48 protein-coding genes, 1 tRNA gene and 1 pseudogene (1 of these 50 running past the window's edge) are annotated in these 57,671 nt (G+C 71.7%); 17 read left to right on the forward strand and 33 right to left on the reverse strand.

Translation table 11 applies throughout. The annotated features are described in order from the left end of the window. The 17 genes from DEJ21_RS05285 to DEJ21_RS05365 all read right to left on the reverse strand — a co-directional run. Window positions 1–5,842, reverse strand: a 5,842-nt coding sequence (locus DEJ21_RS05285) for an Ig-like domain-containing protein (RefSeq protein ID WP_146247700.1), incomplete at its 3' end; no start/stop codon positions are given. Continuing rightward, window positions 5,839–7,251 (reverse strand): serine/threonine-protein kinase, encoded by a 1,413-nt coding sequence (locus DEJ21_RS05290; protein ID WP_111223942.1) that lies wholly within the window; start codon window positions 7,249–7,251, stop codon window positions 5,839–5,841. The genes DEJ21_RS05290 and DEJ21_RS05285, both read right to left, overlap by 4 nt. 130 nt (window positions 7,252–7,381) lie before the next feature. Further along, window positions 7,382–8,203, reverse strand: coding sequence for a PP2C family serine/threonine-protein phosphatase (locus DEJ21_RS05295; RefSeq protein WP_111029233.1), 822 nt, complete (start codon window positions 8,201–8,203; stop codon window positions 7,382–7,384). A gap of 3 nt (window positions 8,204–8,206) precedes the next feature. Then, complete coding sequence (locus DEJ21_RS05300; protein WP_146247701.1) at window positions 8,207–9,019, reverse strand: FHA domain-containing protein; 813 nt, start codon at window positions 9,017–9,019, stop codon at window positions 8,207–8,209. 25 nt (window positions 9,020–9,044) lie between these two features. Continuing rightward, window positions 9,045–9,602 (reverse strand): hypothetical protein, encoded by a 558-nt coding sequence (locus DEJ21_RS05305; protein ID WP_111223944.1) that lies wholly within the window; start codon window positions 9,600–9,602, stop codon window positions 9,045–9,047. Window positions 9,603–9,711: 109 nt separating this feature from the next. Beyond that, on the reverse strand, window positions 9,712–10,482 hold the full coding sequence (locus DEJ21_RS05310; protein ID WP_309146980.1) for a peroxide stress protein YaaA: 771 nt from the start codon (window positions 10,480–10,482) through the stop codon (window positions 9,712–9,714). Beyond that, entirely contained in the window at window positions 10,479–10,742 is a 264-nt protein-coding gene (locus tag DEJ21_RS05315) for a F0F1 ATP synthase subunit epsilon (protein WP_027465776.1), read from the reverse strand. Before DEJ21_RS05315 ends, DEJ21_RS05310 begins: the two co-directional genes overlap by 4 nt. A 1-nt stretch (window position 10,743) precedes the next feature. Beyond that, window positions 10,744–12,198, reverse strand: a complete 1,455-nt coding sequence (gene atpD / locus DEJ21_RS05320; protein WP_017885744.1) for a F0F1 ATP synthase subunit beta — start codon at window positions 12,196–12,198, stop codon at window positions 10,744–10,746. Between the two features lie 47 nt (window positions 12,199–12,245). Beyond that, entirely contained in the window at window positions 12,246–13,148 is a 903-nt protein-coding gene (locus DEJ21_RS05325) for a F0F1 ATP synthase subunit gamma (protein WP_027465777.1), read from the reverse strand. Continuing rightward, window positions 13,149–14,777, reverse strand: coding sequence for a F0F1 ATP synthase subunit alpha (atpA, locus tag DEJ21_RS05330; RefSeq protein WP_027465778.1), 1,629 nt, complete (start codon window positions 14,775–14,777; stop codon window positions 13,149–13,151). It lies immediately after the preceding gene. Window positions 14,778–14,885: 108 nt separating this feature from the next. Continuing rightward, window positions 14,886–15,680: a F0F1 ATP synthase subunit delta gene (locus DEJ21_RS05335; RefSeq protein WP_111223945.1), complete on the reverse strand. Its 795-nt coding sequence runs from the start codon at window positions 15,678–15,680 to the stop codon at window positions 14,886–14,888. A 2-nt stretch (window positions 15,681–15,682) separates the two neighbouring features. After that, window positions 15,683–16,237: a F0F1 ATP synthase subunit B gene (locus DEJ21_RS05340; RefSeq protein WP_110859012.1), complete on the reverse strand. Its 555-nt coding sequence runs from the start codon at window positions 16,235–16,237 to the stop codon at window positions 15,683–15,685. A 9-nt stretch (window positions 16,238–16,246) separates the two neighbouring features. Continuing rightward, on the reverse strand, window positions 16,247–16,483 hold the full coding sequence (atpE, locus tag DEJ21_RS05345) for an ATP synthase F0 subunit C (protein ID WP_027465781.1): 237 nt from the start codon (window positions 16,481–16,483) through the stop codon (window positions 16,247–16,249). A gap of 61 nt (window positions 16,484–16,544) precedes the next feature. Beyond that, a complete protein-coding gene (atpB, locus tag DEJ21_RS05350; RefSeq protein ID WP_027465782.1) occupies window positions 16,545–17,405 on the reverse strand; it encodes a F0F1 ATP synthase subunit A in 861 nt (286 codons plus the stop codon). Window positions 17,406–17,512: 107 nt separating this feature from the next. Then, window positions 17,513–18,004: a hypothetical protein gene (locus DEJ21_RS05355; RefSeq protein ID WP_035808335.1), complete on the reverse strand. Its 492-nt coding sequence runs from the start codon at window positions 18,002–18,004 to the stop codon at window positions 17,513–17,515. Next, window positions 18,001–19,227, reverse strand: a complete 1,227-nt coding sequence (locus DEJ21_RS05360) for an MraY family glycosyltransferase (RefSeq protein WP_027465783.1) — start codon at window positions 19,225–19,227, stop codon at window positions 18,001–18,003. Before DEJ21_RS05360 ends, DEJ21_RS05355 begins: the two co-directional genes overlap by 4 nt. Beyond that, window positions 19,224–19,898: an L-threonylcarbamoyladenylate synthase gene (locus tag DEJ21_RS05365; RefSeq protein ID WP_027465784.1), complete on the reverse strand. Its 675-nt coding sequence runs from the start codon at window positions 19,896–19,898 to the stop codon at window positions 19,224–19,226. Before DEJ21_RS05365 ends, DEJ21_RS05360 begins: the two co-directional genes overlap by 4 nt. A 37-nt stretch (window positions 19,899–19,935) precedes the next feature. On the opposite strand from DEJ21_RS05365, the gene DEJ21_RS05370 reads away from it, so the two are divergent. Beyond that, a complete protein-coding gene (locus DEJ21_RS05370; protein WP_181435788.1) occupies window positions 19,936–20,589 on the forward strand; it encodes an HAD family phosphatase in 654 nt (217 codons plus the stop codon). 306 nt (window positions 20,590–20,895) lie between these two features. Here the strand turns inward: DEJ21_RS05370 and prmC are convergent, their stop codons facing one another. From prmC to argS, 9 genes are all read right to left on the reverse strand, one after another. Further along, a complete protein-coding gene (prmC, locus tag DEJ21_RS05375; protein WP_111224065.1) occupies window positions 20,896–21,771 on the reverse strand; it encodes a peptide chain release factor N(5)-glutamine methyltransferase in 876 nt (291 codons plus the stop codon). A gap of 25 nt (window positions 21,772–21,796) precedes the next feature. Next, complete coding sequence (gene prfA, locus DEJ21_RS05380; protein ID WP_017885756.1) at window positions 21,797–22,879, reverse strand: peptide chain release factor 1; 1,083 nt, start codon at window positions 22,877–22,879, stop codon at window positions 21,797–21,799. A 3-nt stretch (window positions 22,880–22,882) separates the two neighbouring features. After that, complete coding sequence (rho, locus tag DEJ21_RS05385) at window positions 22,883–25,213, reverse strand: transcription termination factor Rho (RefSeq protein WP_111223947.1); 2,331 nt, start codon at window positions 25,211–25,213, stop codon at window positions 22,883–22,885. Between the two features lie 180 nt (window positions 25,214–25,393). Beyond that, a complete protein-coding gene (gene thrB, locus DEJ21_RS05390) occupies window positions 25,394–26,377 on the reverse strand; it encodes a homoserine kinase (RefSeq protein ID WP_111224066.1) in 984 nt (327 codons plus the stop codon). A gap of 32 nt (window positions 26,378–26,409) precedes the next feature. After that, entirely contained in the window at window positions 26,410–27,489 is a 1,080-nt protein-coding gene (gene thrC / locus DEJ21_RS05395; protein ID WP_027465789.1) for a threonine synthase, read from the reverse strand. Window positions 27,490–27,576: 87 nt separating this feature from the next. Then, window positions 27,577–28,884 (reverse strand): homoserine dehydrogenase, encoded by a 1,308-nt coding sequence (locus DEJ21_RS05400; protein ID WP_027465790.1) that lies wholly within the window; start codon window positions 28,882–28,884, stop codon window positions 27,577–27,579. Between the two features lie 65 nt (window positions 28,885–28,949). After that, window positions 28,950–30,371, reverse strand: coding sequence for a diaminopimelate decarboxylase (lysA, locus tag DEJ21_RS05405; RefSeq protein WP_111223948.1), 1,422 nt, complete (start codon window positions 30,369–30,371; stop codon window positions 28,950–28,952). A gap of 58 nt (window positions 30,372–30,429) precedes the next feature. Beyond that, on the reverse strand, window positions 30,430–31,185 hold the full coding sequence (locus tag DEJ21_RS05410) for an LmeA family phospholipid-binding protein (protein WP_111223949.1): 756 nt from the start codon (window positions 31,183–31,185) through the stop codon (window positions 30,430–30,432). A gap of 159 nt (window positions 31,186–31,344) precedes the next feature. After that, entirely contained in the window at window positions 31,345–33,015 is a 1,671-nt protein-coding gene (gene argS, locus DEJ21_RS05415) for an arginine--tRNA ligase (protein WP_111223950.1), read from the reverse strand. Between the two features lie 59 nt (window positions 33,016–33,074). Here argS and DEJ21_RS05420 point away from each other — a divergent pair, with 59 nt between their 5' ends. Together DEJ21_RS05420 and DEJ21_RS05425 are read left to right on the forward strand one after the other, a co-directional pair. Further along, the gene (locus DEJ21_RS05420) at window positions 33,075–33,650 is read left to right on the forward strand and encodes a hypothetical protein (protein WP_111223951.1); all 576 of its coding nucleotides are present in this window, start codon (window positions 33,075–33,077) and stop codon (window positions 33,648–33,650) included. 1,192 nt (window positions 33,651–34,842) lie between these two features. Beyond that, window positions 34,843–34,914, forward strand: a tRNA-Arg gene (locus DEJ21_RS05425). 26 nt (window positions 34,915–34,940) lie between these two features. Here the strand turns inward: DEJ21_RS05425 and DEJ21_RS18710 are convergent. Together DEJ21_RS18710 and DEJ21_RS05430 are read right to left on the reverse strand one after the other, a co-directional pair. Continuing rightward, window positions 34,941–35,285: pseudogene (locus DEJ21_RS18710) on the reverse strand (VOC family protein); the annotation flags it as partial. A gap of 26 nt (window positions 35,286–35,311) precedes the next feature. Next, the gene (locus DEJ21_RS05430; protein WP_181435789.1) at window positions 35,312–36,136 is read right to left on the reverse strand and encodes an alpha/beta hydrolase; all 825 of its coding nucleotides are present in this window, start codon (window positions 36,134–36,136) and stop codon (window positions 35,312–35,314) included. A 169-nt stretch (window positions 36,137–36,305) separates the two neighbouring features. Between DEJ21_RS05430 and DEJ21_RS05435 the strand changes: the two genes are divergently transcribed. Genes DEJ21_RS05435 through DEJ21_RS05445 form a run of 3 tightly spaced genes read left to right on the forward strand, consistent with a single transcriptional unit; the run spans window position 36,306 to window position 42,663 of the window. Continuing rightward, window positions 36,306–37,388 (forward strand): Gfo/Idh/MocA family protein, encoded by a 1,083-nt coding sequence (locus DEJ21_RS05435; RefSeq protein ID WP_258374884.1) that lies wholly within the window; start codon window positions 36,306–36,308, stop codon window positions 37,386–37,388. Between the two features lie 44 nt (window positions 37,389–37,432). Beyond that, on the forward strand, window positions 37,433–41,329 hold the full coding sequence (locus DEJ21_RS05440) for a Pls/PosA family non-ribosomal peptide synthetase (protein WP_111223953.1): 3,897 nt from the start codon (window positions 37,433–37,435) through the stop codon (window positions 41,327–41,329). Between the two features lie 14 nt (window positions 41,330–41,343). Then, a complete protein-coding gene (locus DEJ21_RS05445) occupies window positions 41,344–42,663 on the forward strand; it encodes a M1 family metallopeptidase (protein WP_258374885.1) in 1,320 nt (439 codons plus the stop codon). A gap of 96 nt (window positions 42,664–42,759) precedes the next feature. Here the strand turns inward: DEJ21_RS05445 and DEJ21_RS05450 are convergent, their stop codons facing one another. After that, a complete protein-coding gene (locus tag DEJ21_RS05450; protein WP_031259117.1) occupies window positions 42,760–43,029 on the reverse strand; it encodes a helix-turn-helix domain-containing protein in 270 nt (89 codons plus the stop codon). Window positions 43,030–43,061: 32 nt separating this feature from the next. Between DEJ21_RS05450 and map the strand changes: the two genes are divergently transcribed. Then, window positions 43,062–43,829 (forward strand): type I methionyl aminopeptidase, encoded by a 768-nt coding sequence (gene map / locus DEJ21_RS05455; protein ID WP_111224068.1) that lies wholly within the window; start codon window positions 43,062–43,064, stop codon window positions 43,827–43,829. On the opposite strand, the gene DEJ21_RS05460 is transcribed toward map, so the two are convergent. Beyond that, a complete protein-coding gene (locus tag DEJ21_RS05460; protein WP_146247702.1) occupies window positions 43,813–44,367 on the reverse strand; it encodes a 4'-phosphopantetheinyl transferase superfamily protein in 555 nt (184 codons plus the stop codon). The genes map and DEJ21_RS05460 overlap by 17 nt on opposite strands. A 72-nt stretch (window positions 44,368–44,439) precedes the next feature. Continuing rightward, on the reverse strand, window positions 44,440–44,643 hold the full coding sequence (locus DEJ21_RS05465) for a hypothetical protein (protein ID WP_017885770.1): 204 nt from the start codon (window positions 44,641–44,643) through the stop codon (window positions 44,440–44,442). A 284-nt stretch (window positions 44,644–44,927) separates the two neighbouring features. Here DEJ21_RS05465 and DEJ21_RS18665 point away from each other — a divergent pair, with 284 nt between their 5' ends. The 5 genes from DEJ21_RS18665 (at window position 44,928) to DEJ21_RS05490 (ending at window position 50,274) form a co-directional block, all read left to right on the forward strand. Beyond that, on the forward strand, window positions 44,928–46,784 hold the full coding sequence (locus DEJ21_RS18665) for a TPM domain-containing protein (RefSeq protein WP_181435790.1): 1,857 nt from the start codon (window positions 44,928–44,930) through the stop codon (window positions 46,782–46,784). A gap of 80 nt (window positions 46,785–46,864) precedes the next feature. Then, window positions 46,865–47,590 (forward strand): PspA/IM30 family protein, encoded by a 726-nt coding sequence (locus tag DEJ21_RS05475; protein WP_017885772.1) that lies wholly within the window; start codon window positions 46,865–46,867, stop codon window positions 47,588–47,590. Between the two features lie 44 nt (window positions 47,591–47,634). Then, entirely contained in the window at window positions 47,635–48,456 is an 822-nt protein-coding gene (locus DEJ21_RS05480) for an arginase family protein (RefSeq protein ID WP_111223957.1), read from the forward strand. A gap of 55 nt (window positions 48,457–48,511) precedes the next feature. Further along, the gene (locus DEJ21_RS05485) at window positions 48,512–49,915 is read left to right on the forward strand and encodes an NAD(P)/FAD-dependent oxidoreductase (RefSeq protein ID WP_111223958.1); all 1,404 of its coding nucleotides are present in this window, start codon (window positions 48,512–48,514) and stop codon (window positions 49,913–49,915) included. A 2-nt stretch (window positions 49,916–49,917) separates the two neighbouring features. Next, window positions 49,918–50,274 carry a Fe-S oxidoreductase gene (locus DEJ21_RS05490; RefSeq protein ID WP_175330772.1) on the forward strand — a complete coding sequence of 119 codons (357 nt, stop codon included), beginning with the start codon at window positions 49,918–49,920 and terminating at the stop codon, window positions 50,272–50,274. Between the two features lie 841 nt (window positions 50,275–51,115). Here DEJ21_RS05490 and DEJ21_RS05495 read toward each other — a convergent pair. Together DEJ21_RS05495 and DEJ21_RS05500 are read right to left on the reverse strand one after the other, a co-directional pair. Next, window positions 51,116–51,934, reverse strand: a complete 819-nt coding sequence (locus DEJ21_RS05495) for an ABC transporter ATP-binding protein (RefSeq protein WP_111223959.1) — start codon at window positions 51,932–51,934, stop codon at window positions 51,116–51,118. Next, a complete protein-coding gene (locus DEJ21_RS05500; protein ID WP_258374886.1) occupies window positions 51,934–52,833 on the reverse strand; it encodes a siderophore-interacting protein in 900 nt (299 codons plus the stop codon). The genes DEJ21_RS05495 and DEJ21_RS05500 overlap by 1 nt, the downstream gene beginning before the upstream one ends. A gap of 66 nt (window positions 52,834–52,899) precedes the next feature. Here DEJ21_RS05500 and DEJ21_RS05505 point away from each other — a divergent pair, with 66 nt between their 5' ends. The 5 genes in view from DEJ21_RS05505 to DEJ21_RS05525 are tightly spaced (at most 46 nt apart) and all read left to right on the forward strand, a layout consistent with a single transcriptional unit that may run on beyond the window. Then, on the forward strand, window positions 52,900–53,910 hold the full coding sequence (locus tag DEJ21_RS05505; RefSeq protein WP_181435791.1) for an alpha/beta fold hydrolase: 1,011 nt from the start codon (window positions 52,900–52,902) through the stop codon (window positions 53,908–53,910). Continuing rightward, a complete protein-coding gene (locus DEJ21_RS05510; RefSeq protein WP_111223962.1) occupies window positions 53,907–55,451 on the forward strand; it encodes an ABC transporter substrate-binding protein in 1,545 nt (514 codons plus the stop codon). Before DEJ21_RS05505 ends, DEJ21_RS05510 begins: the two co-directional genes overlap by 4 nt. 46 nt (window positions 55,452–55,497) lie before the next feature. Then, a complete protein-coding gene (locus DEJ21_RS05515; RefSeq protein ID WP_111223963.1) occupies window positions 55,498–56,451 on the forward strand; it encodes an ABC transporter permease in 954 nt (317 codons plus the stop codon). After that, window positions 56,448–57,317, forward strand: a complete 870-nt coding sequence (locus tag DEJ21_RS05520; protein WP_111038607.1) for an ABC transporter permease — start codon at window positions 56,448–56,450, stop codon at window positions 57,315–57,317. Before DEJ21_RS05515 ends, DEJ21_RS05520 begins: the two co-directional genes overlap by 4 nt. After that, window positions 57,314–57,671 carry the beginning of an ABC transporter ATP-binding protein gene (locus DEJ21_RS05525; protein WP_111223964.1) on the forward strand. The gene runs 455 nt beyond the window's last position, so 358 of the gene's 813 nt are visible here — the first part of the coding sequence; it begins with the start codon at window positions 57,314–57,316; its stop codon lies off the right edge, out of view. The genes DEJ21_RS05520 and DEJ21_RS05525 overlap by 4 nt, the downstream gene beginning before the upstream one ends.

Genomic DNA, 57,671 nt, shown 5'->3' on the forward strand with positions numbered 1-57,671 from the left:
GCTCGGGGGCGGGCTGCTCGGGTTCGGGTGCCGCATCGATCGACGCGCTCGGCGGGTTCGGGTCCTCGTGGCCGTCGACGATCGCCGCGACGTACACGTACCGCGCGAGCGGTGCGTCCTCGACCGTCGGCAGGGCGTCCGGCGCGTAGACCGTGCCCTCTCCGCAGAGCTGGTAATACCGCGAGGCGCAGAAGACGACCCGGTATCCGGTCGGCTGGAGCCCGGCGTTCTGCGGAGGCGCAGTCACCGTCAGTTGTGTCCCGGCCGTCACGGAGTCCGGCAGCGTGGCACGGGTCTGCACCGGGCGCAGCCCGCCCACCGTGGAGCCGTCCCCGCAGAAGTTGGACGTGCCGTCCGCGCAGGCCACCACGGTCACGCTCACCGTCGAGCCGAACGCGGCACCGGTGACCCAGGAGCCGTTCCCGCCGAAGGACACGAGGCCGCCGCCGTTGACCGAGTAGGCGTAGTGGTCGATCGATCCGTTGGGGCTCGGCTGGGCGCGCGGGTTCCGGATGCGGATCGCGTACGTGCCGTCGTCCTCGCTGAACCGCTCGACGCCGATGTCGGCCGACGCGGTCCCCGGAGCGGAGTACCCCTGCACGGACGCCGCACGGCTCGGCGTGCAGAACAGACCGTTGTCGGCAAGCGCGACGTACTGGAAGTTGCCGTTCGAGTTCAGCGTGTCGTTGGCGCTCCCGCCGTCCCAGCGCTTGTCCGATCCGGTGGTCGAGCAACCGCTCGGAATGTTCACCCCGGGCGGGTACCGCACGATCGTGAGCGTTCGACCGCCCCCGGCCCAGTCGTTCTCGGCCGCAGTGAGCGACACGTTGGTCCGCCCGGGCGACACGTCGCGCGACGCGTTCAGCGTCGGGACGCCCGGTGTCCCGACGGCACTGCCGGTGGCGGACGCGGAGTTCCACTGCACGACGGTGCCGTTGCGGTCGGCGTCGTTGCGAGCGGACACGGTGACCTTGTACTGGGCAGCGCTCTGGGCGCCGGTGAACGACGTGTTCGTGGCGGTGCCGGTGTGCCGCGTGGTCGACAGGCCGGGGCCCTCGATCGTGACGATGTAGTCGTCGACCGCGCTGCCGTTGTTCGGCGCGGACACCTTGCCCCACTTGACGTCGAGCTGGTTCGGTGTCGCCTTGCTGGGCGTGACCGTGATGCCCTTCGGCGGTGCCGGCACGAAGTCCGCACTCATCGGACCCGAGCGGGACGAGGGCTTCGAGTCACCGATCGCGTTGGTCGCCACGACCTGGAACCGGTACGACGCCTTCGGGTCGAGTCCGGTCAGCGTGCACACCGTCGCGGTCCCGCAGTTCTTCGAGACGCCGTTGGTCCCGACGACCCGGTAGCCCGTGATGGGCGAGTTGTTGCCCTGCGGGGTCGACCACGTCAGCGTGACCTGACCGCCGTCGTAGGAGCCGGTGCGGGTGGGTGCACCCGGAGCGTCCGGGACGTCCTGCACCGAGATCGTGACGTCGCCCCAGACGTACCGGTCGGGGTCGTTCGTCGCATCCGCCACCTGGTACTGCAGGTGGGCGTCGCCGGGCTTCGCGGTGTCGGCGACCGAGACCTGCAGGCGCGTGCGGTCACCGCTCGGCGTGACGGTGACGCCGCTCGGCAGCCCGCCGGACAGCCCGCGGATGTTCACGACGCGCAACCGCTCACCCGGGAACGGGTTGGTCGGCTGGTCGTTCGTGAGCACGTCGATGGTGGTGGTCGCCCCGCGCTTCGTCACCGACCGGTCGGGACCGGGCTGGACCACGGGACGGGTGGAGGCGACAACGCCGACGGTGACGGTGCCGGCGCGACCGGTGTTGGCGTCGTCCGCGACACCGATCCCGATCGACGCGGTGGTGTTCTTCTTCGCGGTGTCGGCGACCGAGATCGTGAGCTGCTGCTTCGCGATCGAGGCGGTCGTCCCCGCGGCGGGCCGGCCGACGATCGAGTACCGGAGCTCGGGCAGGTCCCGGGGGTACGGGTAGTCGGTCAGCTTCGTCAGGTCGATCTTGCGCGTCTCGCCCGGCTGCATCTCGACCGAGGAGCCCGTGAACGCCGGCGGCTGGTTCGACCGGGGCGTGACCGTGATCGGGAGCACGAGCGTGGCGACGCGGCCCTTTCCGCCGTTCGCCGACGAGCCGTCGGTGACCTCGAACGAGATCGACGCCTTGCCGTAGTAGAGCTTCGCCGACGTGAACTGCAGCGTCGAGGAGTCCACCACCAGGCTCTGCCCGTTGGCGTGGGTGGCCTTGACCGTGCCGCGGTCGGTGATCTTCGCGGTCTCGCCGTTCGCGGTCACGACGAAGTCCTGCAGCGGGATGCGGACGGTGGCCTCGCTCTTCACCGTGACCGCACCGGCGCTGCGGTTGATCTGGGGCAGGGCGTCGTCGAAGCCCGGCACGTTGATGAAGCCGTAGGAGACGATGTCCGGGTGGTCGGCCCGGGCGACCGAGAACGGGATCACCTGCGAGTCGTCGGTCAACCGGACGGTGATGCGGCCGTCGTCGGTGGGCGTCGCCGTGTCGCCGTAGCCGGGGACGACCCCGACCCGGAGGTCGGCCGCGGTGCCCTCGGCGAAGAAGACGTTGTCGAGCACGTCGACGGTCACGCTCTGCCGGTGCAGGATGTCCTGCAGGTCGAGGGTCGTGTCGTCGACCTCGGGCCGGAGCGGCTGGGCGTCGGGGTCGACGGTCACCGTGAGGAAGGCCGTGCTCGATCCCCCGCTGCTGTTCGCGACGGTGTAGAGCACCGCGAAGTCACCGCTCTTCGCCGACTCCGGAGGCGTGACGCGGATCTGCTGCTTCCGGAGGACCTTGGCGGTGACGTCCTCTGCCGTCGGCTCGGCCTGCGCGACGGTCAGCTGCCCGCCTTCGGGGTCGGAGTCGTTCTGCAGGACGCGCACCGTCACCGAGCCACCGGGGCGGATCGTGACGTGGTCGGCCTCGGCCACGGGGTTCGAGGCCTGCTCGGCGCGGGGTGCGATGCCGACCCGCACGGTGCCGGTGGCGCGGGCTCCGAGGGCGTCGACGACGGTGTAGGTGAACTCGTCGGTGCCGGCCGAGTAATCGCCCGCATCGTAGGTCAGGGCGTCCGAGGCGACGTCCGAGACGGATCCCTTGTCGGGGTTGGAGCCCACGCCGACCAGCTGGACGGAGTCGCCGTCCGGGTCGATCCCGTTCAACGGCACGCTGACCCGCACCGACGACCCGGCGACGACGCGCGCGGTGACGGTCTGCGGGACGGGCGGGTTGTTCGTGGCGGCGTCGCGTTCGCGCACCGAGATCGACACCGCGGCGTCGGCGTACTGGCCGTCCGGGCCGGCGACCCGGTAGACGGCGGTGTAGTTGCCCGGCGTCTTCGGGGCGAGGTACCGCAGGTGGTCGCCGGAGACGAACAGCAGGCCGCCGTCACCGGGGACGTTCTGCACCAGTTCGGGCTGCAGCGTCAACGGCTCGCCCTCGGGCTGGGTGTCGTTGTCGAGCACGTCGATGTTCGCGACGTCGCCGACACGGACGGTGGCGCTGTCCGGCTGGGCGACCGGTGGCTGGATGCGGTCGGGCTTCGGGATCTCGACGACCGTGATCGTGCCGGGTGACGACGCCAGGCCGTTCGTCTCCGTGTACCCGAACGAGACCGGACCGTCGAGGGGTGCCGTGAGCGTGACACGGACCGTGTGCTGGTCGAGGATGCTCGCCTGCACCCCGCTGCCCCGTGGGGGTCCGTCGAGCGCCGTCACGAGCAGCACCCCGCCCGCCGGGTCGATGTCGGTCGCGGTGACGTCCGTGTCCTTGGTGGACAGGGTGTTCACGAACACCGTCTTCGGCGTGGTGATCGGCGCCGTCGAGGCGTCCGGTGGCGCGAGGACGGTCACCCGGACGATGCCGCTCGAGGTCTTCACGCCGTCGGTCACCGTGTACTCGAGCTGGTGGTCGCCCGCCCGCTCCCCCTGCACCCGGAAGGTCCCGGCGTCGTAGCTCGGGGTGACGGTGAGCCCGGACGCCGAGGACACGCTGGTCAGCGTCACGGTGCCGTTGCCACCGCGCACGTGGTCGAGCGGCTCGACCGTGAAGGCCTTGCCGGCGTACCCGGACACGGGGAACGGATCGGCGCGCAGCGGGACGGTACCCTGCTTGGCGACCCGGACCGTCACGGCTCCCCGGCCGTCGGCCCGTCCGTCACTGACGACCAGCTGCACGGAGCGCTCGCCGGTCCGGCCGCTGTCGTTCCGGAAGTCGAGCAGGCCGTCCGGTGTGGTGGACACCCGGTCACCGTTCGACGCGGTCGCCGACTCCAGGTAGACCGGGTCGCCGTCCGGGTCGACCCAGTCGCCGAGGACGTTCGAGACGACGTGCCCGTTCTGGACGACGTCGGCCGAGGTGTCACGGACCTGCCGCGGCGCCTCGTTCTGACTGTCGGGGCGCACACTGATCCGGACGGTCGCGGTGTCCGATCCGCCGTTGCCGTCGGTGATCGTGTACGGGAACGTCACGGTCCCGGTGGCGCGCGACGACAGCGTGACCTGCAGGCGTTGACCGTCGCCGACGATCGCGACGCGGCCGGCGGACTTCGAGATGGCGCCGACCTCGCTCACGATGATCGGGTCACCGTTCGGGTCGTAGTCGTTGAGCAGGACCGGGAGGCTCGTGGTGCGTCCCGGACGAGCGCCCAGTTCGTCGTCCACCGCCACCGGCGGCTTCTGGTCCTTGTCGACCTCGGGGTCGTCGTCGGAGACCTGCTCCTGCTGCTGCTCGTCGTCCTGCTTTATCAGGTCGGCCCAGTTGTCGATGAGCTGCCCGCTCCGGTCGATCGCCCAGGAACGGCCGCTCGTCGGGTCGTTGGCGACGACGGTGTCGCCGTTGTGCAGGATCTGCAGTTCGCTCGTGCCGCCGGTGCGCGCCAGCCGCTGCAGCGCGTTGCCGTCACACGTGTCGATCGCCTGTCCGCCCGCCCACGCCGCGTACGTGCAGGAGCCGTCGACGTAGGGCCGCGCGGCTCGTCCGGCCACCTGGAGCGCGGTGGCGTCCACGGTGCCGGAGGCGCTGACGCGGACCAGGCCCGCCGTGCCCGCGACCGTCACCTGGGCCGTGCTGTCGGAGGACCGCTGGAGGGCCGGCGACGACCCCACCCGGTCGCCGAGTTCGACGGTGCGGCCGTCGACCGACAGGGCACCGCTCGTCCGGTCGAGCACGGCGAGGTGCCCGTCGAACGTGGCGACCTGGAAGTCGTCGCCCCGGTCCATGTCGACCTTCCACCGTTCGTCGACGGTGAGTGTCGTGCCGACGTCGACCAGCGAGGCCGTCCCGGTCTTCGCGGAGTAGACCGCGACGTGGCCGTCGGAGGCGTCGAAGACCGTGTCGGCGCCCAGGGTCAGGTCGGCCTTGGCCGACGCGTCGAACTCGGCGAGGTCGTTCGCGGGGGTCGCCCAGAGCTCGCCCGTGTCGGCGTTGCCGATGACCGCGGTGTCGCCCGCGAAGAAGACCTGCGGCGCCCCCGCCGGCAGCGTGATCGCATCCCCCACGGTGGCGTCGGCGACGTCGACCCGGGCGACCGTGCCCTTGGTCTCGTCGACGCTGTAGACGGTGGAGCCGCGCTGCAGCACGGACAGGTCGTCGCTGGCCGTCTCGACCGCGGTGTTGAGTTGCAGGATGCCGGTGTTCGCCCGGCCGACCGCGCCGTACTCGGCCGAGGGCACCCAGACCGTGCCGTCGCCGAGGTCGACGCGTTGCGTGTGGTACCCGGTGGAGACGATGGCGGTGGTCGCGACGACGGCGGCGACGAGCACCGAGGCACCGGTCGTCACGGCGGCGGAGCGGTGCTTCGCGAGGAGGGCGCGGATCACCCGGCGCTCCCGATCGTCGCGCACTTCTGCGCGCTCGCGGCACCCGTCTTGCCGTCGCGGTTCACGGCGACGGCGATGCACTCCTCGTCGCCGCGTTCACCGGAGACGACGAACGTCGTGCCGGTCTGCTGGCTCGACGACCCGTTGGACGAGATGACGTACGTGTCGCCGCTGCGCAGCCCCGGGTCGGTCCAGCTGAAGGACACGGACTGCGTCGACGGCTCGGCACGGACCTCGGCCACGACCGGGATCGCCCCGGCGCCGAGCCGACCGACGACGACGACGGTGGCGATCGCGAGGGCGGCGACCACGACGACGGCGAGGGACGTCGCCCAGACCAGGGTCGAACGGGTCCGGCGCCGGGCACGCGTCACGGACCCGGTGCGGTGCACGGTGCCGACGCTGTGCGAACCGCCGGCCACGACCCCGCCCTGCACGGCACGGCGGGTACGACGACGCCCGCCGACCCGCGTGGGTGGCTGCAGCTCACGGATCACGGTGCGCTCGCCGTGCGGGGTGGGCGTCGAGATCGCCCAGGCCTCGACCGCGACGTCGGCGGACGTCTGCGGGATGCCGAGCTCGGCTTCGACCTGCTGGAACCCGCGGACGAGTTCCATCACCGTCGCGGGGCGTCCCTGCGGCTTGCGGGACAGCGCCGAGGCGAGCAGGCGCTCCAGCGAGGGCGGCACGTCGGTGCGACCGGTGGGCTTCACGCCGCCCTTGTCGATCCGGTGCATCAGGTCGTTCGCACCGTTCTTGCCGCCGCGGATCTCGAACGGGCTGCGCCCGGCGAGGAGCGAGTACACGGTCGCCGCGAGGGAGTACACCTCGGACTGGATCGTGCCGCGCGACTCGTCGATCAGGACCTCGGGCGCGGACCACGGGATCGACATGCCGATCGGCTCGTCGGGGTCGGTACCCCCGATCGTCGCGGCGATGCCGAAGTCGGAGAGCACGGGGTTGCCGTAGGCCGTCAGCAGGATGTTCGACGGCTTGATGTCGCGGTGCAGCACGCCCTCGCGGTGTGCGGTCTCGAGCGCCGACCCGATGCGGATGCCGATCGACAGCACCTCGGACACCGGGATCGGTTCGCGGCGGTAGCGCTCACTGAGGGACGAGGAGCAGAGCTCCATGACCAGGTAGGGCCGGCCGTCGGCGGCGACGCTGGCCTGGAGGACGGTGAGGATCGACGGGTGCGTGCTGAGCCGCGCCATCAGGTTGGCCTCGGCCTGGAACATCTGCCGGACGCGGTCGTCGACGACCTCGTCCAGCAGCACCTTCACCGCGACCTGTCGTCGGGGCATGTCCTGCTCGTAGAGGAAGACGTCGGCGAAGCCACCGGACCCGAGGACGTGCACGGGACTGAAACCGCCGATCACGGGCGGGTTGGACGGCAGGCGTCTCGCCATGGTCCTCTCCTCCCCCGGCCGAGCGGCCAGCTCTCTCGACGTGGCCATGTCATTGTACGAAGCGTGGGTGACCGACATTCCGCACGCCGATCCCCCACAGCTCGACGTGTTCCCCCAGTTCGGGGGCCAGCTAGTGACGCGGCAGCGTGTCCTCGAGGTCGCCGTCGTCCGGTGCGGAATCGACCTGCAGCACCACGACGGTGACGTTGTCACGACCGCCGGCCACGACGGCGTCGCCGACGAGGCGCTCCGCCAGGTCCTGCGCGCCGGGCTCACGTGCCGCGATGCGCGCGATGCCGGCGTCGCCGAGCTCCTTGGTCAGCCCGTCGGAGCAGACGATGTAGCGGTCACCGGCCCGCAGGGGCAGGGTCCACCAGTCCGGTGCCGGCGGTTCGCCGAAGCCGACCGCACGCGTGATGACGTTGCTGTCCGGGTGCTGCTCGGCGTCCTCGGCACGCAGCAGGCCGGCGTCCACCATCTCCTGCACCACCGAGTGGTCGACGGTGACGCGGCGGAGCACGCCGTCCTCGATGCGGTAGGTGCGGGAGTCGCCGACGTTGAACACGAGGGCAGCGGGCTGCCCGAGCGACGCCACGAGCGCGATCCCGGTGACGGTGGTGCCCGCGCCGATGGCGTTGCCGCCGGCTGCACGCTCGATGTCGGCTGTCGCGAGGAGCAGCGCACGCTGGATGCCCTGACGCGTGGTGAACGGTTCGGCCGTCACCTGCTCGAGCCGACGCACGACCGCGTCACTGGCACGGTCGCCCGCGAGGTGCCCGCCCATGCCGTCGGCGACGACGAAGAACGGCGCGCCCACGATGTAGCTGTCCTCGTTGTGGTCACGCCGCCGACCGACGTCGGTCGCGGCTCCCCACGAGAGTGTCAGGGTGGCGCCGTCGGCACCGGGGACGTCGATGGCGTGCGCAGTGGCTGCTCGGCCGAGTTCGGTCACGTGTCAGGATCGCTCTCTGGTGGGTCGGGGCGTGCCGTGTGCTGTCTGATCGGAGGGCCACGGGGGAACCGGAGGCAGCCCCTCTGCCGTCGGTGCGACCCGGAGGTACGGCGAGAGGACCTCGATGGCGTTGCCGTCACCGATCTCGACTACCGTACCCGTCAGCGCGACGATCGACGCACCCGATGCCATGCGGTAGGCGGGTGCACCGGCCGGGCGGACGACGGTCCCGTTGGTGGACCGGAGGTCCTGCACGACGACGGCTTCGCCCTCGGCGTGCATCCGGACGTGGGACGACGACACCTGCCCGTACGCCGACCGCACGGTCACGAGTTCGGGCTGCGGGCCACGGGTGACCCGCGGGAGCGACGGCCGTCGGCCGATGACCACCGGGTGGTCGAGCCGGAAGGTGCGTTCGCCGATGCGGATCGAGGGCACGCGTGCAGTGGGCGCGGCGGGCACCGCCGGGACGGCCGGGAGGCCCGGGGCGGCACCCACGAACGGGCTCGCTCCGGCGCCGGGTCGCGCCGGCACCCGGACGACGGTGTCCTCCGGATCGACGTCGTCCACCGCTGCGGGTGGCTGGTCGCTTGCCCCGGGCGCGGGCCGGATGACCGTGTCACCGAGGACCCCGTCGTCGGAGTCGGAGTCGGAGTCGGGACCGGCTCCCGGGACGACGGGACCTGCGCGCCGGATGACGGTGTCGTCGACGGCGTCCGCCGTCCGGTCGCCCAGCGATCGTCGGGGTCGCCGGATGACGGTGTCCTCGATGTCGTCGTCGTACAACCGGAGCCCTCCCAGTGTGGTCTCCCCCACCGTAGACGATCCGGTCGACCCCACGTCATCGACGCTCCCACGACGGCCCGCTGCCCGCGACGACCGAGCGCAGGACGAGCCCCGCGAGCGGGTCGTCCGCGCGGGTCTCGAGGGCGTACCGGGCACGCGTCTCCGCCCGGGCCCACGACCCGAGCGCCCACGCACACCAGGCGCCGAGCGACAGGGCGCCGGCAGCGCCCGACGATCCGTCGAACGGGCCGTCCTGCGCCCGCCACACGCGCCACGCATCGGCACACCGATCACCGGCGAGCCGCACGCGGGCCCGATCGGGACCCGGGCCGAAACCGTGGAGCGCCGGCGGTGTCGCGTCCGCGAAGGGGTCGAACACCCGGATCGAACGGGGATCGGGCGTGCCCTGCGCCGCGATGAACGGCACCAGGGCCATCCGGGGCGCGAGTGCGCCGCACGCGGTCACCACGGCCGTCGCAGCGGCCGTCGACAGGTCGGCGCGACCGGGCGCGACCAGCGCGGCCGCCGCAGCGGGGAGGGTGACCGCCGCGGCGATCTCGCGAGGGAAACGGACTGCGGAGCCGGGGCTGGACTGTGCCGTGAGAGGGATCATGCACGCCATCGAAACGTGCTGGGAGCCTCCAGGCAGGGTCGCCCCGACCATCTGTGGACCGGAGCGACCTCGCTCACGCCTGTGGAGGACGAGCCGACCCGGCACCCGCTCAGGCGGCGACGGGCTCCAGGCTCTCGGCGACCAGGTCCCAGCCGCCCTCGTTGCGCTCGACGACCACGTTGTTCGCGGCCGCCCAACCGACCAGGTCGTCCATGCTGCCGATGCTCGCGCCGGTGCGGGCGAGCAGCGCCACCAGGCGACCCTTCGCGGTCTTGTTCCAGTGGTTCAGCGCACGACGACGACCGGAGCCGTCGACACTCACCACCCGTGGTGCCACCGCTCCGGGCACGGGACCGAGCTGCCGGTACCCCTCGGACCTCAGGTCGAGCACCAGGCCGTCCGCACGGGTCAGCAGGGAACGGGTCGACACCGCGGGCCAGTGCGCGGCCAACCGGATCGAGCCGAGCCGCGAGTCGTGTGAGAGCCGGTACGCCGGGATCGGGTCACCGGCACCGATGGGGCCGAACATCGCGGACTGCACGACCACGTGTTCCGCCCACCACGCGCGGGTCGCAGCATCCGCGTCCTGCGCGCCCAACGGGTCGTAGAGGACCCCGGTGTACCGCTCGATCGCGGGCATGGTGCCCGAGGTGTCGAGCTCGAGGTTCCTGAGCCGCTCGGCGATCGACTTCGGACCGAGCTTGAGCGCCGTCCTGGCCGAGGACTCCTCGGAACTGACGAAGCGGGCCGCGGTGATCACCGCGGCCCGCTCATCGGCCAGTTCCGGGAACGAGAGTGCACGCAGATCGAGCGTGCGGCTCGTGTCCCCGCCCTCCCGCTTCGTCTCCGAAGGTGGGAGCAGGACGGTCAGTCCGGTCAGGACGCCAGCGCGGCCTGCCGCGCGACGATCGTCACCGTGTCGTGCTCGACCGACAGGAAGCCGTCCTCGGCGTCGACCGCGACGGTCGACCCATCGGCCCGCGTGATGCGGACCTGACCCTGCGCCAGGATCGCGAGCATCGGCTCGTGTCCGGCGAGGATGCCGATCTGGCCCTCTGTGGTCCGTGCGACGACCATGGTGGTGTCGCCCGACCAGACCTCACGGTCGGCCGAGACGACGCTCACGCTGAGACCCGCCATGTCAGCGGTTCTCCTTCTGGATCTGAGCCCACTTCTCTTCCACGTCGTTGATGCCACCGACGTTGAAGAACGCCTGGGTCGCAACGTGGTCGAACTCGCCGTCGGCGATGGCGCGGAAGGACTCGATGGTGTCCTTGAGCGGCACCGTGGAGCCCTCGACACCCGTGAACTTCTTCGCCATGTAGGTGTTCTGCGAGAGGAACTGCTGGATACGACGAGCGCGCTCGACCGTGATCTTGTCCTCTTCGGAGAGCTCGTCGACACCGAGGATGGCGATGATCTCCTGCAGTTCCTTGTTCTTCTGGAGGATCTGCTTGACGCGCGTTGCCGTCTCGTAGTGGTCGGCACCCAGGTAACGCGGGTCCATGATGCGCGACGTCGACGCCAGCGGGTCGATCGCGGGGTACAGACCCTGCGATGCGATCTCACGGGAGAGCTCGGTCGTCGCGTCGAGGTGCGCGAACGTGGTGGCCGGAGCCGGGTCGGTGTAGTCGTCAGCCGGCACATAGATCGCCTGCAGCGAGGTGATCGAGTGACCACGCGTCGAGGTGATGCGCTCCTGGAGCACACCCATCTCGTCGGCGAGGTTGGGCTGGTAGCCCACGGCGGACGGCATGCGGCCGAGCAGCGTCGAGACCTCGGAGCCGGCCTGCGTGAAGCGGAAGATGTTGTCGATGAAGAGGAGCACGTCCTGCTTCTGGACATCGCGGAAGTACTCCGCCATCGTCAGCGCCGACAGGGCCACGCGGAGACGCGTTCCCGGCGGCTCGTCCATCTGGCCGAACACGAGGGCCGTCTTGTCGAAGACACCCGCCTCTTCCATCTCACCGATGAGGTCGTTGCCCTCACGGGTGCGCTCACCGACACCGGCGAACACCGACACACCGCCGTGGTCCTGCGCAACGCGCTGGATCATCTCCTGGATGAGGACGGTCTTGCCGACGCCCGCACCACCGAAGAGGCCGATCTTGCCACCCTGCACGTACGGGGTGAGGAGGTCGATGGACTTGATGCCGGTCTCGAACATCGAGGTCTTGGATTCGAGCTGGTCGAAGGCCGGGGCCTTGCGGTGGATCGGCCAGCGCTCGGTGATCTCGAGCTTCTCGTCCGTGTTGAGCACGTTGCCGAGGACGTCGAAGACCTTGCCCTTGGTCACGTCGCCGACGGGGACCGAGATCGGAGCGCCCGAGTCACGGACCTCCTGGCCACGGACCAGGCCGTCGGTCGGCTTCAGGGAGATGGCACGGACGAGGTCGTCGCCGAGGTGCTGCGCGACCTCGAGGCCGATCTCCTGCGACGAGTCACCGATGGTGATGGTCGTGAACAGGAGGTTGTACATCTCCGGGATTGCGTCGTGGGGGAACTCGATGTCGACGACGGGGCCCGTGACACGGGCGATCCGGCCGACACCGGGCGCCGACGACGTCTCGACCGCGGTGGTTGCGGTGTCGGTCATGGCTGGTGCCTTCCTGAGGGTGGGTATCTGTCCGCGAACGACGCGGACTACTTCTTCTTCGACGAGAGGGCGTCGGCGCCGCCGACGATCTCGGAGATCTGCTGGGTGATCTCCGCCTGACGCGCATTGTTCGCGAGTCGGGTGAAGTCACGGATCAGCGAGTCGGCGTTGTCGCTGGCCGCCTTCATCGCCTTCTGACGCGCGGCGTGCTCGGAAGCAGCCGACTGCAGCATGGCGTTGAAGATGCGGCTCTCGATGTAGACCGGGAGCAGCGAGTCGAGCACCGCATCGGCGTCCGGCTCGAACTCGTAGAGCGGCAGGGGTTCGTTGCCCTCGGGCTCGTCGATGCCCTCGACGACCTCGAGGGGCAGCAGGCGAACGACCTGCGGCTCCTGGGTCGCCAGGCTGATGAACCGGTTGAACACGATGTGGATCTCATCCACGCCACCGTCAGCGGTGTCCTGGAGGAACTTCGCCACGACGGCGTCGCCGATCTCCTTGGCCGTCGAGAACTCCGGCTGGTCGGTGTTGCCGACCCACTGCTGCTCGGACGGACGCTCACGGAACGCGAAGTACCCGACGGACTTGCGGCCGACCAGGTAGTAGACGACGTCCTTGCCCTCGCTGCGGAGCAGGGAGGCGAGCTCCTCGCCCTGCTTGAGGACGTTCGTGCTGAACGCGCCGTTCAGGCCGCGGTCCGAGGTGAAGAGCACGACGGCTGCACGGGTCGACGACTCCGGCTCGGTGGTCAGCACGTGGTCGACGTTCGAGAACGTCGCCACGGCCGACACCGCACGCGTGACGGCCCGCGAGTACGGACCGGACGCAGCCATGCGGGCCTGCGCCTTCTGGATCCGCGACGCCGAGATCAGCTCCATGGCGCGGGTGACCTTCTTCGTGGTCTTCGCCGACTTGATCCGCTGGCGGTAGACCCGGACCTGCGCTGCCATCTAGCGACGACCCTTGACGATCTGCTCCTGGTCGACGTCCTCGGCGTCAGCCGCGTCGAACTGCTCGGAGCCGAGGGTCTTGCCGTCGCTCGTCTGGAAGCTCTTCGTGAACTCATCGATCTGCTTGTCCATCTCGGCGACGGTCTCGTCGCTGAGCTGGTTCGTCTCGCGCAAGGTCGTGAGGACGTCGGAGTTGCGACGCAGGTGGTCGAGCAGTTCGGACTCGAAGCGGAGCACGTCCGGCACCGGGACGGTGTCGAGCTTGCCGTTCGTGCCGGCCCAGATCGAGACGACCTGCTCCTCGACCGGGTACGGCGAGTACTGCGGCTGCTTGAGGAGCTCGGTCAGACGCGCACCGCGCTCCAGCTGACGACGCGACGCCTGGTCGAGGTCGGACGCGAACATCGCGAACGCCTCGAGGGAGCGGTACTGCGCCAGCTCGAGCTTCAGCGTGCCGGAGACCTTCTTGATCGACTTCACCTGGGCGTCACCACCGACGCGCGACACCGAGATGCCCACGTCGACGGCCGGACGCTGGTTCGCGTTGAAGAGGTCCGACTGCAGGAAGATCTGGCCGTCGGTGATGGAGATGACGTTGGTCGGGATGTACGCCGAGACGTCGTTCGCCTTGGTCTCGATGATCGGGAGGCCCGTCATCGAACCGGCGCCGAGCTCGTCGGACAGCTTCGCGCAACGCTCCAGCAGACGGGAGTGCAGGTAGAAGACGTCACCCGGGTAGGCCTCGCGGCCCGGCGGACGACGCAGGAGGAGCGACACCGCACGGTAGGCCTCGGCCTGCTTCGACAGGTCATCGAAGATGATGAGGACGTGCTTGCCCTGGTACATCCAGTGCTGGCCGATGGCCGAACCGGTGTACGGGGCGAGGTACTTGAAGCCGGCCGGGTCGGAGGCCGGAGCGGCGACGATGGTGGTGTACTCCATCGCACCGGCGTCCTCGAGCGCACCCTTGACGGAGGCGATCGTGGAGCCCTTCTGACCGATGGCGACGTAGATGCAGCGAACCTGCTTCTCCTCGTCGCCGGACTCCCAGTTGGCCTTCTGGTTGATGATCGTGTCGATCGCGATGGCCGTCTTGCCGGTCTGGCGGTCGCCGATGATCAGCTGACGCTGACCACGGCCGACGGGGATCATCGCGTCGATGGCCTTGATGCCGGTCTGCAGCGGCTGGTGGACCGACTTGCGGGCCATGACGCCGGGAGCCTGGAGCTCGAGGGCACGACGGCCCTCTGCGGCGATCTCGCCGAGACCGTCGATCGGGGCGCCGAGCGGGTCGACGACGCGACCGAGGAAAGCGTCGCCGACGGGGGCGGAGAGGACCTCACCCGTGCGGGTGACCTCCATGCCCTCCTCGATGCCGCCGAACTCGCCGAGCACGATGGCGCCGATCTCGTCTTCGTCGAGGTTCTGCGCCAGGCCGAGCGTGCCGTCCGCGAAGCGGATGAGCTCGTTCGCCATGACGCCGGGGAGACCCTCGACGTGGGCGATGCCGTCACCGGCGTCGGTGACGTGCCCGACCTCGGCCGTGGAGGCCTTCGTCGGCTCGTAGTTCGAGACGAAGTCCTTCAGGGCATCACGGATCTCATCGGGGCTGATGGTGATGTCTGCCATGGGATTTTCCTTGTGGTTTTCCGGGGCCCTTCGGCTCCGAGAGGGTGACGCTGCCGGACTCGGCAGTTCCCGTTGTGGACTTGGGGAGGAGCGGCTTCGACCGTACGCCTAGCCGGCGAGCTGGAGTCGGAGCTCCGAGAGTCGCGTGGACACGGTGCCGTCGATGACGTCGCCGCCGATCTGCACCCGGACCCCGCCGACGACCGTGGGGTCGACGACCTGGTTGATGCTGATGTCCTTGCCGTACCGCTCGGACAGACCGCGCGTGACGCGGGCCGACTGGGCGGGGGTCAGTGGCGTCGCCGTGACGACGGTCGCGACGAGCTTGCCGGCCTGCTCGGCCACGATGCGCGAGGCGTCGCGGACGATCTCACCGATGCGGCGGCCGCGGGGCTGCTGCACCAGGGCCGACACGATCGTGATCGTCTGCTCCGACGCCTTGGCACCGAGGAGCCGCTCGACGAGCGCGCCCTTCTGCTCGGGGCTGCCGAGCTTGGTGCCGAGCGCCAGTTCGAGGCCGGCGTCCGAGCGGACGGCGGTCTCGAAGGCGAACAGCTCCGACTCGATCGACGAGTCCGGACCCGCGGTGGCGGCGACGGCGCGGATGCCCGCGTCCTCGATGCCCGCGAGCAGGTCCTGCTGCGAGGACCAGCGCGAGCCGGCCACCGCGGTCAGGACCGCACGCGTCGCTTCCGACTGTCCGGCGAAGACACGGTCGATGAGGACCTTCTTGCCGGCCGCGTCGGCCGTGGGGTCGGACAGCAGCCCGAGCAGCTGCGGCGCACCGGCGATCGCACGCCCGGAGGCGAGGATCTCGGCACCCGCGGCCAGGCTGGCGCTCGGACCGAGGTCCGACAGCACCGCCCTGGTGGACGCGAGTGCTTCTCTGGTAGCGCTGCGCATGCTCAGTGCTCCCCCGTCTTCGTGGCCTGCGAGGCCTCGAGGTCGGCGAGGAAGCGGTCGACCACTGCGGTCGACTTGGCGTCGTCCTTGAGGGACTCACCGATCACACCGGACGCGAGGTCCAGCGCGAGGGTGCCCACTTCGGACCGGAGGGCCTGGACGGCGCTCTGGCGCTCGGCCTCGATCTGCGCCTGGGCGTTGGCCGTGATGCGTGCTGCATCAGCGGCCGCCTGCTCGCGGACCTCGTTGCCGATCGCCGTGGCGTCGGCACGGGCCTGCTCACGGATGCGCGAAGCCTCGGCACGTGCATCGGCGAGCTGCTTGTTGTACTCGTCGAGCGCAGCAGCGGCCTGCTCCTGAGCGGCCTCGGCCTTCTTGATGCCGCCCTCGATGGCCTCGGTGCGCTCATCGAGCATCTTCGTGATGCGCGGCGTGACGACACGCCACATCACCAGGAAGATGATGACGAAGGCGAGCGCCGACCACACGATGTCGTACACCGGCGGGATCAGCGGATTGTGCGCTTCCTCCGCCGCGATGATGAGTGCGTTCTGCATCGAGGAACCTTAGTTGGTGAAGATGAAGTACGTGGCGATACCGATGAAGGCCAGGGCCTCGGTGAAGGCGATACCGATGTACATGAGGGTCGTCAGGCGGCCCTGGAGCTCGGGCTGGCGAGCGACGGACTCGATCGTCTTACCGACGACGATGCCGACACCGATGGCCGGGCCGATCGCTGCGAGGCCGTAGCCAACCGTCGCGATGTTGCCGTTGATCTCCGCGAGAACGGTCGTTGCGTCCACGTGTTTTCCTTTCGAGGTGCGGGTCCGACGGTCGCCGGTCCCGTAGGGGGTCAGTGAGGAATCAGTGCTCGTCGGCCAGCGCCAGCTGGATGTAGACGGCGGTGAGGAGCATGAAGACGTAGGCCTGCAGCAGCGCGACGAGGACCTCGAAGAAGCTGAACGCGATGCCGAACGCGATGGTCCCGACGCCGAAGGCCTTGAAGCCGAGCGAAGCGTCGAAGAAGAAGAACTGCGTGGCCGAGAAGAACAGCACGAGGAGCAGGTGCCCCACGACCATGTTCATCAGGAGTCGCAGCGTCAGGGTGACGGGACGGAGCACGAAGGTGGAGACGAGCTCGATCGGCGTCACGATGATGTACAGCGGCCACGGCACCCCGGGCGGGAAGAGCGAGTTCTTGAGGAACGTGCCCGGGTGCTTGCGGAGACCGGCGTAGATGAAGGCGAGGTACGCGACGATCGCCAGGATCATCGGCATCGCGATGCGGCTGGTGCCGGCGAGGTTCATGCCCGGGATCAGACCGGTCAGGTTCATGAACAGCACGCCGAAGAAGATCGTCGCCAGGAGCGGCAGGAAACGCTTGCCGTCCTTCTCTCCGAGGTTGTCGAAGGTGTTGCGACGGACGACGTCGAACGCGTACTCGATGAACGCCTGACCGCGGTTCGGCACGAGCTTCAGTGCACGGGTACCCACGAACGCGAACACCAGGAGCACGGCGACGGCGAAGAAGCGGATGAGGACGACCCGATCGATCTCGAACGGCGTCCCGGCGAAGAAGATCGCATCCGGGAAGAACTCGTTGATCGACGGACCATGGAACTCGGCGGCCTTGCTGCTCCCCGCCGCGACGGTGTCAACCGCAGCGGAGAGGGACAGGGGAAGAGCGTGGGATAGCAGCGCTGTCTCCTGTGTCGGCGCGCGCACATCATGGCACGCGATGGTGGACGTTGTGGAGGCTCGTCCGCCCCGAGCGAAAGGCTCCGGTAGCGGACGTCGAGAAGCCTATCAGGTGCGAGAGGCTTCCCGGCTTCTCAGACGCGGGGGGTCGGGTTCCCAGCGTCCGCGGAGTCGTCGAGGCCGTCGCCCGGCAGCCGGACGCCGATCGGGATGCGGGCCTTCGCGACGGCGACGACGTCGATCACCAGGGAGCCGACGACCCCCGCGATGATCACGATCGCCAGCACCGGGAAGTCGACCCAGTCGCGGTCCTTGAGCAGGACCAGCAGCACGATGAAGACGATGAACTTGAGCAGCCAGGTGCCCATCACGATGCCGAAGAAGGCACCGGAGATCATCTGCCCCTTCGAGACGCGCAGCGCGACGAGGACACTGACCGCGGTGAGCCCGAGGAACACGACGCTCAGTACGGCGCCGAGCAGTCCCCCGACCAGCCCGGGGCCGTCCGCGACGAGGAACCCGATGAGCCCGCCGACCACCGCCAGGGCGACGGCGAGGACCGCTCCCCAGGTGATGATGCGGCGGAACACCGGCCGGACGTGGTCGAGCGCGTTCGGTGCGGTCACGTGATGTCTCCAGGGATCGTGCGGTCGTTGGCGGCCCGGTCGAGCGGGTCGAGGCTGGCATCCACCACGGCGGCGGAACGGTTGGCGGTCTGGGCTGCGATCTCGGTGCGTTTCCGGCCGAGCGGCGCGAACGTCGCGACGGCGCAGACGGTGAAGCCGACGGACACGAAGACGACGACCCAGTACCAGTCCACGAAGAGGAACAGCAGGCACCCGAACGCGACGGTCGCGGTCCACGCGTAGAAGATCAGCACCGCGTGGAAGTGCGAGTGCCCCATGTCGAGCAGGCGGTGGTGCAGGTGCTTCCGGTCGGCCGAGAACGGCGACTTGCCCGCGCTGAGCCGTCTGGTGACCGCGAGACCGAAGTCCAGGATCGGCACGATCAGGATCGCGAACGGCAGCAGGATCGGGATGAACGCCGGCAGCAGCGCCTGGCGTGTCTGCACCGCCGCCGGGTCGATGTTGCCCGTGACCGACACCGCGCTCGTGGCCATCAGGAAACCGACGAGCAGCGCACCGGCGTCGCCCATGAAGAGCTTGGCGGGGTGCCAGTTCAGGATGAGGAAGCCGAAGCAGGCCCCGACGAGCACCGCGGTGAGCAGTGACGGCAGGTTGAAGAAGAACTCGGTCTGCACGACCACGCGGTTGATGAAGAACGTGTAGAGGAAGAAGACCCCGCCGGCGATGATCGCGACGCCGGCCACCAGGCCGTCGAGCCCGTCGATGAAGTTCACCGCGTTCATCACGAGCACCACCGCCAGCACGGTGAAGATCAGGCTCATGTACGACGAACCGACGCCCAGCGTGTTGCCGATGGGCAGCGAGACGATCGCGACGCCCTGCCAGGCGAGGATGCCCGCCGCGATGATCTGCCCGGCGAGCTTCGTCATCCAGTCGAGGTCCCAGATGTCGTCCGCGACACCGAGGACCACGATGATGGTCGCTCCGCCGAGCACCGCGAGCACGCGGCCGGGTTCGGAGAACACGAGTCGGAAGTAGTCGGTCCCCGCGATCGACGGGAACAGGAACCAGGCCGCGAGCAGCGAGACGATGACGCCGATGTACATCGCGATGCCGCCGAGCCGCGGCGTCGGGGTGCGGTGCACGTCCCGCTCGCGGACCTGCGGGTACCACTTGTACTTCAGCCCGAGCTTCCAGACGATCAGGCTCATCACGAAGCTCACGACCGCGGCGATGGCCCCGGCGAGCAGGTAGTACTTCATGTGACGAGGTCGGCTCCGACGACCCGGATGATCTCCTCGTCGGGGATCACCCCGTGCCGGACGATGCGGAGCTTCCCGCCGTCCGACAGCCCGGTGGCGTCGACGATGGTCGACCCGGTGCTGGCCTCGAAGCCGTCGTGCACCTCGACGGGCCCGCCGTCCAGGTAGATCGCGACGCTGTCACCGAGCATGCGCTCGGCAGCGTCGACGTCCATCGCGGCCGGGTCGCCCGTGGAGTTCGCGGACGAGACCGCGAGGGGCCCGACCTCCTGCAGCAGTTCGAGGGCGATCCGCGAGTCCGGCATCCGCAGCGCGACCGTGCCGCGCGTCTCGCCGAGGTCCCAGTCGAGCGACGGCTGTGCGTGCAGGATGACGGTCAGCCCGCCCGGCCAGAACTCGGCCACCAGGTCGCGCACCGGCTGCGGGACCTCGCTGGCGAGGGCGTCGAGCGTGGGCGGCCCGGGGATGAGCACGGGCGGCGGCGACTGCCGCGTGCGGCCCTTCGCGTCGAGGAGCCGCTGCACGGCCGTCGCGCTGAAGGCGTCCGCGGCGAGGCCGTAGACGGTGTCGGTGGGGACCACGACGAGCTCTCCGCGTCCGAGGGCGGCACGTGCGAGCCGCATCCCGGTCAGGAGCCCGTCGGAGTCGGTGCAGTCGTATCGGGATGCCATGACTCGACGATGATAGTGCGACACAATGGTGGACATCGTGAACGAGACGCCCGCACCCCCGCTCCTGTTCCTCTTCGACATGGACGACGTCCTGGTCCGGTACGACTGGCAGGTGCGCATGGCCGCACTCTCCGAGTTCACCGGACACGAGTTCCAGGAGCTCCGTCGCCGCTGGTGGGACTGCGGTCACGAGATGCGCGCCGAGGCCGGTGGGTTCGCCGACGGCGACGAGTACCTCGCCGCGTTCGAACGCGCGATGGAGTGCGACGTCCCCGAGGCCGACTGGGCCCGGATCCGCGGATCCGCCATGACCGAGCTGCCGGAACGCATCGAGGCGGTCCGGATCGCGAGCGAGCACGGGCGTGTCGGGCTGCTCACCAACAACGGTCCGCTCGCCGGCCGCTGGATCCACGAGTGGGCGCCGTCCCTGCCCGAGGTCTTCGGCGAACACCTGGACACGTCGAGCAACTTCGGTGCCCGGAAGCCCGAGCCCGAGGTCTTCGAGCGTGCGGTCGCGCACCACGGGGTCCGCGCGGAGCGCACGTTCTTCGCGGACGACATGCCCGAGAACGTCGCAGGAGCGCGGAGCATCGGCATCCACGCGGTCCTCGTCGAGCACGACACCGACCTGCGCGAGCACGTCCGCGCCTTCGTCGCGGCACAGCAGCGCGAGGCCTCCCCCGTCGCGTAGCCCGCCACGCCCGTTCCTTCCCATCGCGGTCGCGCTGGAAAGCGGGAACGGGCATACCTGGTCATCCCGAACGACCCGGTACGCCCGATCCCACCAGGTACGCCCGGATCCACCACACGCACGCGCGGGTGGGCCGCCCCACGCCCGCCGCGCCCGTTCCTTCCCATCGCGGTCGCGCTGGAAAGCGGGAACGGGCATACCTGGTCATCCCGAACGACCCGGCACGCCCGATCCCACCAGGTACGCCCGGATCCACCCGGCGCACGCACGCACGGCCGAGCGACGGGAGGCGCGGCTCGGCCCCGGCTAGCGCGTCGCGGTGGTCGTGCGGTCGCGCCCCGTCAGGTCGACGTGCGTCTCCGGGGTGCGGAACCCCCGGCGCGCCAGGACCTGCCGCACGCCGGCGCCCTGCGGCTCGGCGTGCTCGATGACCAGGACTCCCCCGGGCACCAGCAACCGCCAGGCCGTCTCGGCGAGAGCACGGACGGCGTCGAGGCCGTCGGGACCGCCGTAGAGGGCCATCGCCGGGTCGTGGTCGCGGACCTCGGGGTCGATCGGGATCGCGTCGTCCGGCACGTACGGCGGGTTCGACACGACGACGGACACGGTGCCGTCGAGATCCGGCAGTGCGTCGGCGAGGTCGCCCTCGACGAGTCGGACCGTCCCGCCGTGGGCGTCGACGTTCCGCCGGGTCCAGGGCAGGGCCTCGGCCGACCGCTCGACGGCGTAGACCACGGCGTTCGGCACCTCGGTGTCCATCGCGATCGCGATCGCGCCGCTGCCGGAGCCCAGGTCCACGGCGATCGGCTCGGGGACCGCGGTCGCCCGCAGCGCGTCGATGCCGAACTGCACGACGCCCTCGGTCTCCGGACGGGGCACGAACACGCCCGGTCCGACGGCCAGGGTGAGCGCGCGGAAGTACGCCTCGCCGGTGATGTGCTGCAGCGGCTCACGGGTGGCCCGGCGGGCGACGGCGTGGCGGAAGCGCTCGACGTGCTCCGGCGCGATGCCGCCACCGATGAGCGCACGGGCTTGGACGGCACCGCGCGAGGTGTCGGTCGCCCACGCGAGCAGCAGCTCGGCGTCGACCCGGGACGTCGGGACGCCGACGGCGACGAGCGCCGCGGTCGCCTGCTCGAGCAGGCGATCCGCGGCGGACGTGAGGGGCGTGTCGGCGGTGATCCGAGCCTCCAGGCTGGGTGTGCGGTTACGCGTCCTGGTCGCCGATGGCGGCCAGACGTGCCTCTTCGTCCGCCTGGATGGCGGACTGGATGACGGGCTCGAGGGCACCGTTCATCACGCGGTCGAGGTCGTACGCCTTGTAGCCGGTGCGGTGGTCCGCGATCCGGTTCTCCGGGAAGTTGTACGTGCGGATGCGCTCCGAACGGTCCATCCCGCGGATCTGCGACTTGCGCGCGTCCGAGGCGATCGCGTCGAGCTCCTCCTGCTGGCGCGCGAGGATGCGTGCACGGAGCACGCGCATGCCGGCCTCGCGGTTCTGCAGCTGCGACTTCTCGTTCTGCATCGCCACCGTGATGCCCGTGGGCAGGTGGGTGATGCGGACCGCGGAGTCCGTCGTGTTGACGGACTGTCCACCCGGGCCGGAGGACCGGTAGACGTCGATCTTGAGGTCGTTCTGGTTGATCTGGACCTCTTCGGGCTCGTCCACCTCGGGGAACACCAGCACACCGGTGGTCGAGGTGTGGATGCGCCCCTGCGACTCGGTCTGCGGCACACGCTGGACGCGGTGCACACCGCCCTCGTACTTCAGGTGGGCCCAGACGCCCTGGGACGGATCGGTCGTGTTCGACTTGATCGCGACCTGGACGTCCTTGTAGCCACCCAGGTCGGACTCGGTGCGCTCGAGGAGCTCGACCTTCCAGCCCTTGGTCTCGGCGTAGTGCGAGTACATGCGCAGCAGATCGGCCGCGAACAGCGCCGATTCCTCGCCGCCCTCGCCGCCCTTGATCTCCATGATGACGTCACGGCCGTCGTCGGGGTCGCGCGGGATCAGCAGCCGGCGGAGGCGCTCCTGGCGCTCCGACAGCTGCTCCTCGAGCCCGGGGACCTCGTCCGCGAACGCCGCGTCTTCACGCGCGAGTTCCTGGGCGGCGGCGAGGTCGTCCCCCGCCGCCTGCCAGGCCTCGTACGCGGACTTGATCTGGTTGAGCTCGGCGTACCGCCGGTTCACCTTCTTCGCCCGGGCCGCATCGGCGTGGAGCGCGGGGTCCGACAGCTGCTGCGTCAGGTCCTCGTGTTCCGCCAGCAGCCCCGCTACCGACTCGAACACGCGTTACTCCTGGTGACCGTTGTGGTGGGCGCCGGTCGTGGGGACCGACTTCTGCACCTGCACCAGGAACTCGACGTTCGACTGCGTCTCCTTGAGGTTCCGCAGCACGATCTCGAGGGCCTGCTGCGGGTCGAGCCCGGCGAGGGCCCGGCGCAGACGCCAGGTGATCTTGACCTCGTCGGCGGAGAGCAGCTGCTCCTCGCGACGGGTACCCGAGGCGTTCACGTCGACGGCGGGGAAGATCCGCTTGTCGGCGAGGTGACGGTTCAGGCGGAGCTCCATGTTGCCGGTGCCCTTGAACTCCTCGAAGATGACCTCGTCCATCTTGGAGCCGGTCTCGACGAGCGCGGTCGCGAGGATGGTCAGCGAGCCGCCGTCCTCGATGTTGCGCGCGGCGCCGAAGAAGCGCTTCGGCGGGTACAGCGCCGCCGAGTCGACGCCACCGGAGAGCACGCGGCCCGACGGCGGTGTCGACAGGTTGTACGCACGGCCGAGGCGGGTGATCGAGTCGAGCAGCAGCACGACGTCGTGGCCCAGCTCCACCAGGCGCTTCGCACGCTCGATGGCGAGCTCGGCGACGGTGGTGTGGTCCTCGGCGGGACGGTCGAAGGTCGAGGCGATGACCTCGCCCTTCACCGTGCGCTGCATGTCGGTGACCTCTTCGGGCCGCTCGTCGACGAGGACGACCATCAGGTGCGCCTCGGGGTTGTTCTTGGCGACGGCGTTCGCGATGGCCTGCAGCACGACGGTCTTGCCGGCCTTCGGCGGGGACACGATGAGACCGCGCTGGCCCTTGCCGATCGGCGACACGAGGTCGATGATGCGGGTCGACAGCTTGCCCGGCTCCGTCTCGAGGCGCAGGCGCTCGTTCGGGTACAGCGGGGTGAGGTCGTTGAAGTCGACGCGGGTCGCGGCCTCGTCGGCGGACTGGCCGTTGATCGACTCGACGGCGACGAGCGCGTTGTACTTCTGGCGGCTCTGCTGCTCGCCGTCACGCGGCTGCTTGATCGAACCGACGACGGCGTCGCCCTTGCGCAGGTGGTACTTCTTCACCTGGCCGAGGGAGACGTAGACGTCGCTCGGGCCCGGCAGGTAGCCGGTGGTGCGGACGAACGCGTAGTTGTCGAGGACGTCGAGGATGCCCGCGATCGGGATCAGGACGTCGTCCTCGGTGACCTCGGGCTCGAAGTCGTCGTTCTGGCCGCCACGGCCGCGCTTGCGGTCACGCTGGCGACGGCTGCGGCCGCTCTCGGCCTCGTCGGCGTGCTGTTGCTGCTGCTGCTTCTGCTGGCCGCTGGTCTGCTGCTTCTGCTGACCGGCGTTCTGCTGCTGCTTCTGGTCGGCCTTGTCGTCCTGCTTGGCCTCGGCCTGCTTCGGCTGGTCGTTCTGCTTCTGGCCGCCGTTCTGCTGGGCGTTCTGCTGGCCGTTCTGCTGCTCGCCGCCGTTCTGCTTCTGCTGGCCGCCGTTCTGCTGGTCGGCGCCGTTCTGCTTCTGCTGACCGGCGTTCTGGCCGCCGTTCTGGCCGCCGTTCTGCTGGTCGGCACCGTTCTGCTGCTCGCCGTTCTCGGCGTTCTGGCCACGGCCACGACCGCGACCGCGGCTGCGACGACCGCGACGCGAGCCGCCCTCGCCCTGCTCGGAGTTCTGGTCGCCCTGGTCGTTCTGGTCGCCGGACTCGTTCTGGTCCTGGTCGGCCTGGACGGCGGACGTCGGGGCCTGCTGGCCCTGCTGGGTCGGCTGCTCGGCCTCGGCGGGTGCCGACGCCTGCTGGCCCTGGTCGGCGCTACGCTGCTCGGCGCCACGCTGCTCGGCGTTCCGCTGGCCACGGCCACGGCGCTGCGAGCCGGACTGCGCGGCTTCCTGGGCGTCCTTCTCGGCGCGGACCTGGTCGAGCCCGGCGAGGAGGTCCTCGGTGCCGGTCTGGCCGTGGTTGGTGTGCTCGGCGGCCGAGGTCGGCGCGGCGTTCACGGTGCCACCGGACGACGCGCGGCGCGAACGACGGGCACGGCTCGGGGCTGCCGACTCGGCGGGTGCCTCGGGGTCGGCGACGGGTGCCTCGGCAGCGGGCTGCGCGGGGGTCTCGGCGGGCTCCGGCAGGGTCGGCTGCTCGGTGGCGGCCGGCTCGGCGGGGGTCTCGGCGACGACGGCGGCGGCCGGGGCGGCCGGCGTCTCGTCGACGGGGCGCTTGTCCTCGATGGAGGCGATGAGGTCGCCCTTGCGGAGCTTGGAGAGCCCGGTGATGCCGAGCGAGGAGGCGATGCGCTGGAGCTCCGGGAGACGGAGGGCACGCAGGTCGCTGGGGATCTCCACCTGGGCGGAGTTGTTGTCGGTCAAGGTCGGTGTTTCCTTTCGAACCGCAGAACGCGGAGAGTTTCCACCGTCCCGGATGCAGGGTGAGCATCGACCGCCGTTCAGACGACGGATCGGGATTCGGTGATCAGAAAGAGATGCACACTCGCGCACCGGACCCTGCGACGTCGCAGGAGCTGTCCTGAGGACGAGCGATCCGTACGGTTACGCGGGTTCGGCTTCGAGCGCCGAGTGCGCTGCCACTGTAGCACCACCGAGATCGACGGCCAGCATGAGCGGCCGCCAGTCGGATTCGGCGTGTCGCTGCACCAGTTCGGCGGCGGTCAGGCGCTGTGCCGGGTCGCTGCCGAGGACGAGCAGACTGGGCCCGGCGCCGGAGACCACCGCGGCGAGGCCGTGCTGCCGGAGCAACCGGATCAGGGCGTCGGTCTCGGGCATGGCGCTGGCGCGGTACGCCTGGTGCAGACGGTCCTCGGTCGCGGCGAGCAGCAGCTCGGGGCTCTGGATGAGCGCCGCGACGAGCAGCGCCGAGCGGGAGACGTTGAACGCGGCGTCGGCGTGCGGGACCTGCTCGGGCTGCAGGGAGCGCGCGAGCTTGGTCGAGAGGGTCGAGGTCGGCACGAACACCACCGGTGCGACACCGCGGTGCACCAGGAGGCGTTTGTAGGCCGGACCCTCGGCGGTCATCCACGCGATCGTCAGCCCGCCGAAGAGCGCCGGCGCGACGTTGTCCGGGTGGCCCTCCATCTCGGTGGCCAGGGTCAGGAGCGTCGAGGCGTCGAGGTCGACGATGCCCTCGAGCAGACCACGGGCCGCCATGAGCCCGGCGACGATCGCCGCGGCGGAGGAACCGAGACCGCGGCCGTGCGGGATCGCGTTCGTGGCGTGCAGCTCGAGGCCGGGCTGGTCGACACCGGCGTGCTCCAGGCCACGGCGGACCGCACGGACGACGAGGTTCGTGTCGTCCGTGGCGACCTCGCCGGCACCCACACCATCGACCGTGACGGTCGCGCCGGGCTCGGGGCGGACGCGCACCACGACCTCGTCGTAGAGCGAGAGCGCGAGGCCGAGCGAGTCGAAGCCGGGGCCGAGGTTCGCCGACGTGGCCGGCACCCGGACGCGGACCGCCGATTCGGTCGGCAGCGCACGGACCGCCCGTCCGGCCGGTACAGCACTGCGGGCGGTCATGCCCTCACCCGGTCCGGACGAGCGGTCGGAGATCACTGCTCGCTGACCAGACCGAGCACGTCGGCGATCGACTTCGTGTCGACCGGCACGCTCGTCGGGGTGACCTCGCCGCCGTCCGGCGTGCGGAGGGCCCACTGCGGGTCCTTCAGGCCGTGGCCCGTGACCGTGATGACGACCTTCGCGCCCTTCGGTACGACACCGGCGTCGGCACGCTCGAGCAGCCCGGCGACACCGATGGCCGACGCGGGCTCGACGAACACGCCGACCTCGGCCGACAGGATGCGGTGTGCCGCGAGGATGGCCTCGTCGGTGATGGCACCGAAGTAGCCGTCGGTCTCCTGCTGCGCCTCGAGCGCGAACTGCCACGAGGCCGGGTTGCCGATGCGGATCGCCGACGCGATGGTGTCGGGGTGCCGGACGACCTCGCCGTGCACGATCGGGGCGGAACCGGCGGCCTGGAACCCGAACATGCGGGGCAGCTTGGTGCTGCGGCCGGCGGCGACGTCCTCGCGGTAGCCGCGCGAGTACGCGGTGTAGTTGCCCGCGTTGCCGACGGGCAGGAAGTGGAAGTCCGGTGCGTCGCCGAGGACGTCGACGACCTCGAACGCGGCGGTCTTCTGCCCCTCGATGCGGTCGTTGTTGACGGAGTTGACGAGGTGCACCGGGTAGTTCGCCGCCAGGTCGCGGGCGATGTCGAGGCAGTCGTCGAAGTTGCCCTGCACCTGCAGCAGCTGGGCGTCGTGGGCGACGGCCTGGCTGAGCTTGCCCATGGCGATCTTGCCCTCCGGCACGAGCACCGCAGCGGTGATGCCGGCGTGCGTGGCGTACGCGGCGGCCGAGGCACTGGTGTTGCCGGTCGAGGCGCAGATGACGGCCTTCGCACCGTGCTCGACGGCCTTCGAGATCGCCATCGTCATGCCGCGGTCCTTGAACGAACCCGTCGGGTTCATGCCCTCGAACTTCACGTAGACCTCGGCGCCGGTGCGCTCGGAGAGCCGACGAGCCGGGATGAGCGGCGTGCCGCCCTCACCGAGCGTGACGATGGGCGTCGCCTCGGTCACGTCGAGTCGGTCGGCGTACTCGCGCAGGACTCCCTGCCACTGGTGGGCCATCAGGCTTCTCTCTCTGTCCGGTGGGGTGGATCTGGTGGTGGTGCGGCTGGGTGAGCCTGCTGGTCGGCCTGGAGGCCCGTGGTCGCGTCAGCGACCGACGACGCGCAGGACGCTGGTGACGTCCAGGACGACGTCCTCGCCGCGGAGGGCGACGACGGTGTCCGCCAGGTCGGCCTCGCGCGCCAGGTGGGTGCCGATGACGAGCGTCGCGGTCCCCTCGGCTGCGCCGGTGGTGGTCTGCTCGACCGTCTCAACGCTGACGCCGTGCTTCGCGAGCACGCCGGCGACGGTCGACAGCACGCCGGGGGCGTCCGTGACGTGCAGGGTGATCTGGTAGCTCGTGCGGACGGTGCCGATCGGGAACACCGGCAGCTCGGACTGCGTCGACTCGGCGACCCCCGGGCCACCGATGACGTGCCGACGGGCCGCGGAGACCAGGTCGCCGAGGACCGCCGAGGCCGTCTCGACGCCACCGGCACCCGCGCCGTAGAACATCAGGTCGCCGGCGGCCTCGGCCTCGACGAACACGGCGTTCTTCGCTCCGTGCACGCTCGCGAGCGGGTGCGACTCGGGCACGAGGGCCGGGTAGACGCGGGCGCTGACGCCCTCGCGGCCGTCCTCGTCGGTCAGACGCTCGGCGGTCGCCAGGATCTTCACGACGTAGCCGGCCTTGCGGGCGGCGCGGACCTGGTCGATCGTGACGTGGGTGATGCCCTCGCGGTGCACGGCGGCGAGCGGCACCGAGGTGTGGAACGCCAGCGAGGCCAGGATCGCGGCCTTCTGCGCGGCGTCGTAGCCCTCGACGTCGGCGGTCGGGTCGGCCTCGGCGTACCCGAGCTCCGTCGCGGTGGCCAGGGCGTCCTCGAACGTGGAGCCCTTGCGGTCCATCAGGTCGAGGATGAAGTTCGTGGTGCCGTTGACGATGCCCATGATCCGCACGATGCGGTCACCGGCGAGCGAGTCGTGCAGCGGACGGATGATCGGGATCGCCCCCGCCACGGCGGCCTCGTAGTAGAGCTGCGCGCCGACCTGCTCGGCCGCGGCGAAGAGCTCCGGGCCGTGGGTCGCGAGCAGCGCCTTGTTGCCGGTGACGACGTCCGCGCCGGACTGCAGGGCCTGGAGCACGAGGGTGCGCGCCGGCTCGATGCCGCCGATGAGCTCGACGACGATGTCCGCGCCGAGGATGAGCGACGCAGCGTCCGTGGTGAAGAGCTCCGCCGGCAGGTCGACGTCGCGCTGCGCGTCCACGTCGCGCACGGCGATCCCGACCAGCTCCAGGCCGGCACCGGCGCGCGAGGCCAGCTCGTCACCGTGCTCGAGGAGCAGTCGCGCGACCTGGGAACCGACCGAGCCGGCCCCGAGCAGCGCGACACGGACGTTGCGGTATTCGATCATCTGGTAGCGGTTCCTGTCGGTGGGGGTGCGCCCTGCGGGGTGGGCGGACCCGATCGGGTCGGGGGTCAGCGGCCGGTGCCGTCGGCGGGCACGGCGGTGACCCCGGTGTCACGGGCGAGGAGGTCGTCGATCGTCTCGCCCCGCACGAGGATACGGGCTGTGCCGTCCGCGACGGCGACGACCGGCGGGCGGCCCACGTGGTTGTAGTTGCTCGACAGCGCCCAGCAGTAGGCACCGGTGGCCGCGACGGCCAGCAGGTCGCCGCGCTGCACGTCGCCGGGCAGGTACTCGTCGTTCACCACGACGTCGCCGCTCTCGCAGTGCTTGCCGACGACGCGGCTCAGCACCGCCGGGACGTCGGAGGTGCGGGCGAGTCGGGCCGTGTAGTCGGCTCCGTACAGGGCGGGACGGATGTTGTCGCTCATCCCGCCGTCGACGGAGACGTACGTGCGGGTCGCGCTGCCGCCGTCGTCGGTCTCGAGCGTGACGGGCTTGATCGTGCCGACGCGGTAGAGCGTCACCCCGGGCGGGCCGATGATGTAGCGGCCCGGCTCGACGGCGATGTCCGGCACCGGGATGCCGCGCTCGGCGCAGGCCTCGCCGATGATCGTGGCCAGTGCGTCGGCGACGTCCTCAGGGGCGAAGGCCGAGTCGGCTTCGGTGTAGTCGATGCCCCAGCCGCCACCGAGGTTCAGCTCGGGCACCGGCCCGGAGGCCACGAGCGTCGCGTGCACGTCCATCAGCCGGCGTGCGGCTTCGCGGAAGCCGGCGTCTTCGAAGATCTGCGAACCGATGTGCGAGTGCAGCCCGACGAAGGCGAGCGAGGGCTCGGCGCGGACGGCTGCTGCGGCCTCGACGGCCTCGGACAGCGGGATGCCGAACTTCTGGTCCTCGCGAGCGGTCGCCAGGTACTCGTGGGTGGACGCGTGCACACCGGTGTTGATCCGGATGCGCACACGCTGCACGACCCCGGCGTCGGCGGCGGCACGGGCGACGCGCTGCACCTCTTCGTGGCTGTCGAGCACGATCGTGCCGATGCCGACCTCGACCGCGCGGGCGATCTCGGTGTCGGACTTGTCGTTGCCGTGGAAGCCGAGCCGGCCGGGGTCGATGCCGCCGGCTAGGGCGACCGCGAGTTCACCGGCGGTGCAGACGTCGACGCGCAGGTCGGCCTCGGCCATCCACGCGACGACCTGGGTCGTCAGGAAGGCCTTGCCGGCGTAGTAGACGTGCGCGTGGCTGCCGATGCGCTCGAACGCCTCGGCGAAGGCGTTCCGCACGCGGACGGCGCGCGACTGGACGTCACGCTCGTCGACGACGTACAGGGGCGTGCCGAACTGCGCGACCAGGTCCGTGGCGCTGATGCCGCCGATCGCCAGGGTGCCGTCGTCGGTCCGCGTCGCGGACGCGGGCCAGATGCGGTCCACCAGTTCGGAGGCGTCCGTCGGGAACCGCAGCCGCGGCGGTGCAAGGGGGTTCTCGCTCACGGGACCCGATCCTACCGACGCGAGCCGATCCTCCAGGCCGCGTTACGCACCCGTCCGCTCAGCCGCAGCTGCCGACGGTGCGCAGGCCGTCCTCGTTGAGCGGCAGCGCGTCCGCGGTGATGCGGACCGTCGCGTCCGAGTCCGACACGTCGAGCGAGCGCACCCGCAGCGCCTCGGGCAGGAACTGCGCGGTGCAGACCTGCACCGGGACGCCGGTGACACCGGGGATCGAGTCGACCTTGAGGCCGAGGTCGGAGTTCGTGATCCGGACGCTCTCCGGCGTGATGGTGATGCCGCGTCCGTCGTCCTGCGCGACGACGGCGCCCTTCGCCGCGTAGGTGATGTCGTAGCCGAGCACCGACGACGACCCCGTCAGTTCGACGCCGCCGTCGACCAGGTTCAGCCGGTCGAACAGCGGGCTGTACTTCGCCAGGTCCTTGACGCTCGACGACGCCAGGGTGACCGTGCCGTCGACGTCGCGGACGTCGCCCTTGCCGTCCACCGGGACGTCCTGCGCGGTGACGTCGGCGGCGAGCGGGATGCCGTCGACCGTGAGCTTCGCCGAGGAGATCTCGACGCGGTCGAGCGTGCCGCTGATGAGCTGCGGGATGACGATGCCCTCGGCGTGGGCGTCGACCTCGCCGGTCGTGCCGTCCGGCAGCGACTGCTCGACCTGCTGGGCGATGATCCGGTCGACGACGCCGCGCAGCACGAACTCGGCGATCACGACGAGGGCGGCGAGCACGACGACGACCACGAGCAGGACGACGGGCCAGCGGCGGCGCGTGGTGGGGCGTTCGGTGGCTGCGGGCATGCGTCCTACCCTGCCAGCCGGTCCCGGCAGCCTGCCTGGAGACCCGGTGCGCGTCCGGCGCAGCGGCTGCCGGGATGCAAAACACCGGTGTTCGCGCTCGACACCGCGGAATGCGGGTGTTCGGTGCGCGAACACCGGTGTTTTGCGGAACGAGTGCCGCTACATGCGGGACGGAGCCGACACGCCGAGCAGGCCGAGGCCGTTGCGGACGACCTGGCCGGTGGCGTCGTTCAGCCACAGGCGCGTGCGGTGCAGGTCGGTCACGGGCTCGTCGCCGAGGGGCGTGACACGGCAGGAGTCGTACCAGCGGTGGTACAGGCCGGCCAGCTGCTCGATGTACCGCGCGATGCGGTGCGGCTCGCGCAGCTCGGCGGCGTGCCGGACCACCCGCGGGTACTCGGCGAGGGCTCCGAGGAGCGCGCTCTCCGACTCGTGGGTCAGCAGCGAGGCGTCGAACACCGACCGGTCGACCCCGGCCGCCGCGGCGTTCCGGGCCACCGACTGCGTGCGGGCGTGGGCGTACTGCACGTAGAAGACGGGGTTGTCGTTCGTGCGCTTCGTGAGCAGGTCGAGGTCGATGTCGATCGCGGTGTCGCTGGCGAAGCGGACCAGGGCGTACCGGCCGGCGTCGACACCGACGGCGTCGACGAGGTCCTCCATCGTGACGATGGTGCCGTTGCGCTTCGACATGCGCATCGGTTCGCCGTCCTTGAGCAGGTTGACCATCTGCCCGATCAGGATCTCGAGGTTCTTGCCCGGCTCATCCCCGAACGCGGCGCACATCGCCATCATCCGGCCGACGTAGCCGTGGTGGTCGGCACCGAGCATGATCAGGTTCCGCTCGAACCCGCGCTCGCGCTTGTCGAGGTAGTACGCCAGGTCGCCGGCGATGTACGCGGGCTCGCCGTCCGACTTGATGACGACGCGGTCGCGGTCGTCGCCGAAGTCGGTCGTGCGGAGCCACTCGGCGCCCTCGGCCTCGTACATCACGCCGGCCGACCGCAGTCGGGCGATGGCACGCTCGACGGCCTTCGACTCGTGCAGGGCGTTCTCGTGGAAGTAGACGTCGAAGTCGACGCCGAAGTCGTGCAGCGACGACTTGATGTCCGCGAACATGAAGTCGACGCCTTCGCGACGGAAGAGCTCCTGCGCCTCGTCGCGCGGCAGGTCGCGGACGTCGATGCCCGGCTCGAGGGTCGCGATGACCCGCGCCGCGATCTCGGCGATGTAGGCGCCGCCGTAGCCGTCCTCGGGCGTCGGCTCACCGAGTGCGCTGGCGACGAGGGAGCGGGCGAAGCGGTCGATCTGCGCGCCGTGGTCGTTGAAGTAGTACTCGCGGGTGACGAGCCCGCCCTGCGCCTGGAACACGCGGGCCAGACTGTCGCCGACCGCGGCCCAGCGGACGCCGCCCATGTGGATCGGGCCGGTGGGGTTGGCGGAGACGAACTCCAGGTTGATCCGGACGCCGTCGTACAGGTCGCCGGTGCCGAAGGACCCGCCGCCGTCCACGATGGTGCGCGCGATCTCCCCAGCGGCGGCCGCCTCGAGCGTGATGTTGATGAAGCCGGGGCCGGCGACGTCGACGGAGTCCACACCGTCGAGCTCGGTCAGCTCGCCGGCGATCTCGGTCGCGAGCTCGCGCGGGTTCGTGCCGAGCCGCTTCGCGAGCTGCATGGCCGCGTTCGAGGCCCAGTCGCCGTGGGCACGGTTCTTCGGACGCTCGAGCACCACGTGGGACTCCTCGATCGTCACGGTCTCGGACGCGCCTCGGCGCTCGACGATCCCGGTCAGGATCGACAGGTACGCGGCGGAGAGTTCGGCAGGAGTCACGAGGACCGATCCTACCGGGACGCCCAGGTCCGCACCGGTCGATGCAGCATCATGTCGGGATGACCCCCCGCAGCCGTGCCCGGGCGCTCACCGTCGCCACCCTCACCACCGCAGCAGCCGTCGTGCTCGCCGGGTGCTCGGGCGGCGGGGACAGCACCCCGTCGGCCAGCGCGACGCCAGCGGGCAAGCCGGTGTCGCAGACCTGCGCGGAGCTCCTGCCGACGAGCGCACTGTCGGTCTACGGGCAGACCTTCGAGCTCGACGACTCCTTCACCCCGGCGAAGGGCTCCCCCGCCGCGACCATCGCGAAGCAGCAGGGTCGCGTGTGCCGGTTCGTCAGCACCGACGCGGACGCCACGGCGATCACGCTCGCGGTCGCCGACCTGCCTGAGAAGTCGCTCACCAACCTGAAGGACGCCCTGTACGAGCGGGGCGGCTCCGTCCCCACCTACCGCGTGGAGGGCTACTTCGCCCTGAGCGGCGACGTCGGCCGCGCGGACGCCTTCGCCGACCCGTACTGGATCACCGCGCAGTCGACGCTGTTCACCGAGCCGGGTGGGGCGCAACCCGTCGTCGACGCGGTGCGCGCCGCGCTGCAGCCGTCCGCGTCGGCGACGGCGACGCCCGCGGGCTGACGCGCGCTGCCCCCGCGCACGGTGCGGGGCCGCCTCCGTCTGGTGCGAGGTTGCGCACGTGGTGCGCTGCTCGCAGCGCTGCACGGAACGCGGAACCTCGCACCGGCTCGCGACGGACGCACCGTGCGGACGGGAGGCCCGTGGCGGGCCCGCACCGCGCCTCCCGGTCGACGGCGGCCACGCACGGTGCCGTGTCCGCCGTCCGGTGCGAGGTTCCGTGCGCGGTGCGCGCCTGCTGCGCCGCACGGAACACGGAACCTCGCACCAGCTCGCGACGCACGCACCGTGCGGACGGGAGGCCCGTGGCGGGCCCGCACCGCGCCTCCCGGCCGGCGGCAGCCACGCACAGTGCCGCGTCCGTCATCCGGTGCGAGGTTGTGTGTGCGGTGCGTGCTTGCTGCGCCGCACGGGACACGGGACGTCGCACGGGATCGCGACGGACGCACTGTGCCGGGTCCGCCATCTGGTGTGAGCTTCCGTGCGTGGTGCGCGCCTGCAACGCGGCACGGAACGCTGAACCTCGCACGGGAACGCGACGCACGCACCGTGCGGACGGGAGGCCCGTGGCGGGCCCGCACCGCGCCTCCCGTCGATAGCAGCCACGCACCGTGTCGGGCCCGCCGCCTGGTGCGAGGTTGCGTGCCTGGTGCGCGCTTGCAGCGCCGCACGGAACACGGAACCTCGCACGGAATCGCGACGCTCGCACGGTGCCGCGTCCGCCATCTGGTGCGAGGTTGCGTGCCTGGTGCGCGCCTGCTGCGCCGCACGGAACGCGGAACCTCGCACGGGATCGCGACGGACGCACCGTGCGGACGGGAGGCCCGTGGCGGGCCCGCACCGCGCCTCCCGGCCGGCGGCAGCCACGCACAGTGCCGCGTCCGCCGTCGGGTGCGAGGTTGCGCACGTGGTGCGCGCTTGCAGCGCTGCACGGGACGCGGAACCTCGCGCCGGCTCGCGACGCTCGCACGGTGCCGGGTCCGCCATCCGGTGCGAGGTTGCGCACGTGGTGCGCGCTTGCAGCGCCGCACGGGACACGGAACCTGGCACGGGATCGCGACGCACGCACCGCGCGGACGGGAGGCCCGTGGCGGGCCCACACCGCGCCTCCCGGCCGTCCGACGGCACCTCCACAGCGCGACACGCGCTGTCCAGGACCACCCGCCGGACCTGCTACGGTTGTTGACACCCCTTGGCCCCCATAGCTCAGGGGATAGAGCACTGCCCTCCGGAGGCAGGGGCGGAGGTTCGAATCCTCCTGGGGGCACTGGAAAGTACGCCGAAGAGGTTCCCGAAGGGATCGAGCAGCTGGCAGAGCCGCTCTCCCGTGAACACCGTCTTCGGGCCCCGGTGCGCAACGGCGCCGTTGGCGACCCAGTCCTCGACGACGGCGTCCACGTCGGCCACGGTCCAGTACGGCACCGTGCCGGACGGCCCGGGCGTGTTCAGTTCGTCGGTGCGGTGCAGCGTGAGGCGGACGCCGTCGATGTCGAACGCGACGAGTGCGCCACCACGAACGACCGGTTCGCGGCGGAGCCTGGCCGCGTACCAGGCGACCGCGGCCTCGAGGTCGTCGACGAACAGGAAGACGTTGCTGACCGGGCCGATCGGGAGCGGTGCTGTGGAGTCGTCGGGCACGGGGATCCTCCTTCGTCGCGCGCCGCTCAGCGGTGCTCGACCCCGAGCGTCTGCGCGAGGAACGTGAGCGATCCGGGCAGCGCGTGGTCGGTGTAGCCCTCGGCGTGCCGGAGACCGGGGATCAGCTGCAGCGTGTTCGGGACGCCGACCGCGGCGAGCGCGGCCTGCAGGGCGATCGGGTCCGACCGCGGGACCCACTCGTCCAGGGAGTTCGCGAGGTAGACGGGCCCCGTCGACGCCGTCACGTGCCCGATCGTGGACGCCGCGGCGAGCGCCGACCGGTCGCCGCCGACCTCCTGCAGGATCACCCATCGGAGGAACGGGTCGTCCCGCCCGGTCTGGTCGATGTCGGAGCTCCGCATCGCGTCGAGGTCCTGGGTCGTCGGCGCGGCGGAGACCGTGCCGTCGGTGGCGCGGATGATCTCGGCGAGGCCGAAGATCCCGGACCAGCTCACGGAGGGACGGCCGGTCGCGATGCCGCCCTCGACGGCGAGGTTCCCGCCGGCCGAGCCGCCGAAGAACGCGACCTTGCTCCGGTCGAAGGAGATGTCGGACTGCAGCGCCCACTCGTGGGCGGTCAGCACGTCGTCCCTGCTCGCGGGGAACACGTCCGTCGGCGCCATGCGGTAGTTCGGGACGAAGACCGTGTACCCGGCGTCGACGAGTCGGGCGGACAGGACGTCCTCCTTGGACTTGTCCCCGCGGAACCAGCCGCCACCGTGCACGAGCACGACGGCGCCGGTGCTCGCGGGCGATCCGGGCCCGGGACGGTGCACGTCGAGGACCAGGGCGTCGTGCTGGTCCGAGTACCGGACGTCGCGGTCGATGTGGGGAGGTGGCTGTGTGGGCATCCGGTGACGACCTTCCTCGAGCTCCCGACGCTGCGACGGGCGGCGGATCGCGGAATCCGATTCTGATCGACCGTGCCACGGGACGATTGGGTCGGATGACTCGATGCGGGTCGGTTGCGGGGCACCGAGCCGTGCGGCCGTGCTCGGGACTGCCCGGTAGCGTTCCGGCATGACGATGACGTTCCCGGCGCCCGGAGTCCACGCACTGCGGGGCGGACCCGTGCTCCGGTGGGGTGTGATCGGCCCCGGGGAGATCGCGAACGACTTCACGACGACGCTGCACGCGAACTCCGACCAGCGCGTCGTCGCCGTGGGGTCCCGCTCCCCCGAGCGTGCCGCGGCCTTCGCCGCCCGCCACGGCGTGTCCGAGGTGCACGGCTCGTACGATGCCCTCGTGGCGGACCCCGCCGTCGACGTGGTCTACGTCGCCTCGCCGCACCCGCAGCACCTCGGGCACGCACTGCTCGCGATCGCCGCCGGAAAGCACGTGCTCGTCGAGAAGCCGATGACGACGTCGGCGGCGGACACCCGCACCCTCGCCGACGCCGCACGGGCCGCGGGTGTCCTCGCGATGGAGGCGATGTGGACCCGGTACCTGCCGGGCACCACGGTCGTCGCCCGGCTGCTCGCGGACGGGGTCCTCGGGGACGTCCGGCTCGCGACGGTCGACGTCGGGTGGCCGCACGACCCGGACCCGGCGGACCGGATGTTCGACCCCGCCGCCGGAGGGGGTGCGCTCCTCGACGCCGGTGTCTACGGGCACTGGTTCGCACGGTTCGCCACCGGCGCCCCGGTGACCAGCAGCACGACGGGGGCGGTCTCGGATCGCGGGGTGGACCTCCAGTCCGTCACGGTGTCGACGGCGGAGGGTGGCGCGCAGGCGGTGGTGACCACGTCGATGACGGCGTGGACGCCGGGGCTGGCGGTGATCGCCGGGAGCCGGGCCACGGTCCGGTACACCGACCACTTCGTGTTCCCGGCGTCGTTCGCGGTGCACCACCCGGGTGGGGAGGACCACTGGGCGGAGCCGACGGGGCTGCGGGGTCGTCAGGGACTCGTGTGGCAGGCGGCGGCGCTCGCGCAGTACCTGGCGGACGGTCGCACGGAGTCCCCGGTGCACTCGCTGGACGACTCGATCGGGATCGCGACGGCGCTCGACGCGGCCCGTGCGGCACTCGGCCCGACCGGTGCGGCGCTCGGCCCGACCGGTGCGGCACCGTCCGTTCCCGAGCAGGACACCTCGACCCTCTAGGATCACGGGCCGGTCGTCCCGCACACGACCGGGAAGAGGCCTCGATGACCACCGGCACCGGGAACGCGCAGCTCGAACTCGCCCGCGGCGGCGACGCACCCGCCCCACGGACCCTGTTCGACGTCCTGGCGGCGACCGCGGCGACCCACCCGGACGCGACCGCGCTCGAGGACCCCGCCGGCAGCGTCGACTACGCCGCCCTGCTCGACCTCGTGCGCGCGCAGGCCGACGACCTGGCACGCCGGGGCGTCCGTCGAGGCGACCGGGTCGGGGTGCGCATCCCCTCCGGTGGGCGTGACCTGTACCTGTCGATCCTCGCCGTGCTCGCCGCCGGAGCGGCCTACGTGCCGGTCGACGCGGACGACCCCGAGGAGCGCGCCACCCTGGTGTTCGGCGAGGCCGGTGTCGTCGGGGTGATCGGCGCGGGCGGTGTCCTGCGCGACCGCGACGGCACCGAGCTGCCGGTGACGGACCCTGCGGCGAGCGCCGAACTCCCCCGCGAGACCGACGACGCGTGGATCATCTTCACGTCCGGGTCGACCGGGGTGCCGAAGGGTGTGGCGGTCACCCACCGCAGCGCTGCGGCGTTCGTGGACGCCGAGGCGCGGATGTTCCTGCAGGCGGCGCCGATCGGTCCGGGTGACCGGGTGCTGGCGGGGCTGAGCGTGGCGTTCGACGCGTCGTGCGAGGAGATGTGGTTGGCGTGGGGACACGGGGCCGCGTTGGTGCCGGCGCCCCGGTCGTTGGTGCGGACGGGGGTGGACCTGGGGCCGTGGCTCATCGCGCACACGATCACGGTGGTGTCGACGGTGCCGACGCTGGCGGCGTTGTGGCCGGACGATGCGATGGAGCAGGTGCGGCTGGTGATCTTCGGTGGTGAGGCGTGCCCGCCGGAGCTGGCGGCGCGCATCACGAGTCGTGACCGTGAGGTGTGGAACACGTACGGGCCGACCGAGGCGACGGTGGTGGCGTGCGGGTCCCTGCTCGACGGGAGCCAGCCGATCCGGATCGGGTTGCCGCTGGACGGGTGGGATCTGGCCGTGGTGGACGGTGCCGGTCAGCGGGTGGAGCCGGGCGGCGTCGGGGAGCTCGTGATCGGTGGCGTCGGACTGGGGCGGTACCTGGACCCGGCGAAGGACGCGGAGAAGTACGCGCCGTTCCCGGAGCTCGGGTGGGAGCGGGCGTACCGGAGCGGGGACCTGGTTCGGTACGAGCCCGAGGGGCTGGTGTTCCAGGGGCGCGCGGATGACCAGGTGAAGCTCGGCGGCCGGCGGATCGAGCTCGGGGAGATCGATGCGGCGCTGCAGGCCCTGGACGACGTGGCGGGTGGGGCCGCGGTGGTGCAGCGGACCCCGGCGGGCAACCAGGTGCTGGTCGGGTACGTGGCTCCGGTGGCCGGGGCGACGGTGGACGTGGCTGCGGCGAACGCCCGGTTGCGGCAGGAGCTGCCGGCGGCGCTGGTGCCGTTGGTGGCCGTGGTGGAGTCGCTGCCGACGCGGACGTCGGGCAAGGTCGACCGCGCGGCGCTGCCGTGGCCGTTGCCCGGTGCCTCGGACGCGGCGATGCTGCCGGACACGGTGGCGTGGATCGCCGAGCGGTGGTCGGCGATCCTGGGGGTGCCGGTGGCGAGCGTCGACGACGACTTCTTCGCGCACGGCGGTGGGTCGTTGACGGCGGCGCAGCTGGTGTCGGCCATCCGGGAGCGGTTCCCGACGACGACGGTGGCGGACGTGTACGACCACCCGCGGATCGGGGCGTTGGCGGCGGCGCTCGACGAGTCCGGCCAGGTCGAGGCGTCGTCGCGCGACGTCACGCCGGTGCCCCCGACGACGGGGTTGCTGATGACGCTGCTCGGGCTGCCGGTGCAGGTGCTCCGGGGGCTGCGGGTGCTGACGTGGACGGCCCTGGTGGCCGCGGTGCTGCACGCGACGACGCTGCCGTTCCTGCCGGTGCTGCCCTGGCCGGTGCTGGTGCTGGCGCTCCTGGTGTTCGTGACGCCGATCGGCAAGATGGCGCTGACCGTGGTGCTCGCGCGGCTGCTGCTCGCCGGGGTCCGGCCGGGGTCGTACCCCCGTGGCGGTTCGGTGCACCTGCGGGTCTGGCTGGCCGAGCGCATCGCCGAGGCGGTCGACGGCCCCTCGACGGCGGGCGCCCCGTGGATCAGCTACTACGCCCGGGCCCTCGGCGCGCGGATCGGCAGGGACGTCGACCTGCACACGCTGCCGCCGGTGACCGGGATGCTCACGATCGGCAAGCGTGCCTCGATCGAGCCCGAGGTCGACCTGGCCGGGCACTGGCTCGACGGCGACGTGTTCCACCTGGGGCACGTCCGCGTCGACGAGGACGCCGTGGTGCGCAGCCGGACGACGCTGCTGCCCGGGGCGCACGTCGGCGCGGGTGCCGAGATCACCGCGGGTTCCGCCGTCGGCGGCCCGGTGCCCGCGGGCGAACGCTGGGCAGGAGCACCTGCGGAGCGCACCGGGTCGGCTCGTGACGACCGGGAGGCCCGTCCCGCGACCCGACGACGCTGGCTGCTCGCGTACGGGGCCGGGTCCCTGGCCGTGGCCGGGTTGCCGGTGGTCGGTGTCGCGGTCGGACTGCTGGTCGCCCTCGCCCTGGTCGGGCGGGCGTCGACCCTGGGCGACGCGGTGCTCCGTGCGCTGGTGACGGTCCCCCTGGCGACGGTCGTCGCCGGTGCGGTGTACGCGCTGCTGGTGGTGGTCGCGGTGCGGCTGCTCGGCATCGGCCTGCACGAGGGGCGGCACCCGGTGCGCTCCCGGATCGGCTGGCAGGTGTGGTCGACCGAGCGGGTGCTCGACGCGGCGCGCACCCTGCTGTTCCCGCTGTACGCCTCGCTCGTGACGCCGGTGTGGCTGCGGCTGCTCGGCGCCCGCGTCGGGCGGGACACCGAGATCTCGACGGTGCTGCTCATCCCGGCGTTGACGCAGATCGCGTCGGGGGCGTTCCTGGCCGACGACACGATGGTGGCGACGTACGAGCTCGGCGGCGGTCGGGTGCGGATCGGTCGCTCGAAGGTCGGCCGTCGCGCGTTCCTCGGCAACAGCGGCATGACGGGTGCCGGGCGCTCGGTGCCGCGCGAGGCCCTGGTGGCGGTGCTGTCCGCGGTACCGAAGAAGGCCAAGCGCGGGTCGTCGTGGCTCGGGTCGCCCCCGGTGCGGCTGCGGCGCGCGGCGACGGAGTTCGACGAGGCGCGCACGTTCCGCCCGTCCAGGCGGCTCAAGGTCGCCCGCGGCTGCTGGGAGCTGCTGCGCCTGGTGGCCCCGATGGTCTCCGCCGCCATCGCGCTCGGCGTGGCCGGAGCCCTGCTGACGCTGTGGTCGGCCGTCGGGATCGGGTGGACGGTGTTGCTCGCCGGACCGGTGCTCATCGCCGCCGGTGCCGTCGCCGCCGTGGTCTCGACGATCGCGAAGTGGGCGTTCGTCGGCCGGATCACCGCCCGGGAGCACCCGCTGTGGTCGTCGTTCGTGTGGCGCAACGAGGTGCAGGACACGTTCGTCGAGACCGTCGCGCGCCCCTGGTTCGCCGAGCAGGCCACCGGCACCCCCGCGCTGGCCGTCTGGCTGCGGAGCCTCGGTGCGACGATCGGCCGCGGCACCTGGCTCGAGACGTACTGGCTGCCCGAGGCCGACCTGGTCACCATCGGCTCCGGGGCGTCGGTGGCACGCGGGACGGTCGTGCAGACGCACCTGTTCCACGACCGCGTGATGCAGCTCGACACCGTCCGGATCGACGCGGGTGCGACCCTCGGGCCGCACAGCGTGGTCCTGCCGGCGGCCGGCATCGGTGCCGGGGCGACCGTCGGGCCGTCCTCGCTCGTGATGCGCGGTGAGCAGGTGCCGACGGGCTCCCGCTGGTCCGGCAACCCGATCGCTCCGTGGACATCGGCAGCTCCCTCGGTGACCGCCCCACCGGCGCCATGAGGTTGACTGTCCCCGTGCCCTCCGATCCCGCCGCAGACCCGTACACCCCGCACAGCGGCGACCGACGGTGGAGCGCCGAGCACTACGAGCTCCGTCTCGACTACCGCGTCGCCACGAACCGCCTGGACGGCACCGCCACGATCACCGCGCGTGCCCTCGAGCCGCTCGACAAGGTCGTGATCGACCTGCACGGGCTCACGGTCGACCGGGTCGACGTCGACGGACGCCGGGCCAAGAAGGTCTCGACCGCGACGCACAAGGTGACGGTCACCCCGGCCGACCCCATCGCCGCCGACACCGTGTTCAGCGTGCACCTGCGGTACCGCGGCACCCCGCACCCCGTCCGGAGCGCGTGGGGGCAGCTCGGCTGGGAGGAACTGTCCGACGGCGTCATCGTCGCCGCGCAGCCCACGGGCGCGCCGTCGTGGTTCCCGTGCAACGACCGCCCCGACGACAAGGCCACGTACCGGATCGAGATCGCGGCCGAGGCGGCGTACGACGTCCTGGCGAACGGGGAGCTGCTCGCCAAGGAGCGCGACCGCGTCGGCACCCGCTGGACCTACGCCACCACCGAGCCGATGGCGACCTACCTGGCGACCGTCCAGATCGGCCGGTACCGCACCACGAAGCTGCGCTCGAGCGGGGTCCCCGTCACGCTGCACCACCCCGCCGACCTCGCCGCCGCCGCGAAGACCGACTTCGGCCAGGTGCCGGAGATGCTCGCGCTGTTCGGTGACCGGTTCGGCCCGTACCCGTTCGCGGCGTACGGCGTCGTGGTGACCGACGACGACCTGGAGATCCCGCTCGAGGCCCACGGCCTGGCGGTGTTCGGCCGGAACCACGTCGACGGCGAGCACGGGACCGACCGTCTCATCGCCCACGAGCTCGCCCACCAGTGGTTCGGCAACTCCGTCACGGTCAGCCGGTGGCAGGACATCTGGCTGCACGAGGGGTTCGCCTGCTACGCCGAGTGGCTGTGGTCCGAGGACCGCGGCGACGACACCGCCGACCAGCTGGCCGAGCGGTACCGGCAGGGACTGCTCGAGCAGCCGGAGGACCTGGTCGTCGGCGACCCGGGTGCGAGGGACATGTTCGACGACCGCGTCTACAAGCGCGGCGCCCTCGCCCTGCACGCTGTCCGCCGCACGTTCGGCGACGACGCCTTCTTCACCGGGCTGCGGAGCATCACCGAGCGGCACCGGCACGGATCCGTCACCGTGCCCGACGTGCTCCGTGCGTTCGCGGACGCCGCCGGCCGCTCGGTCGCGGACGTCGGTGCGGTGACCGGGCCCTGGATCGACGAGGCATCGGTGCCGGCACTGCCCGCTGGCTAGCGGGCTCCGCCGCCGCGCCGGTCAGCAGGCTCCGCCGCCGCGCCGGTCAGCAGGCTCCGCCGCCGCGCCGGTCAGCAGGCTCCGCCGCCGCGTCGGCTAGCCCGCGAGCTCGCCGTCGACCGGGTCGCAGCTGACCTCGGACCACACCGCGTCGAGCGACAGGCCGACCACGCCCGCGACCGACGCGATCGTCGAGAACGCCGGCGTCGCGATGCGGCCGGTCTCGATCTTCCGGAGCGTCTCCGGCGAGATCCCCGCGGCCAGGGCGGTGTCCACGATCGACCGCGGACCACGGGCACGACGGAGCAGCGCACCGAGGCGACGACCGCGCGCGACCTCGTCGGGACGGAGTGGGAGACGGACCATGGACACATAGTAATACCGGTATGATCATCCGCGTGATCGAGATCCTGACCCCCGCCGAGGTCGACAAGGGCCGCGCCACCGGAGCCCTCGTCGGCACGATCCTGCAGACCCTGCGCGAACGCACCCGCGTCGGCACGAACCTGCTCGAGATCGACCGGTGGGCGAAGCAGATGATCGAGGCCGCCGGTGCCGACTCCTGCTATGTCGACTACGCACCCTCGTTCGGCCGCGGCCCGTTCGGCCACCACATCTGCACGGCCGTGAACGACGCCGTCCTGCACGGGCTGCCGCACGACCGGGTGCTGCAGGACGGCGACCTGCTGACCCTCGACCTCGCGGTGTCCCTGGACGGCATCGCCGCCGACGCCGCGATCAGCTTCGTCGTCGGTACCGCACGCCCCGAGGATCTCGCACTCATCGACGCCACCGAACGCGCGCTGGCCGCGGGCATCGCCGCCGCCGGACCGGGCGCCCGCATCGGTGACCTGTCCCACGCGATCGGCACCGTGCTCGAGGCCGCGGGCTACCCGGTGAACGTCGAGTTCGGCGGGCACGGCATCGGCTCGACCATGCACCAGGACCCGCACGTGTCGAACACCGGTCGCCCCGGTCGCGGCTACACGCTCCGGCCCGGGCTCCTGCTCGCGCTCGAACCGTGGGTGATGGCGGACACCGACGTCCTGGTCACCGACGCCGACGGGTGGACCCTGCGGAGTGCCACGGGAGCGCGGACCGCCCACACCGAGCACACCATCGCGATCACCGCGGACGGCGCCGAGGTGCTCACGCTCCCCCGCTGAACGCCCCGACCACGTCGACGGGCAGGCCACCCGCCGCGACGACGAGCACGACGTCCGGCGCGGGGTACAGCACGGTGAGCGGTTGTCCGGCACCCTCGAACACGGCGGTGCCCGCGGCCACGTCGACCTCCACCGCGAGCGGGTCGACGCGCAGCCCGCGTCCGTCGCGTTTCAGCACGGCCTCCTTCGCCGCCCACGCCGTGGCGAGGAGCGCCGGGTCCCCGTCGGCTCGACGGAGTTCGTCCGAGGTGAACGCATCGAGGGGCGCGGCAGCGACCCGCGACACCCGTTCGACGTCGACACCGAGTGCCGACGGTCCGACCGCGAGGGCGACGACGCCCGGGGCGCGCGACAGGCTCACGCCGACCGTGGTGCCCGCGACGGTCGCCCACGGACGACCGTGGTCGGTCCCCGCGCAGTGCGGACAGACGCGCCCCGCGCGCACGGCGACCGGCTCGACGCCGGTCGCCGACGCGACGGCGGCGACCAGGGCCTCCCGGTCGTCCGCGCGATCAGCAGCCGGCGTCCGGAGCGTCACCGTGACGGTCTGGAGGCGCGACCCACCGACCGGGGCAGCGCCCGTCGGTCGTGTGGTCGCGCCCAGAGCGGATCAGGCGTGCGTCAGCGCGATGAGCGCGACGTTCATGGTGCTGTACTGCCCCTCGGAGCGGGTCGCCTGGCGAACTCGTCCGCGCAGGACCTCGTAACGGCCGTCGTGCTCGCGCACGAAACCGATCACACCCGTCGCCGGAGTCGACACCCGGTGGTAGCCGTCCTCGAGCGGGACGACCTCGGTGCTCGTGGTGCGTTCCATCGTTCTTCCCCTTCCGTTCATCCTCGAACAGTGGCGCCAGCATACCCCGGTACGGGGGACAAGACGTCCACAGGAAGCACGGTCCGGAGCGTTCCCCCAGAGTCTGGCGGTGCCCCTGCGTGGCCTGGATAGACTCCGGGCGACAGCGCACTCGTGGCGCGGTCCGGTGCGGTGCCACGGGGTACCGACCGGCGACGGACGGAGGACGGATGCGAGCGGTCCAGCACGGATCGGGCACGGACGGATCGAGCGGGCACAGGGGGACAACGCGGCTTTGGAGCCGTGTGACGGCCGCCCTCGTCGCGATGCTGATCGTCCTGGCTCCGGCAGCGACCGCCCACGCCACGGCGCCCGTCGACCTGGGCGGCGCGTACGTCCTCGACGAGGCCGACGCGCTGACCGCATCCCAGCAGTCGAAGGTCGAGCAGGCCGTGCAGGACCTGTACTCCGAGACCCAGACGCAGCTGTACGTCGTGTTCGTGCCGTCCTTCACCGACCCCACCGACCACACCGAGTGGGGTCGGGCGGTGCTCGAGCAGAACCAGATCGACAGCGACGGCATCCTGCTCTCGGTCGCGGTCACCGAGCGCAACTACGACGTGCAGCAGACGAACGAGACCGCGATCTCGGAGTCCGACGTGCAGAACGCCGTCGACGATTCGCTGCTGCCCCGGCTCAAGCAGGATGACTGGTCCGGCGCCGCCGTGGCCTTCGCCGACGGGCTGACCCAGTCGCAGGCCCCGGTGGACCTGACCTGGCTGTGGATCCTGCTGCTCGTCGTGGTCGTCGGGCTCGTCGTCGTGGTCCTGGTCATCCGGACCCGCAACAAGCGCCGCACCGCCGCAGCGACCGAGGCGCAGGAAGCCTCGCTCGCCGACCTCGAACGCACCGCCGGCGGTGCCCTGGTCACCATCGACGACGAACTCCGAACGGCCGAGCAAGAGGTCGGGTTCGCGAGCGCGCAGTTCGGCCCCGACGCCGCCAAGCCCTTCGCCGACGCCGTCCAGGCCGCCCAGCGCGAGGTCCGCAAGGCCTTCACGATCCGGCAGCAGCTCGACGACGAGATCCCCGACACCCCGCAGCAGCGCGCCGAGTGGGCGAACCAGATCATCGTGATCTGCGAACGTGCGCACGCCGCGATCGAGGAGCAGACCGAGGCGTTCGACCAGCTCCGCTCGCTCGAGGACGGCATCGAGGACGCCGCGGCAGCGCTCGCCCAGGCCGTGGCCGCCGCACCGGCATCGGTCGGAGCCGCCGCCGCTGCGCTCGACCGCGTCCGCGCGCGCTACACCGGCCGCACCCTCGCCACCGTGGCGAACAACGTCGACCAGGCCCACCAGGTGCTCGCCTTCGCCACCGAACGCTCGAACGCCGCCACCGCCTCCATCGCCGCCGGCGACAAGGGCGAGGCGGTCGTGGCCGTGCGCGACGCCCAGCACGCGCTCGCCCAGGTGCAGCAGCTCACCGACGGCGCACTCGCCGCCGAGCAGTCCTTCGACGAGGCCACCGCCCGCGCCGAGGCGATGCGCATCGACATCCAGGGCGACGTCGCCGCCGCCCGCAGCCTGCGCTCGGGCGGGCCGGACCTCGCCGCCGCGGTCACCCGCGCCGAGGCCGTGCTCCGCCAGGGGCTCGACCCGAAGGACCCCGTGGCGGCCGTCGACGCGCTGACCCGGGCGAACACCGAGATCGACCAGGCCATCGCCACGGCCCGGGGTGCCGAGGAGCAGCGCCAGCGCGCCACCCAGGCGCTCGACGCGGCCCTGCGCGATGCCCGGAACCGGATCAGCCAGGCCCGCGACTACGTCTCCCTGCACCGCGGCGGCATCGGCCCGACGGCCCGGACCCGGCTGTCCGAAGCCCAGCGCGCCTACGACGACGCCGTCGAACTCGCCCCGAGCAACCCCGGCCAGGCCCTCAACGCCGCCCGCGCGGCCGAGCAGTACGCGGCCGCCGCGATGGACGCCGCCAACGACGACCTCGGCGGCTGGGGCGGCGGCCAGGGCGGTGGCGGAGGCGGCGCCCAGCTCGGCGGCCTCGTCACCGGACTCGTCCTCGGCGGCCTGCTCGGCGGTCGCGGCGGCAGCTACGGCGGCGGTTCCTTCGGGGGCGGCGGCTTCTCCGGCGGCGGCCGCTTCTGACCCGACGCGCTCCCCCGGCACCCAGAACCAGACACGACCCGACAACACCGTCCACAGGACTTCCACGAAAGGGAACAGCAATGGCCAAGCAGACCATCTTCGGACGCATCTCCACCCTCGTGCGCGCGAACATCAACCAGATCATCGACGACGCCGAGGACCCGCAGAAGATGCTGGACCAGCTCGTCCGCGACTACACGAACAACATCGCCGACGCGAAGACCGCGATCGCGCAGACCATCGGCAACGTGCGCCTGCTCGAGCAGGACCACGAAGAGGACAAGAAGGCCGCGGTCGAGTGGGGCCAGAAGGCCGCCAACGCCTCCACCGCAGCCGACAAGTACCGCTCCGAGGGCAAGTCGGCCGAGGCGGACAAGTTCGACAACCTCGCCAAGATCGCGATCGGCAAGCAGATCGCCGCCGAGCAGGAGGTCAAGGACGCGGAGCCGAACCTGGCGTCGCAGAACGAGGCCGTCGAGAAGCTCAAGACCGGTCTCGCCGGCATGGAGCAGAAGCTCGAGCAGCTCCGCGCGAAGCGGGACAACCTCGTCGCCCGCTCGAAGACCGCCGAGGCGCAGTCCCGCGTCAACGACGCCCTCGGCAACATCGACGTGCTCGACCCGACGAGCGACCTCGGCCGCTTCGAGGAGAAGGTCCGCCGCGAAGAGGCGAAGGTGCTCGGCCAGCAGGAGCTGCAGTCGTCGAGCCTCGACGCACAGTTCGAGAGCCTCGAGGACGTCGGCAAGGACGCCGAGGTCGAGGCACGGCTCGCCGCGCTGAAGTCCGGCGGATCCTCGAGCATCTGACGAACGCCCTGACGACGCCGGACCCCAGCTGACAGACTGAGACGATGCACTTCCTCGTGGTCGGTCAGTGGCAGGGTTCGGCGTCGTCGCGCGCGATGCGCCTCGGGGACGGCGCGTCGGCGATCGCGGCCGACCTCCCCCGGGCGTCCACCACCGTGGTCGACGTCCCGGCCGGAGCGGGTGACCGCCTCGAGACCGCCGTCGCCCGCTACACCTCGGTGCTCGCCGTCGCCGAACGCGTCGCCGAGGAAACAGCCGTCGCCACCGAACCGGTGCTCGTCGTCGGCGGTGACGGCGCCAGTGTCCTCGGCGCGACCGCCGCCCTCGCACCGGACACCGCGTTCGTCCGCATCTCCGGGTCCAGCGGGTACCGCGCGCTCAACCGGGCACAGCCCGTCGCCGCCGAGACCGCCGCCCTGCGCCTGCTGGTCGACCGCCCTGACGACCTGTTCCCCGGCCTGCCGGTCGTCCCCGCTTCGTCGGTCGTCGTCGCCGGGGTCCGCGGGGTCGAGGACGCCGAACGGGCCGCCCTCGACAAGGCCGGGATCGTGCACCTCGACGTCGACGCCGCCACCCCGGACGCCCTCACCGCAGCGGTCGAGCGGACCGGTGCCGCATCGGTCTTCGTGCACGTCGACCTCGACGTCCTCGACCCGTCCGAGGTCGACGGACTCCTCGAACCCGTCCCGTTCGGCCTCGACGGCGCAGCGCTCGTCGAGCGCATCCAGGCCGCGACCCGCGGCCGCCGCCTCGTCGGCGCCGCGCTCACCGGATTCGCCCCCGTCGACCCGGACCGGGCGGTGGACGACCTCGGCGTGATCCTGCGCGTCGTCGGAGCGGTGACCAGCGCCTCCCGGGTGGGCTGACCACACGTCCGACGCGACCGGCGGACGCCCTGCCGTCCCGCGTACGCTCGGCAGCATGACGGACTACGACCTCATCGTGATCGGAGCCGGCGCTGTCGGCGAGAACGTGGCGGACTACGCCAGGAAGCGCGACCTGTCGGTCGCGATCGTGGAGGCCGAGCTCGTCGGCGGCGAGTGCTCCTACTGGGCGTGCATGCCCTCGAAGGCGCTCCTGCGCAGCGGACACGCCCTCGCCGCCGCCAAGCGGCTCGACGGTGCGAAGCAGGCCGTGACCGGCACGCTCGACGCCGCCCACGTGCTCGCCCGCCGCAACTCGTTCACCTCCGGCTGGAAGGACGACAGCCAGGTCTCGTGGCTCGAGTCCGCCGGCATCGACCTGATCCGCGGGCACGCCCGCATCACCGGCCCGAAGACCATCGACGTCGACGGCGAGACGCACACGGCGCGCGCAGCCGTCGCGGTCGTCACCGGTTCCCTGCACACGCTGCCCCCGGTGCCCGGTCTCGCCGAGGCGAAGCCGTGGGGCACCCGCGAGGGCACCAGCGCCCAGCAGGTCCCCGAGAGCCTGCTCGTCATCGGCGGCGGCGTCTCCGGCTCGGAGCTCGCGACCGCGTGGGCGTCCCTCGGCGCGAAGGTCACCCTCGTCGCCCGGCACGGTCTGCTCGGCGGCATGGAGCCCTTCGCCGGGGAACTCGTCGCCGACTCCCTGCGCGAACTCGGTGTCGACGTCCGCACCGGCGTCAACCCGGTCCGGGTCGACCGCGACGAGCACGGTCTCGTCACCACGGAGCTCGACGACGGCACCACGGTCATCACGAGCGAGGTGCTCGCCGCCACCGGCCGCGCCGCACACACGCGTGACCTCGGGCTCGAGACCGTCGGCCTGACCGCGGGCGACTGGCTCGACGTCGACGACACCATGCTCGTGCACGGCACCGACTGGTTGTACGCCGTGGGTGACGTCAACCACCGCGTCCTGCTCACGCACCAGGGCAAGTACCAGGCGCGTGCCGCCGGCGAGGCGATCGCCGCCCGGTACCAGGGCACGCCGCTGCACACCGAGCCGTGGGGTGCCCACGTCGCCACCGCCGACCACGCCGCCTCGCCGCAGGTCACCTTCACCGACCCCGAGGTCGCGAGCGTCGGCCTGACCGAGGCGAAGGCCCGCGAGCAGGGGCTGAACGTCCGCGCGGTCGAGTACGACCTCGGTGCAATCGCCGGGTCCTCCCTGCAGGCAGACGGCTACACGGGCCGCGCGAAGATGGTCGTCGACGAGGACCGCGGGGTCGTCGTGGGCGTCACGTTCGTCGGCCAGGACGTCGCCGAGATGCTGCACGGTGCCACCGTCGCCGTCGTGGGCGAGGTCCCGATCGACCGCCTGTGGCACGCGGTGCCGGCATACCCGACGATGAACGAGATCTGGCTCCGCCTGCTCGAGACGTACGGCCGCCCGGCCTGAGCGTGCGCAACCCGCTGCTCGACTCCCCCGTGTCCCGTGCGGGGTGGGTGTTCGCGACCGCTGTCGGGCTCGCCGTGGGCGTCCCCCTGTCGACCGGGCGGATCCGGGTGGAGGACGGGCTCGTGGTCTGCACGGGGCTGCCGCGCTGGGTGTTCCGGCGCGGCGGCACCTGCGTCGGCTCGGTGTACCTGACCCGCGACAACGACGGCCCGCGGGTGCTCCGGCACGAGCGGGTGCACGTCGAGCAGTGGCGCCGGTACGGCATGCTCATGCCGCTGCTCTACGCCGTGGCCGGGCGGGATCCGCTGCGGAACCGGTTCGAGGTCGAGGCCGGCCTGGAGGACGGCGGGTACCGCTGACGGGTGCGGGGCGGGGCGGCTCGGGTGTGCTGCGGTCGCACGACACGCCGCGTGCGCGACGTCGTGGTCGAGCGAACGGTCGCCCCGACGCCGGTCGGGGGGCGGTTCGTGCGATCTCGGCCGGCGTGCCGGTCGGTCGCAACACCCCGCCTACCCCGCGGCGAGCGGTCGCAGACCGTCGCCCGCGGCGCCGCCAGCAGACAGTTCGTGACCACTCGGTGCCCGGCCGACGGCCTTTCGTGACCACTCGACGGCGGGCCGGCCAGGCGACGAGACGCGACCGGTCGACGGCCTGGAGGCGCGTGCCGGCGCCGCCCCGGGCCTCCAGGCCGCCGCGCCCCACGCCCACCGCGCCCGCCCGCCGGTCGCAACACCCCGCCGGGCACGCGGCGAGCGGTCACAGACCGTCGCCTGCGGCGCCGCCAGCCGACAGTTCGTGACCACTCGGCGCCCGGGCGACGACGAGTCGTGACCACTCAGCGGCAGGCCGGCCAGGCGACGAGACGCGACCGATCGACGGCCTGGAGGCGCGTGGCGGCGTCGCCCCGGGCCTCCAGGCCGCCGCGCCCCACGCCCACTGCACGCGCCGGCCGGTCACAACACCCCGGCGGGTGCGCGGCGAGCGGTCGCAGACCGTCGCGTGCGGCGCCGCCAGCCGACAGTCCGTGACCGCTCGGCGCCCGGCCGACGACGAGTCGTGACCACTCGGCGGCGGCACGTGACCGAAGTCGCGCGACACGCCGCGTCCACGTCGCCGCGGTCGCGCGAACCGTCGTCCCGACGCCGGGCAGGCGGCAGATCGTGCGACCTCGGCCCGGCCCGGCGCCAGCCGGCCCGCGCGTCAGGCCGCGCGCCGCCGCGGCACCACGAGGGGCGTGCCGGTCTCGGGATCGGGGACGACGACGCATGGCAGGCCGAAGACGTCCTCGACGAGGTCCGCGGTGAGCACCGACGCCGGCTCCCCCGCCGAGACGATCGCCCCGTCGCGCATCGCGATGACGTGGGTGGCGTAGCGCGCAGCCTGGTTCAGGTCGTGCAGCACCGCGACGACCGTGCGACCGGCGGCGTGCAGCGTGGAGGCGAGTTCGAGCACGTCGTACTGGTGCGCGATGTCGAGGAACGTCGTCGGCTCGTCGAGCAGCACGATGTCGGTCTGCTGCGCGAGCACCATCGCGATCCACACCCGCTGCCGCTGCCCGCCGGAGAGCTCGTCGACACTGCGATCGGCGAGTTCCACCGTCGACGTCTGCTCGAGTGCGGCCTGCACGGCCTGCCGGTCGGACCCGGACGAGGGGTGCAGCAGGTCCTGGTGCGGGAACCGGCCCCGGGACACCAGGTCACGCACGGTGATGCCGTCGGGGGCGATCGGGGTCTGCGGGAGCATGCCGACTCGCCGGGCGACGGCCTTCGGGCGGTACGAGTCGATCGGCGCCCCGTCGAGGAACACCGTGCCGGCGCGCGGCTTCAGGGTGCGGGCGAAGGACTTCAGCAGCGTCGACTTGCCGCAGGCGTTCGGCCCGACGATGACCGTCAGTTCGCCGTCGGGGATGTCGACGTCGAGCGTGTCCACCACGACCCGGTCGTCGTACGCCAGGGTCAGCCCACGGGCCCCCAGCGCGGTGGTCGGGACCGGACCGAGCGCGGCGCCCGCGGCCGGCATCAGTGCTCGGCCTTGCCGTGCCGCCAGTAGCCCATGAACGCGACCTGCTTGCGGTCGATGCCGACGCCGCGCACCAGGTGGCGGCGGAGTTCCTTGACGCAGCCGGCCTCGCCCGCGATCCACGCGTAGACGGGGCGCTCGTCGACCGGGGCGGGGACGTCCCACAGCACCTGCTCGTCGACGTCGACGTCGGTGAGCTCGGCGGCCGGCTCGCACGCGGCGGCGGACGGCGCGACAGTGGAGGCCCAGGCGTGCACCTGGTCGGTCATCCGGACCCCGTGGGTGGCGCCGTTGCGGGCGATCCAGCGGACCTCGACCCCGGCGGGCGCGGTGACCGGCAGCCGGTCGGCGTCGGTGGGCACCTCGATGAAGACGTGGCCGACGGTCGAGACGTCGAGGGCTTCGAGGATGGCGCAGATGGCCGGTGCGGCGGTCTCGTCCCCGGCGAGCAGGATCCGGTTCGCGTGCCCGGGAGCGAACTCGGCGGCACCGGTCGGCAGGTCCTCCGGCGACTCGGGAACCCGCGGCCCGACGATGCGCAGCTCGTCACCGACGCGGCAGGCCGACACCCAGCGCGACGCCGGACCGGTGTCGCCGTGCGCGACGAAGTCGATGTCGAGTTCGCGGGCGTCCGGCCTGAACGAGCGGACCGTGTACGTGCGGAGCGGGTTGCGCGCGTCGTCCGGCAGCGCGCGCCAGGCGGCGTACCAGTCCTCGTGCTCCGGCAGTTCGGAGAAGCCGATGCCGGGCAGGGGCAGCACGATCTTGATCCGCTGGTCGAGACCGACCGAGGAGAAGTCGGCGAGCGCGTCGCCCGTCAGCGTCACCCGGACGAAGTTCGGGGTGAGCGACGTGACGGCGGCCACACAGACGGAGAAGACGCGATACCGGGTTGCCACGGAATCGAGTATGGCATGCCTTACCTAACGTCTCCAGGCCCCCGGAACGGTGCGAGGATCGTCCCCGTGTCCGAAGCCCCCGACGACGAATTCGCCGACCTGCCCGCCCTCGCCAGCGCGAGCGGCGTGACCACGCCGCTCCGCGCCTCCAGGCAGGTGGTCCGCACCGCGGACGGGCAGGATATCTCCGCGATCCGGTGGGGCGACGACGGCCAGGAGGCCCGGATCACCTACCTGCACGGGCTCGGCATCGACGCCCACAGCTTCGACACCACGGCACTCGCCGTGGGCGAGCCGGCGGTCGCCCTCGACCTGCCCGGCCACGGCCGGTCGTCGTGGCGGGAGGACGCGGACTACGCGGCGGCCGCGACGGCGCCGAGCGTGCTCGCCGCGCTCGACGCGCTCGCGGTGCCGCCGGGCATCGTCGTCGGCCACTCGCTCGGTGCCATCCTTTCCGCTCGGCTCGCGGCCACCGCGCCGGAGCGGGTCACCGGGCTCGTGCTCGTCGACATGTCGCCGGACTTCGCGCAGCGTGCCGTCGACCGGATCGCCCGCGCGCTCGAGGCCGAGGAGCCGTTCGAGTCGCTCGAGCAGGTCGTCGACCGGGCGATCGAGGCGCGGGTCGGCGACGACCGGCAGGTGCTGCTCCGTGAGGCCCGGCACACGACGGCCCTCGGTGCGGACGGGCGACTCGTGCGCCGTCACCACTTCCCGCACCTGCCCGCCGGGCGGACGTCGTCGGTGGGGCGCTTCGCCGATGCGTGGCCGGACCTCGAGGCCCTGCGCGTGCCGATCCTGCTCGTCCGGGGTGACCGCGGGTACGTCTCCCCGAAGCTGCACGCCGGGTTCGCCGAACGTCTGCCGGACGCCGAGATCGTGACGGTGACCTCGCGGCACGCGGTGCAGAACCAGGCACCCCTCGAACTGGCTTCGGCGATCCGGGCATGGGCGGAGCGGCACGGATTGTTGCACCCGATCGAAGAACCGTCGCCGGACGGCACCAGCCGCCGGTACCCTCGTGCGAGCGCGAGGCCCGATCCCAGCCCTCGTGCCCGGAAGGAACCCACCACCCCATGAGTCCGCTCCTGCCCCGTCGCACCGCGCGCACCTCGCGCATCGGGCGCGCTGCCCTCGCCGCCACGGCCGTCGCCGTCGTCTCCGCCCTGGCGCTGGCCGGCTGCTCCGGCTCGTCCGACACCACCGGCGGCAAGGACGCCACGGTGCGCGTCGGGCTGGTGCTCGAGCCGACGAGTCTCGACATCCGCACCCAGTCCGGGGCGGCGCTCGACCAGGTGCTCATCGACAACGTGTACCAGGGGCTCGTCGGCCGGACCGCCGACGGCGACGTCCGTGACGTGCTGGCCTCGTCGCACGAGGTCTCGGACGACGGCCTGACCTACACGTTCACGCTGCGGGACGGCACGACGTTCCAGGACGGCAAGCCGGTCACCGCGGCCGACGTCGTGTGGTCGCTCGAGCAGGTCAAGTCGAACGACTCGTACGTCGACTCCGCCAAGCTCGCGGGCGTCACGTCGATCACCGCGCCGTCCGAGGACTCCGTCGTGCTGCAACTCGCGAAGCCCGACTCCGACCTGCTCTGGAACCTGACCGGCCGCTCGGGCCTGGTGCTCGAGAAGGCCGCGGACAACGACCTGTCCGACAGCGCGAACGGCACCGGTCCGTTCGAGGTGGCCGACTGGAAGCAGGGCGACTCGCTCACCTTCGACCGCAACGAGGACTACTGGGGCACGAAGGCGAAGGTCGCGAAGATCGTCTTCCGCTACATCACGGACCCGTCGACCGCCGTCAACGCGATGGCGAACGGTGACCTCGACGTCCTGAACCCGGTCGACGGCACGCTGCAGAGCCAGCTGCAGGGCAACGCCGACATCGCGCTGCACAGCGGCAAGACGACCGACAAGTACACGCTCGCGTTCAACGACCGCAAGGAACCGTTCACGGACGAGCGCGTGCGCCGGGCCATCCGGCAGGCGATCGACGCGAAGGCGCTCATCAAGGCGATCGGCGGCACCGGCGTGGAGCAGGGCGGCCCGATCCCGGAGCTCGACCCCGGCTACGAGGACCTGACCGACATCGACGCGTACGACCCCGCGAACGCGAAGAAGCTCCTGGCCGCCGCCGGCCAGCAGGACCTGAAGCTGACGCTCACCTACGCGAACATCTACCCGACCACGATCGGCGACGTGCTGAAGTCGCAGCTCGCCGACGTCGGGATCACCCTGACGGTCAAGCGTGTCGACTTCGCCACCTGGCTGTCGTCGGTGTTCCAGGCACCGAAGTCCGGCGAGCGGGACTTCGACCTGTCGATGGTCGACCACGTCGAGGCCCGTGACTTCGGCAACTGGGCGAACCCGGACTACTACTTCGGCTACGACAACGCCGAGGTGCAGGCGCTCTACGCCCAGTCGATCGCCGCGACCGACGAGGCCACGAAGACCGAGGCACTCCGCAAGGCGGCACGCATCGTCAGCGAGGACGCGGCCGGCGAGTGGCTCTACACGGCGACCGAGATCACCGCGGTGCGCTCCGGCGTGACGGGCTTCCCGGTCGACGGCGGGAACTCGCGCCTCGACCTGGCGAAGCTCGCGGTCAAGTGAACCGGAGCGGCCGCGGCGGGGTGTCCGTCCCCGTAGCATCGGTGTCGTGACCCGGTTCCTCATCGGGCGGGTGCTCCTGCTCGTCGTCGGCCTGCTCGTGGCGAGCGTCATCATCTTCGCCACGCTCCGCGTGCTGCCCGGTGACGTCGCCCAGGTCGTCGCCGGCACGCAGTCGACCCCCGCGCAGGTGGAGCAGCTCCGGCAGCAGCTCGGACTCGACCGGCCCGTCGTGGTGCAGTACCTCGACTGGATCGGCGGGGTGTTCCGTGGTGACCTCGGCCGCTCGCTGGTGACGAACGGTGCCGTCGCACCGGAGATCGCGCAGAAGCTCGCGATCACCCTGCCGCTCGCCGCGATGTCCCTGGCGACCGCGCTGGTGATCGGTGTCCCGCTCGGGGTGGTCGCCGCGGTGCTCCGTCGCCGCCCGGGTGGTGCGGTGATCGGGTTCGCGGCGCAGGCCGTCGCCGCCGTGCCCGTGGTGTGGGCCGGCATGCTCCTCGTCGCCCTGTTCGCGGTGACGCTGCACTGGCTGCCGACGCAGGGCTTCCCGCTCGACGGCTGGTCGGAACCCGCGCGGGCGTTCGCGTCGCTCGTGCTGCCCGCGCTGACCATCGGTGCGGTCGAGGGCGCCGTGATCCTCCGGTTCACCCGGTCCGCCACGCTCTCCGTCCTCGACGCCGACCACCTGCGCACCGCCGCCGCCGTCGGACTCACCCGCACGCAGGCGCTGCTCCGCCACGGCCTGCCGAGCGTCGCCCTCACGGTGCTCGCCGTGCTCGGGGTCCAGATCGCCGGGCTGCTCGTCGGTGCCGTCGTCGTCGAGCAGCTGTTCTCGCTGCCCGGGGTCGGTCGGATGCTCGTGACCGACGTCGGCCGCCGCGACATCACGAAGGTGCAGTCGGAACTGCTCGTGCTCACCGGACTCGTGCTGCTCGTCGGGTTCGCCGTCGACGTCGTGCACCGCACCCTCGACCCCCGACAGCGCGAGGTGCAGGGATGATCCGCCGCCTGGTGTCCCGCCCGACCGGGGTCTTCGCCGTCGTCGTGCTCGGCCTGCTGCTCGTGCTCGCCGCCGTGTCGCTCGTCTGGACACCGCAGAACCCGTTCCGCGCCGACCCGTTCCACCAGTGGGAGGGGCCGAGCGCCGCGCACTGGTTCGGCACCGACGCCGCCGGCCGCGACATCGCGAGCTACCTGCTCGCCGGCACCCGCACCACCGTGCTCGTCGCCGTCGGCTCCGGAGTGATCGCGAGCGTCGTCGGCATCGTCCTCACCGCGATCGGTTCGCTCACCGCCCGCTGGGTGCGCGAGGGCACCGCGGTCCTGCTCGACATCCTGGTGGCGTTCCCGACCCTGCTCACCGCGATGCTCCTGACCGCGGTGTTCGGCGGGTCGCTCGGCGTCGTGATCGTCAGCGTCGGGCTGTCCTTCGGCGTGACGATCGCCCGCGTGGCCCGCGGCGAGATCCGGCGGATCGCCCGCAGCGACTACGTGACCGCAGCGCGGGCGTCCGGCGTCGGCGGTGCCGGGGTGCTCTTCCGCCACCTGGTGCCGAACGCGGCGCCGCTGTTCACCGTGCAGCTGTCGCTCGCGATGGCCACGGCCGTGCTCGCGGAGGCCGGGCTGTCCTACCTGGGCTACGGCGCCGGATCGGACACCGCGTCCTGGGGCAGCCTGCTGTCCGACCTGCAGACCTACATCGGGGTGCACCCGTGGAGTGCGACCTGGCCGGGAGCCGCCATCGCGATCGTCGTCGCGGCACTGTCGTTGCTCGGCGACGCGGTGCGTGATGCCTCGGACCCGCGGCTGACGACGAGCGACCGGAGCGCCGACCCGGCGACGACCACCCCGGGGGTGACCGCATGACCGGCCACGCAGCCGGCACCGCCCACGCCACCGCAGCCTCCGGGCTCGAGGTGCGCGGGTTGTCGGTCCGCATCACGGGGCGGACGATCCTCGACGACGTCACCTTCACCGTGCCTCCCGGCCAGCGCGTCGGCGTGATCGGCGCGAGCGGATCCGGCAAGTCGATGACCTCGCTCGCCCTGATGGGCCTGGAGCCCGCCGGCGCCGTCGTGACCGGCAGCGTCCGCCTGGACGGCACCGAACTGGTCGGCCTGCCCGACCGCGAGCGCGCGCGACACCGTGGATCGGGCATCGCGATGGTGTTCCAGGAGCCGGGCACCGCGCTCGACCCGCTGCGGCGCGTCGGCGCGCAGA

The sequence above is a fragment of the Curtobacterium sp. MCSS17_006 genome (assembly GCF_003234215.1).
GTDB lineage: Bacteria > Actinomycetota > Actinomycetes > Actinomycetales > Microbacteriaceae > Curtobacterium > Curtobacterium flaccumfaciens.

What these genes read in the sequence shown, in the direction of transcription:
- DEJ21_RS05420 (WP_111223951.1), top strand. Translation starts at nt 33,075, where the DNA reads ATGACCCCCCGCAGCCGTGCCCGGGCGCTCACCGTCGCCACCCTCACC.
- atpA (WP_027465778.1), bottom strand. Translation starts at nt 14,777, where the DNA reads ATGGCAGACATCACCATCAGCCCCGATGAGATCCGTGATGCCCTGAAG.
- DEJ21_RS05315 (WP_027465776.1), bottom strand. Translation starts at nt 10,742, where the DNA reads ATGGCGGGTCTCAGCGTGAGCGTCGTCTCGGCCGACCGTGAGGTCTGG.
- DEJ21_RS05430 (WP_181435789.1), bottom strand. Translation starts at nt 36,136, where the DNA reads ATGCCCACACAGCCACCTCCCCACATCGACCGCGACGTCCGGTACTCG.
- DEJ21_RS05485 (WP_111223958.1), top strand. Translation starts at nt 48,512, where the DNA reads ATGACGGACTACGACCTCATCGTGATCGGAGCCGGCGCTGTCGGCGAG.
- DEJ21_RS05335 (WP_111223945.1), bottom strand. Translation starts at nt 15,680, where the DNA reads ATGCGCAGCGCTACCAGAGAAGCACTCGCGTCCACCAGGGCGGTGCTG.
- DEJ21_RS05520 (WP_111038607.1), top strand. Translation starts at nt 56,448, where the DNA reads ATGATCCGCCGCCTGGTGTCCCGCCCGACCGGGGTCTTCGCCGTCGTC.
- DEJ21_RS05340 (WP_110859012.1), bottom strand. Translation starts at nt 16,237, where the DNA reads ATGCAGAACGCACTCATCATCGCGGCGGAGGAAGCGCACAATCCGCTG.
- DEJ21_RS05440 (WP_111223953.1), top strand. Translation starts at nt 37,433, where the DNA reads ATGACCACCGGCACCGGGAACGCGCAGCTCGAACTCGCCCGCGGCGGC.
- atpD (WP_017885744.1), bottom strand. Translation starts at nt 12,198, where the DNA reads ATGACCGACACCGCAACCACCGCGGTCGAGACGTCGTCGGCGCCCGGT.
- DEJ21_RS05360 (WP_027465783.1), bottom strand. Translation starts at nt 19,227, where the DNA reads ATGAAGTACTACCTGCTCGCCGGGGCCATCGCCGCGGTCGTGAGCTTC.
- DEJ21_RS05510 (WP_111223962.1), top strand. Translation starts at nt 53,907, where the DNA reads ATGAGTCCGCTCCTGCCCCGTCGCACCGCGCGCACCTCGCGCATCGGG.
- DEJ21_RS05480 (WP_111223957.1), top strand. Translation starts at nt 47,635, where the DNA reads ATGCACTTCCTCGTGGTCGGTCAGTGGCAGGGTTCGGCGTCGTCGCGC.
- DEJ21_RS05305 (WP_111223944.1), bottom strand. Translation starts at nt 9,602, where the DNA reads ATGATCCCTCTCACGGCACAGTCCAGCCCCGGCTCCGCAGTCCGTTTC.
- DEJ21_RS05495 (WP_111223959.1), bottom strand. Translation starts at nt 51,934, where the DNA reads ATGCCGGCCGCGGGCGCCGCGCTCGGTCCGGTCCCGACCACCGCGCTG.
- thrB (WP_111224066.1), bottom strand. Translation starts at nt 26,377, where the DNA reads ATGACCGCCCGCAGTGCTGTACCGGCCGGACGGGCGGTCCGTGCGCTG.
- DEJ21_RS05325 (WP_027465777.1), bottom strand. Translation starts at nt 13,148, where the DNA reads ATGGCAGCGCAGGTCCGGGTCTACCGCCAGCGGATCAAGTCGGCGAAG.
- thrC (WP_027465789.1), bottom strand. Translation starts at nt 27,489, where the DNA reads ATGGCCCACCAGTGGCAGGGAGTCCTGCGCGAGTACGCCGACCGACTC.
- DEJ21_RS05475 (WP_017885772.1), top strand. Translation starts at nt 46,865, where the DNA reads ATGGCCAAGCAGACCATCTTCGGACGCATCTCCACCCTCGTGCGCGCG.
- DEJ21_RS05435 (WP_258374884.1), top strand. Translation starts at nt 36,306, where the DNA reads ATGACGATGACGTTCCCGGCGCCCGGAGTCCACGCACTGCGGGGCGGA.
- DEJ21_RS05365 (WP_027465784.1), bottom strand. Translation starts at nt 19,898, where the DNA reads ATGGCATCCCGATACGACTGCACCGACTCCGACGGGCTCCTGACCGGG.
- DEJ21_RS05410 (WP_111223949.1), bottom strand. Translation starts at nt 31,185, where the DNA reads ATGCCCGCAGCCACCGAACGCCCCACCACGCGCCGCCGCTGGCCCGTC.
- DEJ21_RS05400 (WP_027465790.1), bottom strand. Translation starts at nt 28,884, where the DNA reads ATGATCGAATACCGCAACGTCCGTGTCGCGCTGCTCGGGGCCGGCTCG.
- DEJ21_RS05290 (WP_111223942.1), bottom strand. Translation starts at nt 7,251, where the DNA reads ATGGCGAGACGCCTGCCGTCCAACCCGCCCGTGATCGGCGGTTTCAGT.
- DEJ21_RS05450 (WP_031259117.1), bottom strand. Translation starts at nt 43,029, where the DNA reads ATGGTCCGTCTCCCACTCCGTCCCGACGAGGTCGCGCGCGGTCGTCGC.
- DEJ21_RS05465 (WP_017885770.1), bottom strand. Translation starts at nt 44,643, where the DNA reads ATGGAACGCACCACGAGCACCGAGGTCGTCCCGCTCGAGGACGGCTAC.